The following is a 56846-nucleotide window of genomic DNA, read 5'->3' as shown; positions in this document are numbered from 1 at the left end:
AGTGAAATATCGCTGATCTGCTGACGTGGTCAGTTGCCGAGGTGTATGCGACGGCAACCGGTCACACGCTGATGCGATAGCCTCCCATGCGCGCGCCCGCCGCGCCATCACCGCCCACCCCTCCCGCGCCACGACACGCGGTCCAGGAGTGTTTGCGCCGTAACCCTAGATCTAGTGGTTTGATGATGCGCGACATCCCACAAGTTGTGGTCCCCGGTCATCATCGGTGACGGGGATCGCCTATGCTGGGGAGTGCTCAGGGGGTATGCCAGTGGCCCCCGTGAGAGCTGATGCGTGGTGTCGGAGAGCAGCTGGCGAGCACGCTGCGTCATCGCGGCCAGGAGAAGGGAGAGGTGGCATGCACTGCCCCTTCTGCAGGCACCCGGACAGCCGGGTCGTCGACAGCCGCACCGCGGACGACGGCACCATGATCCGCCGGCGCCGCCAGTGCCCGAGCTGCTCGCGGCGCTTCACCACGGTGGAGAACGCCTCACTGATGGTCATCAAGCGCAGCGGCGTCACCGAACCCTTCAGTCGTACCAAGGTCATCGCCGGGGTGCGCAAGGCGTGCCAGGGCCGCCCCGTCACCGAGGACGCGCTGGCCCTGCTCGGCCAGCGGGTGGAGGAAGCCGTCCGGGCCACCGGCAGCGCCGAACTCTCCACCCACGACGTCGGCCTGGCCATACTCGGCCCGCTCCGTGAGCTCGACCTGGTCGCCTATCTGCGGTTCGCGTCCGTCTACCGGGCGTTCGATTCGCTGGAGGACTTCGAGGCGGCCATCGCGGAGCTGCGCGGGCGGGAACCCGCCGCGCCCGGCGCGGAACACGCCGACGACGCCCAGGGCGCCGACAGCAAGGTCACGGTGCCGCCCGCCGCCGGATGAGCGGCAGCGGAGCCCGCACCGTAACCCCCCAGAACCGACCGGGGCGCACAGCCGCGCCCCGGCCATGAGAACAGACATCGTGACCGAGGAACAATCCGGTCACACCAGGGCGTTGTGCCCGACAGGGAGGCGGAATGACTGAGACGACGAGCGGCCCGGCACGCGGTGGTTCCCGTGCCAAGGGCGGCAAGGGCGTCGGAGGCAAGGCCGGAAAGGGGCTGCGGATCGATCGGGTCCACACCACCCCCGGCGTGCATCCGTACGACGAGGTGGTCTGGGAGCGCCGTGACGTCGTCATGACCAACTGGCGCGACGGCTCCGTCAACTTCGAGCAGCGTGGCGTCGAGTTCCCCGACAGCTGGTCGGTGAACGCGGTCAACATCGTCACCAGCAAGTACTTCCGGGGCGCGGTGGGCACGCCGCAGCGCGAGAGCAGCCTCAAGCAGCTCATCGACCGCGTGGTGCGCACCTACCGCGAGGCCGGGGAGAAGCACGACTACTTCGCCTCGCCGGCCGACGCCGAGATCTTCGAGCACGAGCTGGCGTACGCGCTGCTGCACCAGATCTTCAGCTTCAACTCGCCGGTGTGGTTCAACGTGGGCACCGCGCAGCCCCAGCAGGTCAGCGCCTGTTTCATCCTGTCCGTCGACGACTCGATGGAGTCGATCCTGGACTGGTACAAGGAAGAGGGGATGATCTTCAAGGGCGGCTCTGGGGCCGGCCTGAACCTCTCCCGGATCCGTTCCTCGAAGGAACTGCTGTCCTCCGGCGGCAACGCCTCGGGCCCGGTCTCCTTCATGCGCGGCGCCGACGCCTCCGCCGGCACCATCAAGTCGGGCGGCGCCACCCGCCGGGCCGCCAAGATGGTGGTGCTCGACGTGGACCACCCGGACGTCGAGGCCTTCATCGAGACCAAGGTGAAGGAGGAGGAGAAGATCCGGGCGCTGCGCGACGCCGGGTTCGACATGGATCTGGGCGGCGACGACATCACGTCGGTGCAGTACCAGAACGCCAACAACTCGGTGCGGGTGAACGACGAGTTCATGCGGGCCGTGGAGAGCGGCGGGAAGTACGCGCTCAAGGCCCGGATGACCGGCGAGACGGTCGAGGAGGTCGACGCCCGGTCGCTGTTCCGGAAGATGGCCGAGGCCGCGCACGCCTGCGCCGACCCCGGGATTCAGTACGACGACATGATCAACCACTGGCACACTTCGCCGGAGTCCGGCCGGATCAGCGCGTCCAACCCGTGCAGTGAGTACATGCACCTGGACAACTCCTCGTGCAACCTCGCCTCGCTGAACTTGATGAAGTTCCTGCGCGACGACGACCAGGGCCACCAGTCCTTCGACGCCGAGCGCTTCGTGAAGGTCGTCGAGCTGGTCATCACCGCGATGGACATCTCCATCTGCTTCGCGGACTTCCCCACCCACAAGATCGGTGAGACCACCCGCGCCTTCCGGCAGCTGGGCATCGGCTACGCCAACCTCGGCGCGCTGCTGATGGCCACCGGCCACGCGTACGACTCGGACGGCGGCCGGGCGCTGGCCGGCGCGATCACCTCGCTGATGACCGGCACCTCCTACCGGCGCTCCGCCGAACTGGCCGCGATCGTGGGCCCGTACGACGGGTACGCGCGCAACGCCGAGGCACACAACCGGGTCATGGAGCAGCACGCCCAGGCCAACACGGCTGCCCGGCGGACGGACGACCTGGACACCCCGGTGTGGGCGGCGGCCACCGAGGCATGGCAGGACGTGCTGCGTCTCGGCCGCAAGAACGGCTTCCGCAACGCCCAGGCATCGGTGCTGGCCCCCACCGGGACCATCGGCCTGATGATGGACTGCGACACCACGGGCATCGAGCCCGACCTGGCGCTGGTGAAGTTCAAGAAGCTGGTCGGCGGCGGGTCGATGCAGATCGTGAACAACACCGTGCCCAAGGCACTCAAGCGGCTCGGCTACCAGCCGGAGCAGATCGAGGCGATCGTCGCGCACATCGCCCAGCACGGCAATGTGGTGGACGCGCCCGGGCTGAAGGCCGAGCACTACGAGGTCTTCGACTGCGCCATGGGCGAGCGCACCATCTCGCCGATGGGACATGTGCGGATGATGGCCGCCGCCCAGCCGTTCCTGAGCGGGGCCATCTCCAAGACGGTCAACATGCCCAGCACCTCCACCGTCGACGATGTCGCGGAGATCTACCTCCAGGGCTGGAAGCTGGGCACCAAGGCGCTGGCCGTCTACGTGGAGAACAGCAAGGTCGGCCAGCCGCTGTCGGCGAAGAAGTCCGCCGCGAAGGAGAAGGAGGAGTCCGCCGCGGCGGCGGAGCCGGAGAAGGTGGTGGAGTACCGCCCGGTCCGCAAGCGGCTGCCGAAGGGCCGCCCCGGCATCACCACCTCCTTCACGGTGGGCGGCGCCGAGGGCTACATGACGGCCAATTCCTACCCGGACGACGGCCTGGGCGAGGTCTTCCTGAAGATGTCCAAGCAGGGCTCCACGCTGGCCGGGATGATGGACGCCTTCTCCATCGCTGTCTCGGTGGGCCTCCAGTACGGGGTGCCGCTGGAGACGTACGTCTCGAAGTTCACCAATATGCGCTTCGAGCCGGCCGGCATGACGGATGACCAGGACGTCCGGATGGCACAGTCCATCGTGGACTACATCTTCCGCCGCCTCGCGCTGGACTTCCTGCCGTTCGAGACCCGCTCGGCGCTGGGCATCCACACCGCCACCGAACGCCAGCGGCACCTGGACACCGGCTCGTACGAGCCGGTCGAGGAGGACCTGGACATCGAGGCGCTGGCCCAGTCCGCCCCGCGCGGCCAGGAGGCCGTCCCGTCGCGGCCGGAGCCGGAGGTGGCCGCCGAGGAAAGCCCGGCACCGCGTGAGGCGCACAGCTCCACGGAACTGCTGGAGATGCAGCTGGGCCTGAACGCGGACGCGCCGCTGTGCTTCTCCTGCGGCACGAAGATGCGCCGGGCCGGCAGCTGCTACCTGTGCGAGGGCTGCGGCTCCACCAGCGGCTGCAGCTGATCCACCCCGGGGGCCGGGGAAGGACCGTTCGGCGGTTCTTCCCCGGCCCTTGGGCGTTCGGGGCCACCATGGGGGGATGGCGGCGAAGAGCGGGGCGATCGTGGTGACCGGGGGGACGGGGACGCTGGGGCGGGAGGTGGTGCGGCGGCTGCTGGTGGACGAGCACGAGGTGCGGGTGCTCAGCCGGCATCCGCATCCGCGGGCCGACCGTACGCCCCGGGAGTGGGCGGTGGGCGATCTGGCCACCGGTGAGGGATTGGACGCGGCGCTGGAGGGGGCCCGTACGGTGGTGCACTGTGCCACCGCGCCGGCCAAGGACGACACGGTCGCCACCCGCAATCTGGTGGCGGCGGCGGTACGGGGGACGCGACCGCATCTGGTGTACGTCTCCATCGTGGGCGTCGACCGGGTGCCGCTGCGCTACTACCGGCACAAGCTGGCGTCCGAGCGGATCGTCGCAGAGTCGGGGCTGCCGTGGACCATGCTGCGGGCCACGCAGTTCCACGATCTGATCGCCCGGTTCAGCACGGCGCAGCGGCTGCTGCCGATGGTGTTCGCGCTGGGGGGCGGCGCCCGGGTGCAGCCGGTGGAGGTGCGGGAGGTGGGCGAGCGGCTGGCGGAGCTGGCGGTGGGGGAGCCGGCCGGGCGGGTCGCCGACTTCGGCGGTCCGCAGATCCGTACGCTGCGGGAGCTGGCGGAGCTGACGGTGCGCGCGGGGGGCGGGCGCCGGCCGGTGGTGCCGGTGCGGCTGCCGGGGAAGGTGATCCGCGCGGTGCGCCGGGGTGGGCTGCTGACGCCCGGGCACGCCGACGGGCACGGCACGTTCGAGGAGTTCCTGGCCGAACGCGGCGCGATGCGGTGAGCGTCCCCCGGATGGCCGTACGATGGCGCGGTGCTGGTCAAGTGGATGCGCTGCACCGTGATCGACCGAAGCGGCTTTCATCGGGGGCAGCAGGGATGGGCGGTTCTGCCCGGTGAGCCGGGGTTCCGGGGGCAGGGCGGCGGTTGGAGCCGACTGGAGCCGGGGGTGGTGCATCTGTTCGGCTTCTGGGAGAGCCGGTCGCTGTACGACTCCTTCATGGCGCACTCCCACGACCGCATCGCGGCCGGCCAGCGCGGCAGCTACCGGGATCTCACGGTGCGGCTGTTCGAGTACCGCTTCGATGTGAAGATGGGGTTCGAGCCGCGCTTCACGGACGCCGATCTGCTGCGGGTGGCGCACTGCCGGGTGCACGAGGACCGGGCCGAGCACTTCGCGCTGATGCAGGAGCGGGTGTGGAATCCGGCGATGGCCGGGTCGCCCGGCATGCTGCGCGGGGTCTTCGCCGAGGCGGCAGGCGATCACGAGTTCCTGACGCTGTCGATGTGGAACTCGGCGGCCGAACGCGCCAAGTACCGCGCCGAACGGGTGGAGCGGCTGGGGGTACGGGCCGGGACCGGGGACGATGTCGCCTCGCTCACCGGTGATGTCATCGATGTGGAGCCGTCCTGGACGGTGTGAGCCGTACGGGCGGCGCGGGCCGGTGCGAACTAGGCTGACGGCATGGCACAGCCCAGGCGCATCGTTCTGCTCCGGCACGGAGAGTCACAGGGGAACTTCGACGACTCGGTGTACGAGCGCATCCCCGACCATGCCCTGGAGCTCACGGACCAGGGGCGGCACCAGGCGGTGGAGGCCGGGGTGCGGCTGCGGGAGGTCTTCGACGGGGAGGGTGTCTCGGCGTATGTCTCCCCCTACCGGCGCACCTTGCAGACCTTCCAGTTGCTGGGGCTGGACCCCACACGGGTACGGGTACGGGAGGAGCCCCGGCTGCGCGAGCAGGACTGGGGCAACTGGCAGGACCGTGAGGACGTGCGGCGGCAGAAGCGGGCCCGGGACGCCTACGGGCACTTCTTCTACCGCTTCGCGCAGGGGGAGTCGGGCGCGGATGTGTACGACCGGGTGGGTGCCTTTCTGGAGAGTCTGTGGCGCAGCTTCGACTCGCCCGACCATCCGCCCAATGTGCTGCTGGTGACCCATGGGCTGACCATGCGGCTGTTCTGCATGCGCTGGCTGCACTGGTCGGTGGCGGAGTTCGAGTCGCTGTCCAATCCGGGCAACGGGGAGACCAGGGAGCTGCGGCTCGGCCGGGACGGCCGCTATCACATCGACCGCCCCTTCGAGCACTGGCACACTCCCGAGCGGCCTTTCGAGAGCGCGGGCACCCGGCCGCCGGGGCGCCGCTGAACTGCCCGTCCGAGTGCCCGGGTACGGGTGCGGGCGGGGTGGCGACTAGGCTTGGCGGCGTCATGGCCCACGAACCTCCTACCCATCGCGTCGAGCGGTCGCTTCGCGCCACCACCGGGGCGCGGCTCGTCGCCGGGGTGGACGAGGTCGGCCGTGGCGCCTGGGCCGGGCCGGTCACCGTGTGCGCCGCCGTCACCGGGCTGCGCCGCCCGCCCGAGGGACTGACGGACTCCAAGCTGCTCACCCCCGCCCGCCGGGTCGCGCTGGATGCGGTGCTCCGCGGCTGGGTGACCGCCCACGCGCTGGGTCATGCCTCGCCGCAAGAGATCGACGCACTGGGCATGACGGCCGCGCTGCGGCTGGCCGCCGTACGGGCCCTGGAGGGGCTGCCGGAGCGGCCCGACGCGGTGATCCTCGACGGCAAGCACGACTATCTGGGCGCGCCGTGGCAGGTGCGCATGGTGATCAAGGGCGACCTGTCCTGCGTGGCGGTGGCCGCCGCCTCGGTGATCGCCAAGGTCCACCGGGACGCGATGCTCGCCGAACTGGCCCGCGAGCACCCCGCCTTCGGGTTCGACAGCAACGCCGGCTATCCGTCGCCGGTGCACCGGGCCGCCCTTGAGGAGCACGGCCCCACCGAGCAGCACCGCCGTTCCTGGGCCTACCTCGACCAGTTGCCGCGCTGGCGCCATCTGAAGCTGCCCGCGCACCGGGAGGCCCCGGAGCGGGAGTCGCTGGAGGATGCCGGGCAACTGGGCTTCTTCTGATCCGGCCGGCCCCTCACGCCTGCACGGCCAGCACCAGCGGCAGTACCCCGGGTGCGCCGGCCGTACGCAGCAGCCGGGCCGCCAGGGCCAGTGTCCATCCCGATTCGGTGTAGTCGTCCACCAGCAGGACGGGCCCGCCGGCCGAGCGCAGCGCCTCGGTGAGCGCGTCGGACAGTTCGAGCGAGCCGTGCAGCGCGCGCAGCCGCTGGGCGCTGTTGCCGGGGGCGGCCGGTCCGCCCCGGCCGGTGTGGTGCACGGTGCCCAGCAGCGGGAGCCGGCCCACGGTGGCGATCCGTTCGCCCAGCGAGTGCACCAGCCGTGGCCTGGTCCTGGAGCCCAGCACCACGACCCCGGTCGGCCGGGCCGGGGCCTCGGGCTCGCCACAGGCCCAGCCGCCGGGCCCCTTGGCCCAGTCGGCGAGCATGGTGACCACGGCGTGGGCGACGTCGTCCGGGACCGGCCCGTCCCCGGCGCCCGGGGCCAGCAGGGGGCGCAGCCGGTTGCCCCAGCCGATGTCGGAGAGCCGGCCCAGGGCCCGGCCGGGCCCGGCCTGTTCCTGAGGCGGGATGCGTCCCTTGAGGTCCAGGCCGATGGAGGGCAGGCCGGTGGGCCACATCCGGCGGGGCTCCACGGCGGTGCCGGGCCGGGTCAGTTCGCCGTGGGCGGCGGACAGCGCGCCGGGGGCGACCACCGCGTCGAAGCGGGCGCCGGCGCAGTTGTCGCAGCGCCGGCAGGCGGTGGCCTCCGGGTCGTCCAGCTGCCGGCGCAGGAACTCCATCCGGCAGCCGGTCGCCGAGACGTAGTCGCGCATGGCCTGTTGCTCGGCCGTGCGCTGCCGGGCCACCCAGGCGTAGCGCTGGGTGTCGTACTCCCAGGGCTGCCCGGTGGCGGTCCAGCCGCCTTTGACCCGGCGTACCGCGCCGTCCACGTCGAGCACCTTGAGCATGGTCTCCAGCCGGGAGCGGCGCAGATCCACCAGCGGCTCCAGTGCGGGCAGCGACATGGGCGCGCCGGCTTCCGCCAGCGCCCGCAGGGTGAGCCGGACCTGTTCCTCGGCGGGGAAGGCCAGGGAGGCGAAGTAGCGCCAGATGGCCTCGTCCTCGGGGCCGGGCAGCAGCAGGACCTCGGCCTGCTCCAGGGCGCGCCCTGCGCGGCCGATCTGCTGGTAGTAGGCGATGGGGGAGGAGGGGGAGCCGAGGTGGACGACGAAGCCCAGGTCGGGTTTGTCGAATCCCATGCCGAGCGCGGAGGTGGCGACCAGCGCCTTGACCCGGTTGGCGAGCAGATCGGCCTCGGCGGCCTCGCGGTCGGCGCTCTCGGTGCGGCCGGTGTAGGAGGCGACCGTGTGGCCGCGGGAGCGCAGATAGGCGGTGACCTCCTCGGCGGCGGCGACGGTGAGGGTGTAGATGATGCCGGACCCCGGCAGTTGTTCCAGATGTCCGTCCAGCCAGGCCAGCCGGTGGGCGGCGTCCGGCAGCCGCAGCACGGACAGCCGCAGGCTCTCGCGTTCCAGCGGCCCGCGCAGCACCAGGGTCGCGCCCTCGGCGGTGCTGTCGGCGCCGGTCTCCAGTTGTTCGGCGACGTCGGCGGTCACCCGGGCGTTGGCGGTCGCGGTGGTGGCCAGTACGGGAACCCCGGTGGGCAGCTCGGACAGCAGGGTACGCAGTCTGCGGTAGTCGGGGCGGAAGTCGTGGCCCCAGTCGGAGATGCAGTGGGCCTCGTCGACCACCAGCAGGCCGGTGGCGGAGGCCAGTTCGGGCAGCACCTCGTCGCGGAAGTCGGGGGAGTTGAGGCGCTCGGGGGAGACCAGCAGGACATCCACCTGGCCCGCGGCCACCTCGTCGCGGATGGCGGCCCACTCCTGGGGGTTGGCGGAGTTGATGGTGCGGGCCTCGATGCCGGCCCGGCGGGCGGCGTCGATCTGGTTGCGCATCAGTGCGAGCAGCGGCGAGATGATCACGGTGGGGCCGCGGCCCCGCTCGCGCAGCAGGGCGGTGGCCACGAAGTAGACGGCCGATTTGCCCCAGCCGGTCCGCTGGACGACCAGGGCCCTGCGCCGGTGGGACACCAGTGCCTCCACGGCACGCCACTGGTCGGGGCGCAGCCGGGCGGTGCCGGTGGGATCGCCCACCAGCCGCGCGAGGACGGTGTCGGCCGCCGCGCGCAGGTCATCGGGATCGGAGGGGGAAAGCGGGTCGGGCCCCGCGGTGGTCTGCTGCTCCATGCGTCCCATGCAAACGGAAAGGGCGGCGGGAAGCGAATGAGGGCTGTGGAAAACCATCAGGACAATCCGCAAATAGAACTGTATGTGCAGGGTTGTGGATAACTTTCAGCACGGATCGGCCGATGTCAGGCACAGTCATCGCATGACTTCACACGGCAACATCACCCAGCCCATCACCGCCCTCGACTCGGACGTCACGCTGAGCAGCCCGGGCGACCTCGCCGACGCCCTTCCGTATCTGCTCGGCTACCACCCCGAGGACTGCGTCGTGATCGCGGGACTCTACGGACCCCGCAGCCGGGTCGTCGGCCGGATCCGCGCCGCACTGCCCGGCGACCCCGCGGAATGGCCCGCCCACGCCGAGGCACTGGCCGGCGCCCTGGCGACCGGCGGCGCGCCCGGCCTCGGCGAGCTGACCGGCGCGGTCGTCTACCTGTGCCCCAACGCCGACGACCCCGGCACCGGCCGGGAGGGGATGGAACGACTGCGGCCCCTGGCCCAGTTGCTGCGCACCGCCTGTGGGGCCCGGGACATCCCGGTGTGCGACGTCCTGTTCATCACCCGGGGCCGTTTCTGGTCGTACGTCTGTGTCCGCAGTGGCTGCTGCGACGCGGACGGCAGCCCGCTGCCCGAGGCCGGCACCACCGCGCTGGCCGCCGCCTCGGCCGTCTGCGGGATCCGTGTCCAGGGCACCCAGCGTGAGCTGGAGCGGCGGATCCGTCCGCTGCGCGGGCACCTGGTGGCCCGCCAGGTCAGGGAGCTGGACGCGGCGGCCCGGGCCATGATGCCCAGGCTGCTGGGCCCGGACGCGGCGGCGGTGCGCCAGGAGACGCTGGACCTCGCACGCCGGCTGGTGAGCCGGCTGCGCCGGGCCCCGTCATCGGCCGCCGTCCCGGCCCAGCGGCGGCCGGACGAGGCCGGGGAAGCCCGGGGCAAGCAGACGGCACCGGCGCACCACGACGATCGTGACGACGCGCTGATCTCCTCGGACGAGGCGGCCCGGATGATTCTCGGCCTCCAGGACCTGGCCCTGCGGGACACCTTCGCCGAATGGATGGAGGGACCCGACGCCGCCCCGGCCCTTCGGCTGTGGCGGGCCCTGGCCCGGCGCTGCGTCGCGGCCTACGAGGGACATGCCGCCCCGCCGCTCACGCTGGCCGGCTGGGTCTCGTGGTGCACCGGAGACGCGGTCGGCGCCCGGATCGCCCTGATGCGGGCGCTGGAGACCGACCCCGAGTATCTGTTCGCCGCGTTGGTGCACCAGGCGATGAACGAGGGCATGGAGCCCGAGCCGCTGCGCCGCTGCATGCGGCAGCAGCGGTCCTTCCGAAGGCTCTGATGTGGTGTCATGCGGAGCCCTATGATCACGGCATGCCCTACGACCCGTCCGACTTCCCACCCTTCGCCGTCACCGTCGATCTGGTCGTGCTCACGGTCCGCGGGCACGCGCTGTGCGCCCTCACCGTGCGGCGGGGTGAGGAGCCCTACCGGGGCAGATGGGCCCTGCCCGGCGGCTTCGTCAGAGCAGGTGAATGCCTGGATTCGGCGGCGGCCCGGGAGCTGGCGGAGGAAACCGGGCTGCGGGCGCACGGTGAGGGCAGCCGGCTGGCCGGGGCGCATCTGGAACAACTGGCCACCTACGGCGATCCCGACCGTGACCCGCGCATGCGGGTGGTCAGTGTGGCGCATCTGGTGCTGGCTCCTGATCTTCCGGCCCCGGTGGCCGGCGGTGACGCGGGCGGCGCGGAGTGGAAGCCGGTGCGCTCCCTGCTCGGCGACGCGACGGGACGGCCCGTCGAGGAACTGGCCTTCGACCACGCGCGGATCCTGGCCGACGGAGTGGAACGCGCTCGTTCGAAGATCGAATACTCCTCGCTCGCCGCCGCGTTCTGCCCCGCCGAGTTCACCGTGGGCGAGCTGCGCAGGATCTACGAGGCGGTGTGGGGAGTCTCCCTGGACCCCCGGAACTTCCACCGCAAGGTGACCGGCACCCCCGGCTTCCTGGTGCCGGTCGGTGGCACCACCACCCGCCAGGGAGGCCGCCCGGCCCAGTTGTTCAGGGCCGGCGGGGCCACGATCCTCAACCCGCCGATGCTGCGCCCGGAGGTGTGATCCACCGGCGCAAACATCGGAACGCGATGTTTGTGTCCGGTTCCGGAGGTGATCGCCCGATGTCGGCATCGGCGCATCCGGTTTGCCGCCCGGTGCCCGCAGCGCCGGAGTGGGCCGGCCCATGACCGGCTCCGGGCGAAAGACCTGCTCAGTGAGGCCATCAGGGCCAGCATCGCGGGGAGTTGCCCGGGCCGGGTACACCGGTGGGACCGTCCGTGTGCCCAACTGCCCGGAGCTTCCCGGCATTGCCAGCGAGAAGTCCATTTCCGTCCGATTAGGCGTCAATTATGTGGGAGGCGCCGATCACCCTTTCGTGTGCTTTTCACCAAAGACCTCAAGGTGGTTGCGAGGTCCGCCGACAAAGGAGGCGTGACTACCCTTGCGCACTCGATGATGACCGCCACCCGTTCCACCGACTCCGGCCCGGCCGGTGGCGGTGGCCTCGACCGCTACTCCTACGCCGAGTCGACCGGCTCCGCGCGTACCACCAACGCCCCCGTGTGGGAAGGGGCTGACGCCGATCTCGGCCGGGTCGGCCGCCGTGCCGCCGGCAGCCGGGGCCGCGGGCTGCACGGTCAACTCGTCCAGCAGCTCGGTCAGATGATCGTCTCCGGCGACCTGGGCGCCGACCGTCCGCTGGTTCCCGAGGAGATCGGGCAGCGGTTCGAGGTCTCGCGCACCGTGGTCCGCGAGTCGCTGCGGGTCCTGGAGGCCAAGGGGCTGGTCAGCGCCCGGCCCAACGTCGGCACCCGGGTCCGTCCGGTGGGCGACTGGAATCTGCTCGACCCCGACATCATCGAGTGGCGCGCCTTCGGCCCGCAGCGCGAGGACCAGCGCCGCGAGCTGTCCGAGCTGCGGCTCACCATCGAGCCGCTGGCCGCCCGGCTGGCCGCCGGGGACATCCGGGAGGAGGTGCGTCAGCGGCTGGCCGACATGGTGGAGATCATGAACCACGCGCTCGGCCAGGGCGACGCGCTCACCTTCTCCCGGGCGGACGCCGAGTTCCACTCGCTGCTGCTCCAGGGCGCCGGCAACCGGATGCTGGAGCACCTGTCCGGCATCGTGGCCGCCGCCCTCCAGGTCTCCGGCGGGGCGATCTCCGGCTGCGAGCACCCCTCGGAGGCGTCCCTGGCACTGCACCAGCGGATCCTGGACGCCATCAGCTCCGGGGAGCCGACCGCCGCCGAGTCGGCCATGCGGGGGCTCCTCGCCATCCACTCCGAGCCGGCCGCCCCGGCCGGTGCCGCGGACCACGTGGTGCCCGCCCCCCGCGAGCACTGAGCGGATCGCGCACGTCGCCGGAGCCACCCCGGGCAGGCTCTGGCGACGTCGCGGCCCCGGCCCGATACAGTCGGGCGTGCGATGTGACTCGGGACACGCGAGAGCGGCGTAACACTTCGGGAAGCAGCGCGATGATTCAAGAGGTGGCCGCGGTGGCCGGTCCAGCGGGCCGCTCCGCATCCGCCACCGGTGGCCCGTCCGGCCACCGGTTGTGGCTCCGCTTCCCGTGAGTGGCGCCCAAGCCGTTTCCCAGAGTTTCCGAGAGGTTGTTCGTGTCGGTCAGCACTTCCCGTACTCTCCCCGCGGAGATCGCCGAATCCAATTCTGTGATGGCGCTCATCGAGCAGGGAAAGGCCGAGGGGCAGATCGCCGGCGATGACGTGCGCCGGGCCTTCGAGGCCGACCAGATTCCGTCAACCCAGTGGAAGAACGTTCTGCGCAGCCTCAACCAGATCCTCGACGAGGAGGGCGTGACGCTGATGGTGAGTGCCGCCGAGGCCCCCAAGCGCACCCGGAAGAGTGCCGCCGCGAAGACGTCGGCCAAGCGCACGGCGGCCAAGACGGTCGCCGCCAAGACCGTCTCCGTCCATCAGGCCACCGCCACCGCCCGCCCGGGTGCCACGGTCACCGACACCGAGGGCGTCGAGCCCGCGGACGGTTCCCCGACCGGCGCCAAGAAGGCCGCGGCGAAGAAGTCCGCGGCCAAGAAGACCACCGCGAAGAAGGCCGCCGCCAAGAAGGCGCCCGCGAAGAAGGCCACCGCCAAGAAGACCGCGGTGAAGAAGACCTCCGCCAAGAAGGAGGTCGTCGACGAGCTCATCGACGGCGACGAGGACGGTCTGGAGGAGTCGGCGGCGGAGCGCGCGGCCAAGGGCGGCAAGCTCGCCGAGGGCCCCGACGGCAAGCCCGAGAACGAGGGCTTCGTCCTGTCCGACGAGGACGAGGACGACGCCCCCGCCCAGCAGGTCGCCGCCGCCGGAGCCACCGCCGACCCGGTCAAGGACTACCTCAAGCAGATCGGCAAGGTCCCCCTGCTCAACGCCGAGCAGGAGGTGGAGCTGGCCAAGCGCATCGAGGCCGGGCTCTTCGCCGAGGACAAGCTGGCGGGTTCGGACAAGATCGCCCCCAAGCTCAAGCACGAGCTGGAGATCATCTCCGAGGACGGCCGGCGCGCCAAGAACCACCTGCTGGAGGCCAACCTCCGGCTGGTCGTCTCGCTGGCCAAGCGCTACACCGGCCGCGGCATGCTCTTCCTGGACCTGATCCAGGAGGGTAACCTCGGTCTGATCCGCGCGGTGGAGAAGTTCGACTACACCAAGGGCTACAAGTTCTCCACGTACGCCACCTGGTGGATCCGGCAGGCCATCACCCGCGCCATGGCCGACCAGGCCCGCACCATCCGGATCCCGGTGCACATGGTCGAGGTCATCAACAAGCTCGCCCGCGTCCAGCGGCAGATGCTCCAGGACCTGGGCCGCGAGCCCACCCCGGAGGAGCTGGCCAAGGAGCTGGACATGACGCCCGAGAAGGTCGTCGAGGTCCAGAAGTACGGGCGCGAGCCGATTTCCCTGCACACCCCGCTGGGCGAGGACGGCGACAGCGAGTTCGGTGACCTCATCGAGGACTCCGAGGCCGTGGTCCCGGCCGACGCCGTCAGCTTCACCCTTCTGCAGGAGCAGCTGCACTCCGTCCTGGACACCCTCAGCGAGCGCGAGGCCGGCGTGGTCTCCATGCGCTTCGGTCTCACCGACGGCCAGCCCAAGACGCTGGACGAGATCGGCAAGGTCTACGGCGTGACCAGGGAGCGGATCCGCCAGATCGAGTCCAAGACCATGTCCAAGCTGCGGCACCCCTCCCGCTCCCAGGTGCTCCGCGACTACCTCGACTGACATACGGCCGGCGGCCCGTTCCGGATGCGCGAACGGGCCGCCGCGATGACGCTGGGTGACGAAACGACCTCGTAGGGTCAGGAGTCCCCATGTCGTACTTTCCCCGGCCGCTGCTCTTCTCCCTGCTCACGGCCCTGCCCGCCGCCCTGCTGCCCGGCTCCGCCACCGCCGACGAACAGATCGTGGGCGGCTCCCCGGTGTCCGTCTCCGAGCACCCCTGGGTGGTCGCCCTGGCCAGCCGGGAGCGGTACGGCGAGGCCCGCTCGGGGCAGTTCTGCGGTGGCGCGCTGGTCGGCGCGGACACCGTGGTCACCGCCGCGCACTGTGTGAGCCCCGAGGTGCTCGGCCGCCCCGCCGATGAGCCGGGCGATCTGCTGGTGATCGCCGGCCGGGACGATCTCTCCCGGGGCGCCGGGCGTGAGGTGCCGGTGCGCGAGATCGCTGTCCATCCCGGATACGACGCCCGTACCCACGCGGGCGATCTCGCGGTGCTCACGCTGACCGAATCGTTGCCCGCCGCCGACGCCATCCGGGTGGCCGGGCCGGGGCACCCCGGCTACGCCGCCGGGACCCCGGCCCTGGTGCACGGCTGGGGGGACACCACGGGCAGCGGCGGCTACGCCGAGCTGCTGCGGGCGACCGCCGTGCTGATGCTGCCGGACGACGACTGCGCGCGTGCCTACGAGGCGGTGGGCGGCGGCTTCGACGCGGAGTCCATGGTGTGCGCGGCGGCTCCGCAGGGCGGCCAGGACGCCTGCCAGGGCGACAGCGGTGGCCCGCTGGTGGCGGCCGGCGCGCTGGTGGGCCTGGTGTCCTGGGGCACCGGCTGCGGTGACCCGGCCTATCCCGGCGTCTACACCAGGGGCTCGCTGGTCGCGGATCTCCTCGGCCAGGACGGCCGCCGCGGCGACTGAACGGTTTCAGTGACGGGAACGGGCGGTCTCCCCGGTGACACCGGGGAGACCGCCCGTGGTCCGTCCATGTGCGGACCGGCCCGTCGTGAGGGGCGGGGAACGCGGTACGGCGTACGAGTCAGCGCTCGTCGTCGCCCGCGCTGGCCGGAGTCGCGGTGAGCTTCTCCGTCTCGTCCTGTATTTCCGCGGCGATCTTCTTGAGCTCGGGCTCGAACTTGCGCCCGTGATGGGCGCAGAACAGCAGATCGCCGCCGCTGGTGAGGACCACGCGCAGATACGCCTGGGCACCACAGCGGTCGCAGCGGTCCCCAGCCGTCAGCGGGGTCGCGGGAGTCAGAACAGTAGTCACGTCGCCTCTTCTCTAGCTCGACGAGCTGTCGTACCAGGGTCAACATCCAACCAGGCCGAAAACGTTCCCGCTCGCGGCATTCTTCCCCGAAAATCGCCGGTCGAGGTGGCCGAACGCTGCCGGTGGCGGCGAATGAGCCGTATCGCAGTGTGTGTGGACAGTCGTGGATGTGGTCGGGTACTTCGGTGTATCCGGTCCTGCTCTGTTCAGGAGGACGTGCCCGGAGCCTAAATGGTTCATGCCTCAAAGGGAACGTGATGTACACGTCACCCGAAAGAGTTATCGAACATGGGATCGATTTCGGATGGTTCCGGACACTCCCCCGGGGAGTGCACAACCGCTCTACAGGGCCTCGGTACCCTCTGAGCGGCGAACCCGCCACCCAAAGCAGAATTCAGCGAGGAGCGAACTGCGTGACCGCCGACACGTCCGTGCCGTCTACCGCATTGCTGACCGGAAGTGACACCGGTGGCAATTACACCGCGCGGCACCTGCTCGTTCTTGAGGGCCTTGAGGCGGTGCGCAAGCGCCCCGGCATGTACATCGGCTCCACCGACAGCCGCGGGCTCATGCACTGCCTGTGGGAGATCATCGACAACTCCGTCGACGAGGCCCTGGGCGGCCACGGCGACCGGATCGAGGTCATCCTCCACGAGGACGGCTCGGTCGAGGTCCGCGACAACGGCCGCGGCATCCCCGTCGACATCGAACCCAAGACCGGCCTGTCCGGGGTCGAGGTCGTGATGACCAAGCTGCACGCCGGCGGAAAGTTCGGAGGCGGCGCGTACGCGGCCTCCGGCGGTCTGCACGGCGTCGGCGCCTCCGTCGTCAACGCCCTGTCCGCCCGGCTCGACGTCGAGGTCGACCTGAACGGCGCCACCCACGGCATCAGCTTCCGGCGCGGCACCCCCGGCATCTTCACCGAGTCCGGGTCCGAGGCGCCCTTCGACCCGGGAAGCGGCCTGCTCAAGGGCAAGAAGATCCCGAAGAGCAGGACCGGCACCCGGGTGCGCTACTGGGCCGACCGGCAGATCTTCCTCAAGGACGCCAGGCTGTCCCTGGAGACCCTGTACGCCCGCGCCCGGCAGACCGCCTTCCTGGTCCCCGGCCTCACCCTGATCGTCCGTGACGAGCGCGGCACCGACGGCGCGGCCCCCACCGAGGAGACCTTCCACTACGACGGCGGCATCAGCGAATTCTGCGAGTACCTGGCGCAGGACAAGCCGATCTGCGACGTCCAGCGGCTGCGCGGCTCCGGAACCTTCAAGGAGACCGTCCCCGTCCTGGACGACCGCGGCCACATGATCCCGACCGAGGTCAAGCGGAACCTGGACGTGGACATCGCGCTGCGCTGGGGCACCGGATACGACACCACGGTCAAGTCCTTCGTCAACATCATCGCCACCCCCAAGGGCGGCACCCATGTCTCCGGCTTCGAGCGCGCGGTCACCCAGACCGTGAACGAGGTGCTGCGCGCCACCAAGCTGCTGCGGGTCGCCGAGGACAACGTCGTCAAGGACGACGCCCTGGAGGGCCTCACGGCGGTGGTCACCGTACGGCTGGCCGAGCCGCAGTTCGAGGGGCAGACCAAGGAGGTGCTGGGCACCTCGGCCGCCTCCCGGATCGTGCTCCAGGTGGTCTCCAAGGAGCTGAAGGCGTTCCTGACCTCCACCAAGCGGGACGACAAGCAGCAGTCCCGTACCGTCCTGGAGAAGGTGGTGGCGGCCTCCCGCACCCGGATCGCCGCCCGGCAGCACAAGGAGGCGCAGCGCCGCAAGACCGCCCTGGAGTCCTCCGCGCTGCCCGCCAAGCTGGCCGACTGCCGCAGCGACGACGTGGACCGCAGCGAACTGTTCATCGTCGAGGGGGACAGCGCGCTGGGCACCGCCAAGCTCGCCCGGAACTCGGAATTCCAGGCGCTGCTGCCCATCCGGGGGAAGATCCTCAACGTCCAGAAGTCCTCCGTCTCCGACATGCTGAAGAACGCCGAGTGCTCGGCCATCATCCAGGTGATAGGAGCCGGCTCCGGGCGCACCTTCGACATCGACCAGGCCCGCTACGGCAAGGTGATCTTCCTCGCGGACGCCGATGTCGACGGCGCGCACATCCGCTGTCTGCTGCTGACCCTCTTCCAGCGCTACATGCGGCCCATGGTCGAGCAGGGCCGGGTCTTCTCGGCGGTGCCGCCGCTGCACCGCATCGAGCTGAGCAATCCGAAGAAGGGCCAGGACAAGTACCTGTACACCTACTCGGACAACGAGCTGCGGCAGACCCTGCTGGACCTGGACCGGCGCGGGACGCGCTACAAGGACGCCATCCAGCGCTACAAGGGGCTGGGCGAGATGGACGCCGACCAGCTGGCGGAGACCACCATGGATCCCCGGTTCCGCACCCTGCGGCGGATCAACATCAGCGACCTGGAGGCGGCCGAGACCGCGTTCAGCCTGCTGATGGGCAACGAGGTCGCCCCGCGCCGCGAGTTCATCACCAATTCGGCGGCCACCTTGGACCGGTCGCGGATCGACACCTGATCCGGCCGGAGACGATTACGGCAGCGGGCGGACGGCGGTGACCGTCATCCGGGTCTGCGGCAGCGCGGCGGCGCCGCAGCTCGCGGGCAGCGCCGGACCGCCCGCCGCCGTGTCCACGATGACGGCCCAGCGGCGGCCGTCGGTGTGCCGTACGGTCAGCACCGCCGTCGCGCCCGGGCCGCCGTCACCACCGCTCCCGTCGACCGTGAGGGCGTCCGGGCCCTCCTCGCCGGTCAGCTCGCGCACCGCCAGCTCCGCCGCCTGACCGGGACGGTCCCACGCGGACCGTCCCCGGCAGTGGCCGGTGGCCACCCGGCCCTCGCGCAGCGCGGTGGCCACCTCCTTGACCAGCGGCGCCGAGGCCCGGCCGTAGGCGTACCCGTGCGGCAGCATCAGCAGCGTCGGGGCGAACCGGTGGCCGCCGATGTGGGTGATCTCCCAGGACTCGACGCCGCCGCCGACCGCCAGCTCGGCGGCCAGCGGCCGGCCCAGCTGGGCGCAGCAGCGATCGCGCCGGCCATTGGTGCACACCAGGGCGAGCGGATCGCCGTCGTACGGGTCCCCGACGCCGTCGTGCTCGCCGCCGCCCAGCCGGGTGAAGTCCAGGCCGAGCAGGTCGTGCGGGTCGGTGGTGCGCAGCAGCCGCAGCCAGGAGCGGCCGGGGCGGGTGTGGGCGAGATAGACGCGCCGCGGCAGGTCCGCGGCGTCGGCCGGCGGGCGGCCGGGGCGGCGGATGAGGGCCACCCGGACGCCGGTGCCATCCGTCGCGGACTCCAGCGCGGCGCCCAGCCCGGGGTCCAGCCGGCTGCCGGTCAGGGCCTGCGGGCCCCAGGGGCCCGGCTGCTCCAGCAGCAGCCAGGTGGTGGCGGTGGCGGCGGTGCCCGCCAGTGGTTCCTCGCGCGTCCAGGACGCGGTCGCGCACATGCTCACATAGGTGAGCCTAACCTCTGCTGCCCCTCCCGGCCCGTCGGTGACCCGGCCGGGGTCCCTGGAGGCGGGACCCCGGCCGGGGAGGCGCGTCCGGCGCGGCGTATCGATCGGCCGCGTCCGGTGGAGTGATTACACGGGGCCGGCCACGACGGACACCGGCTTCTCCAGCGGCACCCCGGATCCGTCGCGGCGCGGGTCGGGCTCCGGCAGTGACACCGGCGCGCCGGTCTTGGACGCGGCCCGGGCCGGGGTCGCCCCCGCCCAGGCGAAGATCAGATGATCCTCGCCCTTGAGGAAGCGCTGACAGCGCACCCCGCCGGTCGCCCGGCCCTTGCGCGGATACTGGTCGAACGGCGTCAGCTTGGCCGACCCGTGCTGTGTGCCGTCCAGCGTCTCCCCGCCGTCCGCCACCGTGAACACCACGGCCTCGGCGGCCGGATCGACCGCCGTGAAGGAGATCACCCGGGCCCCGTCGCCCAGTTTGATCCCCGCCATGCCGCCCGCCTGGCGGCCCTGCGGCCGTACCTGGGACGCCGGATAGCGCAGCAACTGCGCCTCGTTGGTGATGAAGACCAGATCCTCCTCACCGGTACGCAGCTCCACCGCGCCGACGATCACATCGTCCTCGCGCAGCGCGATGACCTCCAACTCGTCCTTGTTCGCCGGATAGTCGGGCACCACGCGCTTCACCACGCCCGATCCGGTGCCGATCGCCAGACCCGGCGAGGACTCGTCCAGGGTGGTCAGACACACCACCCGCTCGTCCGCCGCCAGCGACACGAACTCCGACACCTGTGCCCCGCCGGCCAGCGCGGGTGCCGAGGTGGAGGCGGGCAGCTGCGGCAGATCGATCACCGACACCCGCAGCAGCCGCCCGGCCGAGGTGACCACCCCGAACTCGGCCCGTGCCGTGGACGGCACCGAGGAGACGATCACATCGTGCTTGGCCCGCCCGGCCGGCTCGCTGAAGACGGTGTCCCCGTCGGCGGTACGGGCCAGCAGCCCGGTGGAGGACAGCAGCACCCGGCACGGATCGTCCGCCACCTGGAGCGGCACCGCCTCGGCGGGCGCGGCGTCCGCGTCCAGCAGCCGGGTGCGGCGCTCCGTGCCGTACTTCTTGGCGACCTGGGCCAGCTCCTGGGAGACCAGCTTGCGCAGTTCGGCGTCCGAATCGAGGATCTGCGTCAGCTGCTCGATCTCCTCGCGCAGCCGATCCCGCTCCGACTCCAGCTCGACCCGGTCGAACCGGGTCAGCCGGCGCAGCGGGGTGTCCAGGATGTACTGGGTCTGGATCTCGCTCAGCCCGAACCGCTCCATGAGCGCGTCCTTGGCCTGGGCGGCGTTGTCGCTGGAGCGGATGATCCGGATGACCTCGTCGATGTCGATGAGGGCCACCAGCAGCCCCTCCACCAGGTGCAGCCGGTCGCGCCGCTTGGTACGGCGGAACTCGCTGCGCCGGCGCACCACGTCGAAGCGGTGGTCGACATAGACCTCAAGCAGCTCCTTGAGGCCCATGGTCAGCGGCTGGCCGTCCACCAGCGCCACATTGTTGATGCCGAAGGTCTCCTCCATCGGCGTCAGCTTGTACAGCTGGGCGAGCACCGCCTCGGGGTTGAAGCCGTTCTTCACCTCGATGACCAGCCGCAGCCCGTGCTCACGGTCGGTCAGGTCCTTGACGTCCGCGATGCCCTGGAGCTTCTTCGCGTTGACCAGGTCCTTGATCTTGGCGATGACCTTCTCCGGACCCACCGTGAACGGCAGCTCGGTGACCACCAGCCCCTTGCGGCGCGGCGTCACCGTCTCCACCGCCACCGTGGCGCGGATCCGGAAGGTGCCCCGGCCCTTCTCGTACGCGTCCCGGATGCCGTCGAGACCGGCGATCTGCCCGCCGGTGGGCAGATCGGGCCCGGGCACGAAGCGCATCAGGGCGTCCAGATCGGCGTTCGGGTACCGGATCAGATGCCGGGCCGCCGCGATCACCTCGCCCAGGTTGTGCGGCGGCATGTTGGTGGCCATCCCCACCGCGATCCCGCTGGACCCGTTCACCAGCAGATTCGGGTACGCGGCCGGCAGCGCCACCGGTTCCTGCTCGCTGCCGTCGTAGTTGGGGGAGAAGTCGACGGTGTCCTCGTCGATGGACTCCACCATCAGCGCGGAGGCCGGCGCCGAACGGCACTCGGTGTACCGCATCGCGGCCGGCGGGTCGTCGTTGCCGAGCGACCCGAAGTTGCCGTGCCCGTCCACCAGGGGCAGCCGCATGGAGAAGGGCTGCGCCATCCGTACCAGCGCGTCGTAGATGGCCGAGTCGCCGTGCGGATGCAGCTTGCCCATCACCTCGCCCACCACCCGGGCGCACTTCACATAGGCGCGCTCGGGGCGCAGCCCCATGTCGTGCATCTGGTAGAGGATCCGGCGGTGCACCGGCTTGAGACCGTCCCGGGCGTCGGGCAGCGCCCGGGAGTAGATCACCGAGTACGCGTACTCAAGGAACGAGCCCTGCATCTCGTCGACGACATCGATGTCGAGGATGCGCTCCTCCACCTCGGCCCCCGACGATGTTCCGGCGGCACCCCTGCCGGGCGGGGTCTTCGAACTGCGGCGGGCCATCGCGCGCGGGCTCCTTAGCTGTGAACTGAACAGAACATACGAACCAACGACCAAACGGGCCGTGAACAGGCGTAGTGCTGCGGACCATTGTGGCCCGCCCCACCGACAGCCCGAATCCGACCCGGCCGCGGTCCCGTACCGTACGGGAACTTCACACGTCGCGGCCTACCTTGCATAAGGTGACACATGTCTCCACCCTCCTCAGCGAAGGGACCTCATGCCCATGGGCCACACGGCCACCCCGCAGGACACCACAGGCGGGCTGACAGCGACCGAGCACAAGCTGGCCAACGGGCTCAGGGTGGTGCTCTCCGAGGACCGGCTCACCCCGGTCGCCGCCGTCTGCCTGTGGTACGACGTCGGTTCCCGGCACGAGGTCCCCGGCCGTACCGGTCTCGCGCACCTCTTCGAGCACCTGATGTTCCAGGGCTCCGCGCAGGTCAAGGGCAACGGCCACTTCGAGCTGGTGCAGGGCGCCGGTGGCTCGCTGAACGGCACCACCAGCTTCGAACGCACCAACTACTTCGAGACCATGCCCGCCCACCAGGTCGAACTGGCCCTGTGGCTGGAGGCCGACCGGATGGGCACCCTGCTGACCGCGCTGGACGAGGAGTCCATGGAGAACCAGCGCGACGTGGTCAAGAACGAACGCCGCCAGCGGTACGACAATGTGCCCTACGGCACGGCGTTCGAGCGGCTGGTCGCCAAGATCTACCCCGAGGGCCATCCGTACCACCACACCCCCATCGGCTCCATGGCCGACCTGGACGCCGCCTCCCTCGACGACGCCCGGGAGTTCTTCCGTACCTACTACGCTCCCGGCAACGCGGTGCTCGCGGTGGTCGGCGACATCGACTCCGCGCAGACCCTGGCCTGGGTCGAGAAGTACTTCGGCTCCATCGCCCCGCACGACGGCAAGCAGCCGCCGCGCGACGGCACGCTGGACGGCATCATCGGCACCGAACTGCGCGAGACGCTGCACGAGGACGTGCCCTCCCGCGCCCTCATGGCCGCCTACCGGCTGCCGCAGGACGGCACCCGGGCCGGCGACGCCGCCGACCTGGCGCTCACCGCGCTCGGCGGCGGCGAGTCCTCCCGGCTGCACAACCGCCTGGTACGCCGCGACCGCACCGCTGTCGCCGCCAGCTTCGGCATGATGCGGCTGGCCGGCGCGCCGTCGCTGGGCTGGCTGGACGTGAAGACCTCCGGGGACGCGCGGATCGCCGAGATCGAGGCGGCGGTCGACGAGGAGCTGGCCCGGTTCGCGCAGGAGGGGCCCACCCCCGAGGAGATGGAGCGCGCCCAGGCCCAGCTGGAGCGCGAATGGCTGGACCGGCTGGCCACGGTCGGCGGGCGCGCCGACGAACTGTGCAAGTACGCCGTGCTGTTCGGCGACCCGCAGCTGGCGCTGAGCGCCGTGCAGCGGATCCTGGAGATCACCCCCGAGGAGGTACGGGAGGTGGCCGCCGCCTGGCTGCGCCGCGACAACCGTGGCGTGCTGGTCTACGAGCCCACCGCCGCCGGGGCGGCCGGCGACGAGAGCGACCACGGCGACGTCAGCGACGACAGCGAAGGGGCGGACCGGTGACGGACGCGATCACTCCCACCATGGACCAGCACCCGCAGCCGGCCGGCGGCGAGCCCAAGCCCTGGGCGTTCCCCGCCCCCGAGCGCTCCACCCTGCCCAACGGGCTGACCGTGCTGCGCAGCCACCGCCCCGGCCAGCAGGTCATCGCGGTCGAGATCAACCTCCTCGCCCCGCTGACCGCCGAGCCCGCCGGGCAGGAGGGGCTGGCCACCATCATGGCCCGTGCCCTGTCCGAGGGCACCGACAAGCTCACCGCCGAGGAGTTCGCCGCCGAGCTGGAGCGCTGCGGCGCCACCCTGGACGCGTACGCCGACCACCCCGGCGTGCGGGTCTCCCTGGAGGTGCCCGCCTCCCGGCTGGTCAAGGCCCTGGGGCTGCTCGCCGACGCGCTGCGCGCCCCCGCCTTCCCCGAGCACGAGATCGACCGGCTGGTGCACAACCGGCTGGACGAGATCCCGCACGAGCTGGCCAACCCCTCCCGGCGGGCGGCCATGGCGCTGTCCGCCGCGCTGTTCCCCGCCGAGCACCGCATGTCGCGGCCCCGGCAGGGCACGGCGGCCAGCGTGGCGCGGATCGACGCCAAGGCGGTACGGGCGTTCTACGAGACGCATGTGCGGCCCTCCTCCACCACCGCCGTGGTGGTCGGCGATCTCACCGGCATCGACCTGGACGAGGTGCTGGCCGCGACGCTGGGGGAGTGGCGGGCCGCGCCGGCCGTGCCGTTCGCCATTCCGCCGGTCACCGCCGACGACACCGGCCGGGTCATCATCGTGGACCGGCCGGGCTCGGTGCAGACCCAGCTGCTGCTGGGCCGGATCGGCACCGACCGGCACGACCGGGTGTGGCCCGCGCAGCAGCTCGGCACGTACTGCCTGGGCGGCACCCTCACCTCCCGGCTGGACCGGGTGCTGCGCGAGGAGAAGGGCTACACCTACGGAGTACGGGCCACCGCCCAGGTGCTGCGCTCGGCCGCCGACGGCACCGGTCTGTCGCTGCTGGCCATCCACGGCTCGGTGGCCAGCGATGTCACCGGGCCCGCGCTGGCCGATCTGTGGCAGGTGCTGCGCACCCTCGCCGCCGAGGGGCTCAGCGACGAGGAGCGCGACCTGGCCGTCCAGAACCTGGTCGGGGTCGCGCCACTGCGGTACGAGACGGCGGCGGCGGTGGCCAACACCCTGGCGGACCAGGTCGAGCAGGAGCTGCCGGACGACTTCCAGGCGCAGCTGTATCTGCGGCTGGCGGAGACCGGCACCGTGGAGGCGTCGGCCGCCGTGGTGAACGCCTTCCCCGCGGACCGGCTGGTGACGGTCCTGGTCGGCGACCGGGAGCAGATCGAGGGCCCGGTGCGGGAGCTGGGCATCGGCGAGGTCACCGTGATCGGCGACGGCGACGGGGAGGGCGACGGCGCCGCCTGAGCGGCCCGGCACCCCCGCACAGCCCCGGCGGCCGGAGACGGCCACCGGGGCTGTGCCCTGTCCGGAATTCCATCCGGCGGCCGAAATCCGCCGCCTTTACCGGGGGCCCTATCGGCATTCCGGCCCCCTTGCCATACAGTTCGGTGCAGTACCGGTGGCAATGCAGAAGGCTTCGCCGGAAATGGCAATGGGGGTTTTGATGCGTATCTCCGCGCACACGGTATGCACGGCGATTCGTGATGACATTGTCAACGGTGTGCTCCCGCAGGGCTCCCGGCTGGCCGAGGAACAGCTGGCCCAGCGCTACGGGGTCTCCCGGGTGCCGGTGCGCGAGGCACTGCGCACCCTGGAGTCCGAGGGGTTCGTGGTCTCCAAGCGGCACGCCGGGGCGTGCGTGGCCCAGCCGGGGGAGCGGGAGGCCGCCGATCTGCTGGACATCAGGGCACTGCTGGAGCCGCTGGGGGCGGCCCGGGCCGCCCAGCGGCGCACCGAGGCACATCTGAAGGTGCTGCGCGGACTGGTCAGGCTGGGGAGGCAGCGCGCAGGTCAGGGGCAGGAAGCGGATCTGAGGTCGCTGGGGGACTGGTTCCACGAGACGGTCGCCCAGGCCACCGGCAGCCCCGGGCTGACCTCGCTGCTGGTGCAGCTGCGCCGCAAGATCACCTGGCTGTACGCGGCGGAGCCGGTCGGCCGGGCGGTGGTCACCTGGCAGGAACGGGGCGCCCTGGTGGACGCGATCGCCCGGGGGGACGCGGAGCGCGCGCGGGCGCTGACGGCGGCCCGTCTGGAGCGCGCGGCGCCGGCCCGCAAGCCGCCGCGCGGCGCCGGGGTGAGGGGCCTGAAACCTGCCGTAAACACAGGGCGCGGCCAGATTTAACAGCAGCCGTATACACCTGATCCCTACCGTCGGGAATTCCACTGTCGCATTGCCGGCCGCTTTTTCTGCTGCCCGGATTTCATAAAGCGGCAACAAAAAGCGGCGGAGCGGACCGCACAGCACGTGCGAGAACCACTCCGCCGCAAAAAGAAGGCAAATTATTCAGACGGTTTCCGGAAGCTCCTCAAGCCCCTCGGCGACCAGCTTCGCCAGCCGGTCGAGCACCGCCTCGGCCTCGGCCGCCTCCGACGTCAGGACGACCTCCTCGCCGCCCTCGGCGCCCAGGCTCAGGACCGCCAGCATCGACGCGGCGTTCACCGGGGCGCCGTCCTTCTTGGCGATGGTGACCGGTACGCCGGCGGCCGTCGTGGCACGGACGAAGATCGAGGCGGGCCGGGCGTGCAGCCCTTCCGCCCAGCCGATGGTGACGCGGCGCTCAGCCATGGTGTTGCCCTTCGAACTCGGAAGGCCCTGATGGGCCTGTTCATGCGTGGATCCAGCCGCCGGAACGCGCTCGCGCCTCCCCGCCGGCTGACACCAACCGTACGCTGAAGCCATGCCGATACCCGAACACCCTGTCTATCCCGGGCACTGGGAGGCCGATGTGGTGCTGCGGGACGGCGGCACCGCCCGGATCAGGCCCATCACCCCCGCCGACGGCCGGCGGCTGGTCCGCTTCTACGGGCGGGTCTCGGACGAGGCGAAGTACTACCGCTTCTTCGCCCCCCACCCCCGGCTGTCCGACCAGGACGTGCACCGCTTCACCCACCACGACTACGACGACCGGGTCGGGCTCGCCGCCACCGTCGGCGACGACTTCCTGGCCACCGTCCGCTACGACCGCGTCGACCGGCACGGCGGCCCCGCCTCCGCCCCCGCCGACCACGCCGAGGTGGCCTTTCTCGTCGAGGACGCCCACCAGGGCCGCGGGCTGGCCTCCGCCCTGCTGGAGCACATCGCCGCCGTCGCCCGCGAGCGCGGCATCCGCCGCTTCGAGGCCGAGGTGCTGCCCGCCAACAGCAAAATGATCAAGGTGTTCACCGACGCCGGCTACTCCCAGCGGCGCAGCTTCGCCGACGGAACCGTCCATCTCACCCTCGACCTCGAACCCACCGCCGCCTCGCTGGCCGTGATGCGGGCCCGCGAGCAGCGCGCCGAGGCCCGCTCCGTCCAGCGGCTGCTCGCCCCCCGCTCCGTCGCCGTCATCGGCGCCGGCCGCACCCCGGGCGGCGCCGGCCGGATGGTCCTCGACCGGCTGCGGGCCGGCGGCTTCCCCGGCCCGCTGTACGCCGTCAACCACGCCCTGCCGGCCGGCACCACCGAACTGGACGGCATCCCCGCCCACCGCTCGCTGGGCGAGCTGCCCGGGCCCGTCGACCTCGCGGTGCTCGCGGTGCCCGCCGCGGCGGTCGACCAGGTGCTCACCGACTGCGGCGAGCACGGCGTCCAGGGCCTGCTGGTGCTCTCCGCCGGGCACACCGAGCAGGCCCAGCGCCGGCTGGTGCGCCGGGCCCGCTCGTACGGGATGCGGCTGATCGGCCCCAGCGCCTTCGGGGTGCTCAACACCGCCCCCGGCGTCCGGCTCAACGCCAGCCCCACCCCGTACCTCCCACCGCCCGGCCGGATCGGGGTCTTCACCCAGTCCACCGCCATCGGCATCGCCGTTCTCGACGAACTCCACGGCTCGGGCGCCGGCCTGTCCACCTTCGTCTCGGCCGGCAACCGCGCCGATCTCTCCGGCAACGACGCCCTCCAGTTCTGGGACGAGGACCCGGCCACCGAGGTGGTGCTGATGTACCTGGAGTCCCTCGGCAACCCGCGCAAATTCACCCGCCTCGCCCGCCGCACCGCCGCCGCCGGCAAGCCCGTGGTGGTGGTACGCGGCGGCCGGCACAGCGGCGGCGCGCTGCCGCCCGGCCATGTGGTCCCCGCCACCAGCACCCCCGAGGACACCGCCGCCGCCCTGATCCGGCAGGCCGGGGTGATCGAGGCCGGCACCGTCACCGAACTCGTCGACACCGGCGTCCTGCTCGCCCGCCAGCCGCTGCCCGCCGGACCGCGCGTCGCCGTGCTCGGCAACGCGGAGGCCCTGAGCCTGGTCGCCCACGACGCCTGCCGCGCCCAGGACCTCACCCCGCTGCCCACCACGGCCCTGCCGCCCGGCGCCGGACCCGAGGAGTACCGGCGCGCGCTCGGCGCCGCCCTCGCCGACCCGGACTCCGACGCCGTCGTCGTCACCGCCGTCCCCACCGGCGGCGAGGACCTCACCGCGGACGCCCTCGCCGACGCCCTGCGCACCGCGATCGACGCCGCACCGCCGCGCCGGCCTCCGGTGCTGGTGGCCCATCTCGCCATCGACGGGCTCGCCGCCGCCCTCAGCGCCCGCGACATCCCCGGCTACCCCGCCGCCGAGCGCGCGGTGCGCGCCCTCGCGCACGCCGTACGGCACGCCCGCTGGCGCGCCGACGCCGCCGCACCCGGGCAGATACCGGCCTTCGACGACATCGACGAGCCGGCCGCCGCCCGGATCATCGCCGCCGCCACCGCCGCCGAGAGCGCCGGCCGGCACCCGCTGGCCACCGACCGCGCCCACCGGCTGCTCGCGGCGTACGGCATCGCCGTCCTCCCCGCGCTGGCCGCCCCCGACCCCGACGCCGCCGTCCGCGCCGCCCGCCGGCTCGGCTACCCGGTCGCCCTCAAGACCACCGCCCCCGGGCTGCGGCACCGCGCCGACCTCGACGGCATCCGGCTCGGCCTGGCCACCGAGGGCGAACTGCGCCGCGCCCACGCCGAACTGGCCACCGCGCTCGGCTCGCACGGCGCCCCGCGCCCGGTCGTCCAGTCGATGGCACCGCGCGGCGTGGACACCGTCGTCCGCGCCGTCGCCGACCCGGCGATCGGCGCCGTTCTCTCCTTCGGCCTGGCCGGACCCGCCTCCGAACTGCTGGGCGACATCGCGCACCGGCTGCTGCCCGTCACCGACCGCGACGCCGCCGCCCTGGTGCGCTCCATCCGGGCCGCCCCCATGCTCTTCGGCTGGCGCGGCGCCCGCCCCGTGGACACCGGTGCCCTGGAGGAACTGCTGCTGCGGCTCGGCCGACTCGTGGAGGACCACCGGGAGATCGCCGCCGTGACCCTCGAACCGGTGGTCGTCGCCCCGCGCGGGCTGAGTGTGCTGGCCGCCACCGTCGCGCTGGCCCCACCTCCACCGAGCCCCGACCTCGGCCCCCGCCGCCTCCCCGCCTACTGACCCGGGGCCGGTGGGGCACGTACCCGGGCAAGGGGCCCATGACTGTCAGCGGCGCCCCGTAGGATGGACTCCATGGCGAAGACCGGTACGACATCCCAGGGGTTGCGGGAGGCGATCGAGCGCAGCGGCTACTACCCGGCGCTGGTCGCCGACGCGGTGGAGGCCGCCGTCGGCCGGGAGGCCGTGGCGTCCTATCTCGTGCACCAGGAAACGACGTTCGACAGCAATGAGGTGCGTCGGCATGCCACCGTCCTGGTGCTGACCGGCACCCGGTTCATCGTCAGTCACACCGACGAGCAGTCCGCCGACAGCAGCGCGCCCGCGCCGTACGCCACCACCTCCACGGAGTCCGTGAAGCTCGACCGGATCTCCTCCGTGGTGCTCAGCCGAGTGGTCTCCGACCCGCAGTCCTACAAGCCCGGCACCCTGCCCCGCGAGGTCGTGCTCACCATCGGCTGGGGCGCCGTCTCCCGGATCGACATGGAGCCGGCCAACTGCGGCGACCCCAACTGCGAGGCCGACCACGGCTATACGGGCTCCACCACCGCCGACGATCTCTCGCTGCGGATCAGCGAGGCCGGGGACGGCCCCGAAACCGTGCGGCAGACCCTGGAGTTCGCCCAGGCGCTGTCGGAGGCCACCGCGGCGGCCGGCAAGTGACGCACGCCCCCGCCCACCATGACCACGCACCGGACCCCGTCCCGCTGGACCCGCGGCAGGCGCCCGCACCCGCGTACGGCGCGGGATCGCTCGCCGATCTGCTGCCCGCCGCCGTACCGGAGCTGACCGCACCGCGCCCGGGTGCGCAGTTCACACTGGCCCCCGCCGACCGGGTCGCCGTCTTCCTCATCGACGGGCTCGGCTGGCAGGCGCTGTGCGACCATCCGCATCTGGCGCCGTTCCTCACCTCCCTGCTCCCCAGCTCGCGTGGCGGCACCGGGGCGCCGATCACCGCCGGCTTCCCGTCCACCACCGCCACCTCACTGGCCTCGGTGGGCACCGGACTGACCCCGGCCGCGCACGGCCTGGCCGGCTACAAGGTGCGCGACCCGGACCGCGGCCTCCTGATGAACCAGCTGCGCTGGAACCCATGGACCGAGCCCACCCACTGGCAGCCGCACCCGACGGCCTTTCACCGGGCCCAGGCCGCCGGGGTGGAGACCTCCCAGGTGTCCGCCCCGCACTTCGAGCACACCCCGCTCACCCAGGTGGCGCTCAGCGGCGGCACCTTCCACGGCCGCCTCGACGCCGGGGAGCGGATGGACCTGGCGGCCCAGCGCCTCGCCGCCGCCGACCGCACCCTGGTGTACACGTACTACGCCGAACTCGACGGCGCCGGCCACCCGTTCGGCATGGACTCCGACGCCTGGCGCGGCCAGCTGCGCCACGCCGACGCGCTCGCCCAGCGGCTCGCCGAGCAACTGCCGCCGCGCAGCGTGCTGTACATCACCGCCGACCACGGCATGGTCGATGTGCCGCCCGGTGAGGAGTGGCGGCACGACTACGACGAGGACTGGGAGCTGTCCGCCGGAGTGGCGCTGCTCGGCGGGGAGGGCCGCGCCCGTCATGTGTACGCGGTGCCCGGCGCCGCCGCCGATGTGTACGCCGTGTGGCGCGAGGTGCTGGCCGATCACGCCTGGGTGGTGACCCGCGAAGAGGCCATCGCGCTCGGCTGGTTCGGGCCGCCGGGCGCTCCCCTCGCGCCGCGGATCGCGGACCGGATAGGCGATGTGGTGGTGGCGATGACCGGCAACCACGCCGTCACCGCGTCCGTCACCGAGCCCAAGGAGTCCGCGCTGATCGGCATGCACGGTTCACTCACGCCCGCCGAGCAGCTTGTTCCGCTCCTTGAAGTCCGCACCTGACGGGAAACAACTGATCCGTGGCTGAACTCGCCTTCTTCTCCGGCACGATGGACTGCGGGAAGAGCACCCTCGCACTCCAGATCCAGCACAACCGGTCCGCGCGCGGCCTCTCGGGCATGATCTTCACCCGCAACGACCGGGCGGGGGAGGGGCAGCTCTCCTCGCGGCTCGGGCTGGTGACGGACGCGGTCGAGGCGGATGAGAAGTTCGACTTCCACGTCCATCTGGTCAAGCACCTCACGGCGGGCGGCCGGGTGGACTATGTGATCGCGGACGAGGCGCAGTTCCTGTCCCCCGAACAGGTCGACCAACTGGGCCGGGTGGTCGACGATCTGGGCATCGACGTCTTCGCGTTCGGCATCACCACCGACTTCCGCACCCGGCTCTTCCCCGGCTCCCAGCGACTGATCGAGCTCGCCGACCGGGTGGAGGTCCTCCAGGTGGAGGCGCTGTGCTGGTGCGGGGCGCGGGCCACCCACAACGCCCGTACGGTGGGCGGCCGGATGGTCGTCGAGGGCGCCCAGGTGGTGGTCGGCGATGTCGGCGCCCCGGCGGGAGCCCGCGGCGAGGTCGGCTACGAAGTGCTGTGCCGGCGCCATCACCGGCGCCGGCTGACCGCCGCCACCGCCGGTGCGGGGGTGCTGTCTCCCGAGGTGCTTCCGGTCGACGGCGCCCCCAGGACCTGAACCCTGGGGCCTGTCTGTCGGGTCCCGCCTGGTCCGTACCGCCTGGCACCGGGGGCACCTCCCAGGACCTCAAGGGCCTGGGGGAACCTCGCCGCACTCCGCTTCGCTCCGTCCCTGATCTCTTGAGAGACCTGGGAAGCAGAGCTGTCGAGACGTCCGGGTAGCCCTCCCCAAGCTCTTCGGGCAGGGGATACCCCATGGCCGGGAGGTGCCCCCCGCACCCGACGCCGCGGGCCCAACCGGCGCTATCCCGCAGACAGGCCCTGGCCGCGCTGCCGGCGGCTCGGGTCCACCAGGGCGAACGGCGCGCCCTCCGGGTCCTCGACCGCCGCCACGATCCCGAACGGGGTGTCGTGCGGCTCCTTCAGCAGCCGCCCGCCCAGCTCACCGACCCGCACGGCGTCCCGGTCGATGTCCCGCACCGAGAAGTACGTCATCCAGTGCGGGCCCCGGTCGTGCGGCAGATCGGAGCCGACCCCGGCGATCCCGGCCACCGAGCGGCCACCGAGCCGCAGCGTGAGATGGTCCGAGCCGGCCGGCAGCGCCGGGGTGGGCACCGCCTCGTAGCCGAAGACCATCGAGTAGAACTTGCTGACCAGCGCCGTCTCCGGGGTGATCAGCTCCGTCCAGGCGGGGGCGCCCGGGGTGTCCCGGAACGGCGCGCCGTGGTACGTACGCCCCTCCCAGATGCCGAACGCGCCGCCGCACACATCGGCGGCGATCGCCAGCCGCCCGACCTGCTTGGCGTCCATCGGGCCCACCGCCACCGTGCCGCCGCAGTCCCTGATCATGGCGGAGGCGGCGTCGGCGTCGCCGGTGGCGATGTACGGCAGCCAGGCCGAGGGATGCCGTACATCGGCGGCGATCTCCCCGACCCCGGCGACCGGCCGCCCCTCGTGCAGCGCCCGCACATACAGCCCCAGCTGCCGGGGCCCTTCCTCGAACTCCCATCCGAACAGGCTCCGGTAGAACTCCTGGCTGCCCGCCAGGTCGTGCACCATCAGACTCGCCCAGCAAGGTGTGCCCGGTCTGGGGGGAGCCGTTCCTACGGTCATGCTCGTCTCCTTGTGGCCCTCATCGATGCGGTCCGGCGCACGCCGGTGCCGCTCACCTTCCAGTGTCCCCCGATCAAGGTCCCCACCGCTATGGCGCCTCGCCATGCCGCCTCGGAGCCGTCCGACGGATCCCGCCCGCCGGGCGACGCCCGGCAGGCACGTTCGCCGCACTCCGCTTCGCCCGGTCGCTGTCCTGCTGCCGGCGCTTGCCCCCAGGCAGCCCCTGGGCGCGAGAATGGCCGTATGAGCGTGCTGATCACGGCGGCCGATCTCGCGGCCGACCTTCACACCCCCGTCCTGCTCGATGTGCGCTGGCAGCTGGGCGGCCCGCCCGGCCGGCCGGCCTACGACACCGGTCATCTGCCGGGGGCCGTCTATGTGGACCTGGATACGGAGCTGGCCGGTACGGCGGGGGCCGGGGGCCGGCACCCGCTGCCGGACCCGGCGGACTTCGGCGCGGCGATGCGGCGCGCGGGGGTCCGCGCGGACCGGCCGGTGGTGGTGTACGACGGTGGGCAGGGCTGGGCGGCGGCGCGGGCCTGGTGGCTGCTGCGCTGGGCGGGCCACGAGCGGGTGCGGGTGCTGGACGGCGGGCTGGCCGCCTGGCCGGGCGAGCTGACCCGTCGGACGCCGGAGCCGGTGCCCGGCGACTTCGTGCCGCGCCCCGGCGCGCTGCCGCTGCTGGACGCGGCGGGCGCGGCCCGGCTGGCCAGGGAGGGGTTGCTGCTGGACGCCCGGGCGGGGGAGCGGTACCGGGGCGAGGTGGAGCCGATCGACCCGGTCGGCGGCCACATCCCGGGGGCGGTGTCGGCGCCCACCACCCAGAACGTGACGGAGGCCGGCCTGCTGCGTGCCCCGGCCGAGCTGCGGGACCGCTTCACCGCGCTGGGCGCGTCCGAGGCCACGGCGGTGGGCGTGTACTGCGGCTCGGGGGTCTCGGGCGCCCACACCGTGCTGGCCCTGGCGGCGGCCGGCATCGACGCCGCGCTGTACGCGGGCTCCTGGAGCGAGTGGACCACGGACCCCACCCGCCCGGTGGCCACCGGACCGCTGCCGGGCTGAACGGTCGCCCGCCCCTCGCCGACGGCCGTCGGCGAGGGGCGTGGCGGTGCTGATCCTCCGTCACCGGGGGGCCGGGAAGCGCCGGATCGCGGCTGGATAGTGTGGCGCCGAGACCGGCTCTGCGGGGAGCCGCACCGTGCCACCGCCGTGTTCCGAACCCAGCTGAGGAGAACCTTGTGAAGACCCTGCCGGAGACCGGTGAGGCTCTGCTGATCCGCACCGATTTCTCCGATCCGGCCGCTTGGCAGGCCCTGTGCACCGCGGTCAACACCCCCTCGGAGGACGGCTTCCTCGCGAACTTCGGCACCGTGGACGACCCCGCCTTCCGCGATCTGACGACCGAGCAGCTCCTGGCCCGGGCCACCGGCGACCACTATCTGCTGTTCATCGCCGACAGCACCGCCCTCACCGCTCCCGGGATGCCCCTGCTGGCCGTCCTGCTGAGGGATGAGGAGGACGAGGACGACGAGGAGTCGCAGAGCGGCGAACTGCGGGTCATAGCCGAGGAGCTGTGGGGGATCGAGAACAACATCTCCATCGCCAACATGGGCTGGGACGAGTTCGTCGACGGAGCGGACGAGGACGGGGTGTTCCGGGGCTTCTGACGCCTGCCCGCCCGCACCGGTCCGCTCAGCCGGCCCGCCACAGCGCTCTGAGCGCGACCGCCTGCCGGGAGATCAGGTCCGCCATCGCCCCGAAGTCGGTGGTGTCCGGGTAGTCCGGGCGGGCGGTCGTCTGGGCCGGGTGCTTGCGGTAGATCCCGCCCGGCTCGGCGATCATCAGACCGGGGGCGACGGCCGCACAGCTGAGCACCACGGCGATGGTCTCCCAGGCCGGCAGCGCACTCCAGCCGCCCACCGCGTGCAGCAGCGGGGCGCGGACGGTCAGATGGGTGCCGACCACGGGAAAGGCACCGGCCCGGTACTCCGCCAGCAGAAAATCGAACCCGAGCGGGCCGGGCGGCGGATCGTACGGCCCCGGGCGCAGCGAGCCGTCCGGCAGCAGGTCCAGGCACGCCGAGACGCACCAGCCGGCGTCCGGGTGGGCCGCCATGGTCGCGATGTCCCGCCCGATGGCTCCGGGCGTGAACAGATCATCGGCGTCCAGCGCCCGGACCAGCTCACCGCGCGCCCGGGACAGGGCGACCGTACGGGTCACGGCGGCGCCGCCGCGCCGGTTGCGGCCCGGGGAGATCCAGGAACTGGGGGGCAGTTTCGCGAGCGGTCTCCCGGTGAGCCCGTCCTCCTGGACGAGCCACTCCAGCCGCCACCCCGGCGGCAGGCACTCCGCCTGCTCGGCCAGCGAAGCGTGGGCCTCGTCCAGATAGTCGTCGCCGCCCTCGTGGACGGCGGTGACGACGGAGAAGACCGGCATGAGCACCCCCTGACACGCCCCGGTTGGCCCGCCCCGCCCCGGCCGGGTCAGTCCTTCTTCTTGCGGCGGGTGCCGAAGACGATCTCGTCCCAGCTGGGGACCGCCGCCCGGCGGCCCGGGCGGACGCCGTCGGCCTCCGCCTGGCGGTCCGTGCTGCCGGTGAGCCGGTCGCGGTGGCCGGCCACCGTGCGGGGCATGAGCACGTCCGCGTAGGCGGACCCCGCGCTCGCCGCCGGGGCGGCCGGCTCCACCGCCGTCTCCTCGGCCACCGCCTCCTCGGGCCCGTCCTCGCCCGCGCTCAGATCCGGCACCACCAGGTCGCCACGGAAGCTGGGCACCGCCTCCAGCAGGCTGGTCAGCGAGTCCGAATCGCTCTCCTGCTGCCGCGCCGGCGCGCTGCCCTCCCGGGGCAGCCGGGCGATCCGCGGCACGAACGGGGTGGCCGGCTCCGGCGGCTCCTCGCTCTCGCCCAGCAGCGCCCGTGCCTCGTCGTCCACGGCCTGGACGAGCCGGCGCGGCGGGTCGTACATCCAGCTCGCGGAGTGCGTCTCCCCGGCCACCCGGTAGACCAGCAGCACCTCCCAGGTGCCGTCGTCCCGGCGCCAGGAGTCCCAGCGGACCGCGTCCTTGTCGGCGCCGCGCAACATCAGCCGCTCGGCGACCGCGTCACCGAGCTGGGGCCCGGCGCTCTCGCCGGGCCGGCGTACCGGGGTCTTACGGGCCCGCTCCGCCATGAACGCGCGCTCGGCGAGCACCGGACCCTCGAAGCGCCGCACCCGGTCCACCGGGATGCCCGCGAGCTGGGCCACTTCCTCCGCCGTGGCACCGGCTCGTATCCGGGCCTGGATGTCCCTGGGCCTGAGGTGGTTCTCCACCTCGATCTCGATCTGCCCCAGACGCGCGCGGTCATTGCGCACGGCGGCCCGCAGCCGCTCGTCGATGGGCAGGGTGTATTCCGTGTTGTCGGCAGCCTTGAGCACCAGACGTGTGCCGTCATTGCTCACGGCCACGACACGCAGTTCGGGCACGAGGACCTCCCGGTGGTGCCTGCCGACGTCACGTACGTCGCTGCTCCCGCTGGACGAGTGTGACCTGCCCGGGTGCAGCCTGCCACAACCTTGCCGACTTGCCCGGCGTGTCGGGCCATGGCCCGACACCTCCGTTATGGCACAGTCACCACTTTGCCACGTGTGGTGACCGGCGCGGATGTGGCGATCCGAGCGGTCCGGACAGGGGTTGAGGCCAGGAATGTTCACACTACTCCATTAGGGCCACGCGGGTGGGGCGCCGCGCCGTGGAAGTTCTCCCGGGGCAAGGGAGTTGGCCATGGAGCAACAGATCACATTCAGGTGACTACCCATCCCAATGAGGTGAAAACGGATGGAGTTGCCGGACATTCCCGCCATCGGGCCCGGCGTTCCCGGGTGGAGTACACCGCTGTGCGGCGATCGGGGGAACCTCGCCCCCCGATCGCCGGGGGCGGGTGGCAGGATCGGTGCCATGGATCGCGCGACCGACCCCCGCCCCTACGACGCCCTGCTGCTGCTCTCCTTCGGCGGTCCGGAGGGCCCGGACGACGTGCTGCCGTTTCTGGAGAACGTCACCCGGGGCCGCGGCATCCCCCGCGAACGGCTGGCCGAAGTCGGCGCCCACTACCACCTCTTCGACGGGGTCAGCCCGATCAACGGTCACAACCGCGAGCTGCTGGCCGCGCTGCGCGCCGACTTCGCCGCCCACGGCCTGGACCTCCCCGTCTACTGGGGCAACCGCAACTGGGCGCCCTATGTGACCGACACCCTGCGCGAGATCGTCCGCGACGGCCACCGCCGGGTGCTCACACTGGCCACCAGCGCCTACTCCTCGTACTCCAGCTGCCGCCAGTACCGCGAGGACCTCGCCGCCGCGCTGGCCGCCCTCGCCGAGGAGGGTCTTGAGCTGCCCCGGGTGGACAAGCTGCGGGTCTACTACAACCACCCCGGCTTTCTCGACACCATGGCCGACGGAGTGCTCGACGCCCTTCGGTCGCTGCCCGCCGAGGTACGGGAGGGGGCCGTGCTCGCCTTCAGCACCCACTCCATCCCCACCGCAGCCGCCGACACCTCGGGCCCGCCGGCCGGCCACGGCCGGGGGGGCGCGTACGTCGCCGAACACCTGGACGCCGCCCGCTGGATCGCCGACACCGTCGCCGAGCGCACCGGCGTCCCCCGGAACTGGGAGCTGGTGTACCAGTCGCGCAGCGGCGCCCCGCACATCCCGTGGCTGGAGCCGGACATCTGCGACCATCTGCGGACCCTGCACAAGGCGGGCGCCCCAGCGGTGGTGATGGTGCCGATCGGCTTCGTCTCCGACCACATGGAGGTCCTCTACGACCTCGACACCGAGGCGCTGGCGGTGGCCGCCGAGCTGGGCCTGCCCGCCGTACGTTCCGCCACGGTGGGCACCGACCCGCGGTTCGTCGCCGGGATCCGCGACCTGGTGCTGGAACGGGCCGCCACCGAACGCGCCGAGCACCCGCGGCGCTGCGCGCTCGGCACGCTGGGCGCCGGACACGATCTGTGCCCGGTCGGCTGCTGCGCCGCCCGTACCCCGCGCCCGGCCGCCGCCGGCGCCGATTCCCCCTATGCCTGACCCCGAGCCCGCGACCACCGAGGAGCCCCGGCCCATGTCCGAGTCCGTGTCCCCGACCGAACTGCTCGCCCTCGCCCGGGAGGCCGGGCGGCGCGCGGGTCTGCTGCTGCGGGACGGGCGGCCCGCCGTTCTGGGGGTGGCCGCCACCAAGTCCAGCCCGATCGACGTGGTCACCGAGATGGACATCGCCGCCGAGAAGCTGATCACCGGCCATCTCGCCGAACACCGTCCCGACGACGGCGTGCTGGGGGAGGAGGGCGGATCGAGCGACGGCACCAGCCCCGTGCGCTGGATCATCGACCCGCTGGACGGCACCGTCAACTACCTCTACGGCCTGCCGCAGTGGGCGGTGTCCATCGCCGCCGAGCTGGACGGGGAGGTGGTGGCCGCCGCCGTGGAGGCCCCGATGCGCGGCGAGTCGTACTACGCGGTACGCGGCGGGGGCGCCTTCCGGGTGCGGGCCGGCGGCGCGCCGGAGCCGATGCGCTGCCGCCCCGCCGCACCGCTGGAACAGGCCCTGATCGGCACCGGCTTCAACTATGTGACCGCCGTGCGCACCGCCCAGGCCGCGCTCGCCCAGCGGCTGATCCCGCGGGTCCGCGACATCCGGCGGTCCGGCTCGGCGGCCATCGATCTGTGCGACGTCGGCGGCGGCCGGCTGGACGGCTTCTACGAGCGCGGACTGCACCCCTGGGACCTGGCGGCCGGCGATCTGATCGCCCGCGAGAGCGGCGCCCGTACCGGTGGCCGCCCCGGGCAGCGCCCGGACGGCGACCTCACGGTGGCGGCCAGCCCGGCCGTCTTCGACCGTCTCCAGCCGCTGCTGGAGGAGCTCGGCGCCTGGCACGACTGATCGGCCGGGCGTGCCGTCCCCGCAGACAGGAGGGCCCCGGAAGCAGCCGCTCCCGGGGCCCTCGCGTTCTTCCAATGTCAGACGGCGGAGCCGACCTGCACACCATGTTCAGCGGCGAGCCGGCGGAGATCGTCCAGCTCGGCCTGCTCGACATCCACGGTGAACACATCTCCAGCTTCATGAGCGCGGTGCAGATCGGACTCGGTGCTCTCGATGCGCTGCAGGATTCCAGCGGTGAACGCGTCCAAGGTGCGCCCCCTCGTCTTCGATCGGCGGCACTGGGGAGGTGCCGGGTGGGGTGCGGTCACGGCGGCCCGACCGGTCAGCAGCACGCGTGGGCTTGCTGCCTGAAGGGGGGTGATCGCGGGGTTGGAGGGCTCTTCCCCGGCCCCCGCGACCCGGAAACCTGCCCGATCGGTAAAAGTCCGCGCGCCGCCCGTACGTCACCTCGGCCGCCCCTGTCCCTTACCACCGGTTTACCCGGGAGCGAGGCAGGATGGAGCGGGGAGCCCCATCGGGGTCCCGTCGGGCAGGGCCGAGGGAAGGATCAGGGACGTGCGCGTACTCGTCGTGGAGGACGAGCAGCTGCTCGCGGACGCGGTGGCCACCGGGCTGCGCCGGGAGGCCATGGCGGTGGACGTGGTGTACGACGGCGCCGCCGCCGGTGAGCGCATCGATCTCAACGACTACGACGTGGTGGTGCTGGACCGCGACCTGCCACTGGTGCACGGCGACGACGTGTGCCGGCGGATAGTGGAGCTGGGGCTGCCCACCCGGGTGCTGATGCTGACCGCATCCGGGGACGTCAGCGACCGGGTGGCGGGCCTGGAGCTGGGGGCGGACGACTATCTGCCCAAGCCCTTCGCCTTCACCGAGCTGGTGGCCCGGGTACGGGCGCTGGGGCGCCGCTCGACCGCCGCGCTGCCGCCGGTGCTGGAGCAGTCCGGCATCCGGCTGGACCCCAACCGCCGGGAGGTCTTCCGGGACGGCCGGGAGATCCATCTGGCGCCCAAGGAGTTCGCCGTGCTGGAGGTCCTGATGCGCGGCGAGGGCACCGTCATCTCGGCCGAGCAGCTGCTGGAGAAGGCGTGGGACGAGAACGCCGATCCGTTCACCAATGTGGTGCGGGTCACCGTGATGACGCTGCGCCGCAAGCTCGGTGAGCCTCCGGTGATCACCACCGTGCCGGGCGCCGGATACCGGATCTGACCGCCATGGCCGCTCCGTCCTCCCCCTCGTCCCCCTCCTCCCCGCCGCCACCGCCGCCGCCCTCCCAGCCGCCGTACGCCGGGCGTCCGGCCCCGCGCCGGCCGGCCGCGCCGCCGCGCCCGGACTTCGACCCGCCCGAGGCCGATCCGCCGCGCAGCTGGCTGCGGCCCACCATCCGGATCCGGCTGACGCTGCTGTACGGCGGGATGTTCCTGTTCGCCGGGATGCTGCTGCTGACGATCATCTATCTGCTGGCGGCCGAGGCGCTGCACAAGGGGAACGCGCTGCCGTTCCTGATCACCAGCGACACCCGGGTGCAGATCACCTCGGACTCCTGTCAGGGGATCTCCGGGAATGTCACCAGCGACCAGTTCAAGGACTGGCTGTCGGGGTGTGTGGACATCCAGCGGGACGTGGCGCTCAAGGCGCTGCTGCGGCGCTCCCTGATGGCGCTGCTGGGTCTCGCGGTGGCGGCGTTCGCGTTCGGCTATGTGATGGCCGGGCGGGTGCTGTCCCCGCTGGGCCGGATCACCCGTACCGCCCGTCAGGTGGCCGGCTCGGATCTGCACCGGCGGATCGAGCTGGATGGCCCGGACGACGAGCTGAAGGAGCTGGCGGACACCTTCGACGAGATGCTGGACCGGCTGGACCGGGCCTTCACGGCGCAGCAGCGCTTCGTGGCCAATGCCTCGCACGAGCTGCGGACGCCCCTCGCCATCAACCGCACGCTGCTTGAGGTGCAGCTGTCCGATCCGCAGGCGTCCCCCGAGGTGATGCAGCTGGGCAATACGCTGCTGGCCACCAACCGGCGCAGTGAGCAGCTGGTGGAGGGACTCCTGCTGCTGGCCCGCAGCGACAACCAGATCGTGGAGCGCAAGCCGGTGGATCTGGCGGAGGTGGCGGGGCAGGCGCTGGAGCAGACCCGGGGCGAGGCGCAGGCCAAGGGGGTGGAGCTGTCGGGGGTACGGCCGCCGGTGTACGTCCAGGGCAACGGGGTGCTGCTGGAGCGGGTCGCGCTGAATCTGGTGCAGAACGCGGTGCGGCACAACCTCGCGGAGGGCGGCTGGGTCCGGGTGGACACCGAGGTGCGTCCGGGGCAGGCGGTGCTGATCGTGGAGAACAGCGGGCCGCTGGTGCCCGCCTACGAGGTCGATAATATGTTCGAGCCTTTCCGTCGGCTCGGCAAGGACCGCACCGGAAGTGACAAGGGTGTCGGCCTCGGCCTGTCGATCGTCCGCTCGGTGGCCCGGGCCCACGGCGGCCACGTGGTGGCCGTGCCGAGGGAGAGTGGGGGGCTCGTGATGCGGGTGACCCTGCCGGTCTGAGATCATGCACTGGCGGGATCTCAGTCGGCATTGAGCGGAATTGGGCCACGTGTGATATATCGCATACGCAAGCCCCATTTTTTGGGGATTGCGGCGGTCCAGCACTGGCCTGTCCGCTGTCCTGAGCCCGATCGGCGGGCGGAGATGATCACCTCTTCAGGCGTTCGATCGGGTGTCGATTGAGTAACAGGACTTGATGTGAGGCAAAATCTCCGCTTCGGGTCGGGCACAAAGTTCGACCCTCCCGCGTTACCAGCGCTGGAGAGAGACCACAGAACCCAGAGGGGGAGAGAAACATGGCTACGGATTACGACAGTCCACGCAAGACTGATGACGACGTCAACGAAGACAGCATCGAGGAACTCAAGGCCCGGCGGAACGACAAGTCCGCCTCCACGGTCGATGTCGACGAGTTCGAGCAGGCCGAGGGCCTGGAGCTGCCCGGAGCGGACCTTTCCAACGAGGAACTGTCCGTCCGGGTGCTGCCGCGCCAGGCCGATGAGTTCACCTGCATGAGCTGCTTCCTGGTGCACCACCGCTCGCAGCTCGCCTTCGAGAAGGCCGGCACCGGCCCGATCTGCAAGGACTGCGAGTGACCGTCCGCCCGGACTGAGGTGTCAGACCGCGTCCGGGCGGGCCGAAAGCGCGGCGGCGAGCCGATCGGGCCGCCGGGTCGACAGATAGAGATAGGGCGTCGGGTCCTGCGGATCCGTCACCTCGACCCGGACCGCCGTGGGGATGTAAGCACGCAGCAACATATGAGCCCGGGCATCCGCTCGATGGGTGCGCCACGCGCGCGCCTCATCGGCGTCGAGCGCCCGGGCCTCCCCGAGGGCCGACAGCGGAATCCGGGCGTCGCCCGCCACCAGCGCACCGGCCACCACCCGGATCCGCGCGGCTCCGTAGGTGCTCAGCGCCACCGCCGCCAGGGCCACCCCCACCACCAGCCCGGCGATCAGCGCCGCCGTGCCCAGCGGAAGCAGCGAGATGGCCAGCAGGGCCACCACCCCGGCGGCCATCAGCCACCAGGAACGGGGCACGGTCAGTCGTTCGTCGTACGGCTTCATACGGCCAAGCATGGCAGGCAGCTCCCGGCGGTCGCGGGCGGCGGTAGGGTCTGCACCGTGAGTGCCCACCGGACCATCCCCGAGGTGACCTTGTGAACCCAGCCGCCCTGGACATCCTCCTGAGGCGAATCGACCCGGAGGTCCCGATCCCCTCCCGGGCGCGGCCCGGGGACGCGGGGGTCGATCTGGTCACCACCGAGGCGGCGGAGCTCGCCCCCGGCGAGCGCGCCGTGCTGCCCACCGGGGTTTCCCTCGCCCTGCCCGAGGGGTACGCGGCCTTCGTGCACCCCCGTTCTGGCCTCGCGGCCCGCTGCGGGGTGTCCATGGTGAACTCCCCCGGCACCATCGATGCCGGGTACCGTGGGGAGATCAAGGTCATCGCGATCAATCTCGATCCGCGGGAGAGCGTGCGGTTCGAACGATTCGACCGGATCGCACAGCTGGTTGTCCAGCGGGTCGAGACCGTACGGTTCCACGAGGTCGATCAGCTGCCGGAATCCGTACGTGCCACGGGGGGTTTCGGCTCCACGGGCGGTCATGCCGGCCTGGACAACCCCTATGCTGCGGTCGGCTCCGGCGGGATCGCCGGCCGGAAAGGACAGTGACGTGTTCGGACGTCGTCGCAAGAACGAGGAGCCCGAGGAAGCCGTCGAGGCCACCGAGCAGGAGGCACCCGACGAGGCCGAGGTGCGCCGGGTCAAGCTGGAGCCGGCGCCCCGCCCCGAGGGCCCCTGGGATCTGAGCGAGGTCGGCAGCCCCGCCGAGGGCCGGGTCGACCTGGGCGGTCTGTACGTCCCGGGCGTCCAGGGCATGGAGCTGCGGGTCGAGGTCGCCGGGGACGCGATCGTGGCCGCCACCGTCGTCCTCAAGGACAGCGCCGTACAGCTCCAGGCGTTCGCCGCGCCCAAGCGGGAGGGCATCTGGTCCGAGGTGCGTGAGGAGATCGCCTCCGGCATCACCCAGCAGGGCGGCATCATCGACGAGACCGAGGGCCCGCTGGGCTGGGAACTGCGGGCCCAGGTGCCCGTCCAGCTGCCCGACGGCAAGCGCGGCATGCAGACCGTGCGGTTCGTCGGCGTGGACGGCCCGCGCTGGTTCCTGCGCGGCGTGATCTCCGGCCAGGGCGCCGTGCACCCGCAGGCCGCCGGCGTGCTGGAGCAGATCTTCCGCGACACGGTCGTGGCCCGCGGTGACGGGCCGATGGCCCCCCGCGACCCGATCGTGCTCAAGCTGCCGGAGAACGCCCAGATGGTGCCGGACGGCGTCAAGCAGGAGAAGGCGGGCGAGCCCACCGAGACCTCCCGCTTCGCGGGCGGCCTGGACCACCTGCGCCGCGGCCCGGAGATCTCCGAGGTCCGCTAGCGCCGCTCCGTACCGTGTCACCGGCCTCCTCGCGGGTACCCGCCCGCACACCGGACCAGCGAGGAGGCCGCACCATGGACAACCGCGATCCCCGGCGGCGTACCGGCACCGAGCCGGTCACCGCCAAGAGCGATCTGCCGCTGCGCCGGCTGCTGTCGCTGATCTTCATCCCGGTGTTCGCCGCCGGCACGGTGCTGCTGGCCATCTGGGCCGCCCACAGCGGCTCCGGATCCAGCCCCGGGCGCCCCGCGCTGATCACCCTGGCCGGCATCTGCGGCGTCCTGACCCTGGTCGCGATCCTGGACCTGCTGATCATCGGCCGCCGCAGACGTGAGGAACGCGAAGCCCGCCGCTGACCCCCGGCCCGGCTTTCCGGCCGGGCACCGACAATGGATCCATGGCACGCCGCGGCACACTGCGCATCTACCTGGGGGCGGCCCCCGGAGTCGGCAAGACGTACGCCATGCTCAGCGAGGCCCACCGGCGCGCCGAGCGTGGCACCGACATTGTCGTCGGGCTCGTCGAGACCCACGACCGGCCCCGCACCGAGGCCCTGCTGAGCGGCCTGGAGACCGTCCCGCGCCGCACCGGCCGCGGCGAAATGGACACCGAGGCCGTACTGCGCCGCGCCCCGGCCGTGGTCTGCGTCGACGAGATCGCCCACAGCAACGCCCCCGGATCGCGGCACGACAAGCGCTGGCGCGACATCGACACCCTGCTGGACGCCGGCATCGACGTCATCTCCACCGTGAACATCCAGCACCTGGAGTCGCTGGCCGACGTGGTGGCCGCCATCACCGGGGTACGGCAGCGCGAGACCGTACCGGACGCCGTGGTGCGCCGCGCCGACCAGATCGAACTCGTGGACATGACCCCCGAGGCGCTGCGCCGCCGGATGGCACACGGCAACATCTACGCCCCGGACAAGGTGGACGCCGCGCTCTCGCACTACTTCCGGCCCGGCAACCTCACCGCGCTGCGCGAACTCGCCCTGCTGTGGACCGCCGACCGCGTCGACGCCTACCTCCAGCGCTACCGCACCGAGCAGGGCATCCGCTCCACCTGGTACGCCCGCGAGCGCATCGTGGTGGCGCTGACCGGCGGCCCCGAGGGCTCCACCCTCATCCGGCGGGCCGCCCGGATGGCCGCCAAGAGCTCCGGCGGGGAGATTCTGGCCGTCCACGTCTCGCGCGCCGACCGGCTCACCGCCGTCTCGCCGCGCGAACTGGTCAGCCAGCGCACCCTGGTGGAACAGCTGGGCGGAACCTTTCACCACGTCATCGGCGACGACATCCCCAGCGCCCTGCTGGACTTCGCGCGCGGCGTCAACGCCAACCAGATCGTGCTCGGCTCCTCGCGCCGCAAGACCTGGCAGTACGCCTTCGGGCCGGGCGTGGGCTCCAGCGTGGCCCGGGACAGCGGACCCGACCTCGATGTGCACATCGTCACCCACGCCGAGGTGGCGCGCGGGCGCGGACTGCCCAGCGCCCGCGGCGCCCGGCTCGGCCGCTCCCGTACGGTGGCCGGCTGGCTGATCGGCCTGGCCGGACCCCCGCTGCTGACCGTGCTGCTGGCCGCGCCCCCGCAGCCGCTGGCCGAGTTCGCCAGCGATGTGCTGCTGTTCCTGTCGGTGACGGTGCTGGCCGCCCTGGTCGGCGGCTTCTACCCGGGGCTGGTCTCCGCCGCGCTGGCCACCGTGCTGCTCGACTACTTCTTCACCGAGCCGCTGCGCGAGTGGGGGGTGGGCAGCGGCCACGACCTGATCACCGTGGTGATCTTCTTCGCCATCGCGCTGGCCGTCGCCTCGGTGGTCGACATGTCCGCACAGCGCACCCAGCAGGCCGCCCGGCTGCGCGCCGAGTCCGAGACCCTCACCGTGCTGGCCGGCAGCGTGCTGCGCGGCGAGGACACGCTGCGCGCCCTGCTGGGGAGGGCCAGGGAAACCTTCGGCATGGAATGCGCCGCGCTGCTGGAACGCGATCACGACGGCGGTCGTTGGCGCTGTGTGGGAAGTGTCTCCGCCATCGCCGACAACCCCCGCCCGCTGCTGCGGCCCCAGGACGCGGACGTGGACGTGCCGGTGGGGGAGCACACCATGCTGGTGCTCTCCGGCCGGGTGCTGCCCGCCGAGGACCGGCGGGTGCTCAGCGCCTTCGCCGCGCACGCCGCCACCATCCTGGACCGGCAGCGGCTGCTCACCGAGGCCGCCCGCGCGCACAAGCTCGCCGAGGGCAACCGGATCCGTACCGCGCTGCTGGCCGCCGTCTCGCACGATCTGCGCACCCCGCTGGCCGCCATCAAGGCGTCGGTGTCCTCCCTGCGCTCCAACGACGTGGAGTGGTCGCCGCAGGACCGCGCCGGGCTGCTGGAGAGCATCGAGGACGGCGCCGACCGGCTGGACCAGCTGGTGGGCAATCTGCTGGACATCTCCCGGCTGCACACCGGGACCGTACGGCCGCTGATCCGCCGCACCGGCCTGGACGAGGTGGTGCTGCGGGCGCTGGGCGGAGTGCCGGACGAGGTGGTGGAGGTGGACATCCCCGAGTCGCTGCCGTGGGTGGCCGCCGACCCCGGCCTGCTGGAGCGCTCGGTGGCCAACATCGTGGAGAACGCGGTGAAGTACCGCCCGCCGCACACCCGGGTGCTGGTGCGCGGCAGCGCGCTGGGCAACCAGGTCGAGCTGCGGGTGGTCGACCGGGGCCCGGGGGTGCCGGACGCCGACAAGGGGCGGATCTTTGAGCCCTTCCAGCGGCACGGCGACATCCCGCGCGGCAATGGGGTGGGACTCGGCCTGGCGGTCGCCCGCGGCTTCACCGAGGCGATGGGCGGCACGCTGGACGCCGAGGACACCCCGGGCGGCGGGATGACCATGGTGCTCACGCTGCCCGCCGATCGGCCGGCCCCCGCCCCCGCCGCACCCGTCGAACGAGAATCCGAACAAGGGAAACAAGGGGGAGCCCATGCACCGGGTGCTCGTGGTCGATGACGAGCCGCAGATACTCCGGGCCCTGGTGATCAGCCTCAAGGCGCGCCAGTACGAGGTGGACACCGCCCCGGACGGTACCGCCGCGCTGCGGCTGGCCCGCGAGCAGCACCCGGACGCCGTCATCCTGGACCTGGGGCTGCCCGACATGGACGGCACGGAGGTCATCGCCAGGCTGCGCGGCTGGACCCGGGTGCCGATCATCGTGCTCTCCGCCCGGCACACCTCCGACGAGAAGGTGCAGGCCCTGGACGCGGGTGCGGACGACTACGTCACCAAACCGTTCGGCATGGACGAACTGCTGGCCCGGCTGCGGGCCGCCGTACGCCGCGCGGAGCCGGCCGCCGCAGAGGAGGACTCGGTGATCCACACGGCCGGCTTCACCGTCGATCTGGGCGCCCGCAAGATCCAGCGCGCGGGCCGCGACATCCGGCTCACCCCCACCGAATGGCATCTGCTGGAGGTGCTGGTGCGGCACAGCGGCCGGCTGGTCAGCCAGAAGCAGCTGCTCCAGGAGGTGTGGGGCCCCGCCTACCACACCGAGACCAACTATCTGCGGGTCTACATGGCCCAGCTGCGCCGCAAGCTGGAGACTGACCCCGCGCACCCCAGGCACTTCCTCACCGAGCCCGGCATGGGCTACCGCTTCGAACGGTGAACGCCGCACACCGGATGCCGGGAGCGGGACGTTACGCTGAAAGCATGAGCGAGGGCGATCGGGCCGGGGACCACCCCGGCAGACGGCGGGGCCGGCCGCGATGGTGGCCGGGCCGTGCGGCTGCCGCCGCACACGCCGCCGAGGGCGCGGAGCGGGCCGCCGAGGAGGCCGAGCGGGCGCGCTGCACCCCGATCAGGGACTGCGCCGAGGGCCCGGCCGGACGCCCCGTGGTCAGCGTGACCGGTACGCTGCGCTCGGTGAGTGCGCGTACGGTTGCGGGGCTGCCCGCACTGGCCGCCGAGCTGGACGACGGCTCCGCCCGGCTCGACGTCATCTGGCTGGGCCGGGCCGCCATCGCCGGGATCGTGCCCGGCCGGGAGCTGGTCGCCTCCGGACGGATCGCGGTGACGCACGGCCGTCCGGTGCTGTTCAACCCCCGATACCAGCTGCGACCCCTCGACAAGGAGTAGCCAGGTGACCCCACCTGACCAGCAGTCCCCGGCCGACCGGCCCGCCATGGCGCCGCAGGCGCCCGACCAGGAGGCCACCAAGGCGGCGTTCTTCGAGGCGTTCGGCGGCGTCCGCGGCATGGTGGAGACCACGGTGCCGGGTCTGGTGTTCGTGCTCAGCTACACCATCAACCGCGACATCAAGATCTCGGCGATCTCGGCCCTGGCGATCTCCGCGGTGCTGGCGGTGAGCCGGCTGATCCAGCGCGACACGGTCAAGCACGCCTTCAGCGGCGTCTTCGGGGTGGCCTTCGGCGCGGTCTTCGCGATGATGTCGGGCGACGCCAAGAACTTCTACCTGCCCGGGATGCTCTACACCCTGGGCCTGGGCATCGCCTACGTGGCCACGGCGGCGGCCGGCGTACCGCTGCTGGGACTGATCCTGGGCCCCGTCTTCCGCGAGATGCTGTCCTGGCGCACCCGCAACCCCGGGCGCAAGGCCGCCTACATCAAGGCGAGTTATGTGTGGGGCGCGATCCTGCTGGCCAAGTCGGCGATCACCTTCCCCATCTATCTGTGGGGGGACGCCACCCAGCTGGGCTGGCTGCGGGTGGCGCTGGGCATTCCGCCGTTCCTGCTGGCCGTCTATCTGACCTGGATCATCCTGGTGAAGGCCCCGGCACCGATCGATGTGGTCGCCGAGATGGAGGCCGAGGAGCGGGCGGAGAAGGAGCGCGAACACGAACGGAAGCGGGCCGCCGCCGAGCAGCAGCCCTAGCCCTGGCCCTGGCCCTGGCTCTGGTTCTCGTTCCCCGGCTCTCCGGCCGCTCCGGCGGCCTTCGCGGGGCGCGGTGACAGCAGGGCCTGCAACTGGGCCTCGCGGGCGGGGGCGGCGACGAACAGCAGCTCGTCGCCCGCCGCCAGCGCGTCGTCCGGATCCGGGATCAGCACCTTCACGCCACGGATGATGGTCACCAGCGCGGTGTCCTGCGGCCACGCCACCTCGCCGACCCGGGTGCCCACCAGCGCCGCGCCCTGCGGCAGGGTCAGCTCCACCAGGCTGGCCTCGCCCTGACTGAACCGCAGCAGCCGCACCAGATCGCCGACGCTCACCGCCTCCTCCACCAGCGCCGACATCAGCCGGGGGGTGGAGACGGCCACATCGACGCCCCAGGCGTCGTTGAACAGCCATTCGTTCTTGGGGTTGTTGACCCGGGCCACCACCCGCGGCACCCCGTACTCCGTCTTGGCCAGCAGCGATACCACCAGATTGACCTTGTCGTCGCCGCTGGCGGCGATCACCACCTGGCAGCGCTCCAGGGCGGCCTCGTCCAGGGTGGCGATCTCACAGGCGTCGGCCAGCAGCCACTCCGCCTCCGGCACCCGCTCCACTGCCACCGCCTCGGGGGCGTTGTCGATCAGCAGTACCTGATGGCCGTTCTCCAGCAGCTCCCCGGCGATGGAACGGCCCACCGCGCCGGCTCCGGCGATCACCACCCTCATGGCTGCCGCTCCTCGTCGGGTCCCAGCAGACAGGCCGCCTCGACCTCGGCCACCTGATCGCTGTACATCATCACGTGCACCAGATCGCCCTCCTGGAGAACGGTGCGGGAAGTCGGCAGCATCGCCTCACCCATCCGGGTGAGAAACGCGACCCGGACCCCGGTGCGCTCCTGGAACCGGCTCACCTTGTGCCCGACCCAGGCCGGGGTGATGTGCACCTCGGACAACTGCACCCCGCCGCTGGGGTCGCGCCACAGCGGCTCGGCACCGGCCGGCAGCAGCCGGCGCAGCATCTGATGCGCCGTCCAGCGCACCGTGGCCACCGTCGGGATGCCGAACCGTTCGAACACCTCGGCGCGGCGCGGGTCGTAGATCCGGGCGGTCACGTTCTCCACACCGAACACCTCACGGGCCACCCGGGCGGCGATGATGTTGGAGTTGTCGCCGCTGCTGACCGCCGCGAACGCCCCCGCGTCCGCCATCCCGGCCTCGGCGAGGGTGTCCCGGTCGAAGCCGAGCCCCGTCACCCGCTGCCCGCCGAAACCGGAGCCGAGCCGGCGGAACGCCTTGGGGTCCTGGTCGATGACCGCGACCGAATGCCCCCGCTCCTCAAGGGTCCGCGCGAGGGTCGCACCGACGCGTCCGCAGCCCATGATCACGATGTGCATAGCCGTTGTGCCCCGCACCTTCTCTCCAGCAGCCGGCCGGCACCCGGCCCGTGCGCACCACGCTACCCGGCCCCCCGGACACCGGCCGGACGGGCACCCGGACGGCGCCGCAGCACGGGTGGCGACCGGGGACCCGGCCTACGGTGAGCGGTATGCGCGTCCGTGGCCGGCCACGGCGGCCGGGGGGCGGGACGTGGCGCCTGCGGGTGCCCACCTGGCTGGCCGCCCTGTTCACCGGGGTGGCGCTGGTGTGCGCCCTCAGCGCGCTGGCCGCCGGCCCGCGCCGCTGGCTGGGCCCGGTGCGGGCCGGCATCGACGTCGCGCTGCTGCCCAGCCCGCCCAGCCTGCCGTACGCCGTCTTCCTCCTGCTGCTGGCGGCGGCGGTGGCGGCCCGTAAACGGGTCGCCTGGTGGATCCTCACCGGGTACGCGGCGGTGCTGGTGGTCCTCGACGTGCTGCCGGTGGACCGCCATCCGTTGCCGCAGACCCTGCTGGGCACCGGCTGCGCGCTGCTGTTCCTGGCGCTGCTGCTGGCCACCCGACGGGTCTTCCTGGCCCGGGTACGGCGCGGCGCGGTCTGGCGGGCGCTGGGCGCGCTGGCCGCCGGGCTGATCGTGGCCACCGCGGCCGGCTGGCTGCTGGTGGCGGTGCTGCCCGGCAGCCTGGCGCCCGGCGACCGGCTGCCGTACGCCGCCAACCGCGTCTTCTTCGGCCTGGTCGCCGAGCGCTACTTCACCGGGGCGCCACCCGGCTTCGTACGATCGCTCCTCGATCTCATCGCCGCGCTGGCGCTGCTGAACGCCGCCGCCGTCCTCTTCCGCTCGCAGCGGGCCAGGTCCGGGCTGCACCCCGGCGACGAACTGCGGCTGCGCGCGCTGCTCGCCCGGTACGGCGGGGCGGACTCGCTGGGCTACTTCGCCACCCGCCGCGACAAGAACGTGGTCTTCGCCCCGGACGGCCAGGCCGCCGTCACCTACCGGGTCGAGGCCGGGGTGTGCCTGGCCTCCGGCGACCCGGTCGGCCGCCCGGCGTCGTGGGCGGCGGCGATCGGCGCCTGGCGGGAGCTGGCCCGCAGCTACGCCTGGAGCCCCGCCGTGATGGGCGCGGGCGAGGAGGGCGCGCGGGCATACGCGCACGCCGGGCTCGGCGCGCTGCACCTGGGGGACGAGGCGATCGTCGAGCTGGCCGGCTTCGGCCTGGAGGGCCGGGACCGCAGGGCGATGCGGCAGGCCGTGGCCCGGGTACGGCGCGGCGGCGCGGTGGTACGGATCCGCCGGCACCGCGAGCTGACCGACACCGAGCTGGCCGGGGTGCACGCCGACCTGGACGCCTGGCGCGGTCCCGGCGCCGAACGCGGCTTCTCGATGGCGCTGGGGCGCATCGGCGACCCGGCGGACGGCCAGTGCCTGCTGGTGGAGGTGTACGACGGCGACGGCACCGACGCCCGCCGGCTGGGGCTGCTGTCGTTCGTGCCGTGGGGCCCGGACGGCATCTCGCTCGATGTGATGCGCCGCGCACCGCACGCCCCCAACGGGGTGATCGAGTTCATGATCGCCGAACTCGCCGTCCAGGGCCGCACCATGGGCCTGCGGCGCATGTCGCTGAACTTCGCCGTCTTCCGCTCCGTGTTCGAGGAGGGCGCCCGGATCGGGGCAGGACCGGTGCTGCGGCTGTGGCGCCGGCTGCTGCTCTTCGGCTCCCGCTGGTGGCAGCTGGAGGGCCTCTACCGCTCCAACGCCCGCTACCGGCCCGAGTGGTACCCGCGCTTCCTGTGCTACGCGGAGCCCCGGATGCTGGCCCGGATCGGCCTGGCCTCCGGCATCATCGAGGGCTACGTCTGGGCGCCGCCGGGCCACCGCCGCCCCGGCAGCCACCCGCCGGTCGCCGCCCCGGGACTGCCCCCGCTCACCGGCCAGGAACTGGCCCTGGCCCGCGGCACCGCCGCGCTGCCGGCCGCCGCCACCCACCGGGCCGGGATGCGCGAGCCCGAGCAGGTACGGCTGCGGCGCGCCGCCCTGGACCGGTTGCGGGCGGCCGGCACCGACCCGTACCCGCCGCAGGCATCGCGCACCCACACCCTGGCGCAGGCCAGGGACGCACCGCGCGGGCGGCGCGCCCGGGTCTTCGGCCGGGTGCTCGCGGTGCGGGACTTCGGCGGGCTGGTCTTCGCCCCGCTGCGGGACAGCACCGGGGACCTTCAGCTGATGCTCACCCGGGAGGCGGGGTTCGCCGCCGTGGTGCGGCGCGGCGACCTGGTGGAGGCCGAGGGCGAACTCACCAGCAGCCACAGCGGGGAGCCGACCCTGCGGGCGGCGACCTGGCGGCTGATCGGCGCCGCGCTGCGCCCGCTGCCCGACCGGCCCGCGCTGCGTACCGTCGTCCTCACCCGCGCCGCCGTGCTGCGCTCGCTGCGCGCGACGCTGGACGGGGCGGGCTACGCCGAGGTGGAGACCCCGGTACTCCAGCGCGAGCCGGGCGGCGCACAAGCCCGCCCGTTCACCACCTACAGCAACGCCGATCACCGCCGGCTCGCCCTGCGCATCGCCCCCGAGCTGTATCTCAAACGGCTGTGCGTGGCCGGCCTGGACCGCATCTACGAACTGGGCCGGGCGTTCCGCAACGAGGGCCACTCGCCCCGGCACCACCCCGAGTTCACCCTGCTGGAGGCGTACCGCACCGGCGCCGACCAGGGCGGCATGCGGGAGCTGGCACGGCGGCTGATCCAGGGCGCGGCGGACGCCGCCGGGGGAGCGGCGCGCGAACTGTCCGGGCCCTGGCCGGTGCGTACGGTCTGCGGCGCGCTCTCCGAGACGCTCGGCGAGGAAGTGACCATCGACGCCCCGGTGGACCGGCTGCGCCGCTGGTGCGCGCGGCACGACATCCCGCACGCCCCGCACATGGACCGCCCCGACCTGATCGCCCAGCTGTACGAGCACCTGGTGGAGGCGCGCACCCGGGAGCCCGTTTTCTACACCGGCTTCCCCGTGGAACTCTCGCCGCTGGCCCGCGCCGACCGCACCGACCCCCGGCTGGCCGAGCGCTGGGACCTGGTGGCGTACGGCATCGAGCTGGGCACCGGCTGCTCGGAGCTGACCGACCCGGTGGAGCAACGCCGCCGGCTGGCCGCCCAGGGAGACGGGGACGAGGAGTTCCTGGCCGCGCTGGAGCGCGGCATGGCCCCCACCGGCGGGCTCGGCATCGGGGTGGACCGGCTGATCATGCTGTTCACCGGGCTGCCGGTGCGCGGGACACTGCCGTTCGGCGGGCGGCGGGGGAGCCCGTAGACTGGGCGGCCGTTGTCTCCCTCACCCCCCTCTTCCCGCTCTGGAGCCGTCGCCACCATGCCTGAATCAACCCCCACGGCGGCGTCGCTGGTCGGCGAGGAGTACGAGGTCGAGATCGGCGCCGTCGCACACGGCGGGCACTGCGTGGCCCGTACCCCCGGCGGCCAGGTGCTCTTCGTACGGCACACCTTCCCCGGCGAGCGGGTCATCGCCCGCGTCACCGACGGCCGCGCCGACTCCCGCTTCCTGCGCGCCGACGCCGTCACCGTGCTCGACCCGGCGAAGGAGCGCATCGAGGCGCCCTGCCCCTTCTCCGGGCCCGGCCGCTGCGGCGGCTGCGACTGGCAGCACGTGAAGCCGGGCGCGCAGCGCAAGCTCAAGGCGGCCGTGCTCACCGAACTGCTCGGGCAGCTGGCCGGTGTCACCCCCGAGGAGGTCAGCTGGGACGGCACGGTCGAGCCCGCGCCCGGCGACAAGGTGGCCCCCGGCGAGGTGCCGGCCTGGCGCACCCGGGTGCAGTACGCCATCGACGCCGAGGGCCGGGCCGGGCTGCGGCGCAGCCGCTCCCACGAGGTGGAGCCCATCGACCGCTGCCTGATCGCGGCGGAGGGCGTCACCGAACTCGGTATCGAGGCGCGCCGGTGGCCGCAGATCGCCTCGGTGGACGCGATCGCGGCGACCGGCTCGAACGACCGGATGGTGGTGCTCACCCCGCGCCCCGGCGGGCGGCTGCCGCTGGTGGAACTGGACAAGCCGGTGTCCGTGATGCGCGCCCAGGAACGCCGCGGCAAGGGCGGCGGGCCTGCCCAGCGCACGCTGCACCCGGTGCACGGGCGGACCTTCGTACGGGAGCGGGCCGACGGCCGCACCTGGCGGGTCGGCGAGGGCGGCTTCTGGCAGGTACACCCGCAGGCCGCCGAGGTCCTGGTGGACGCCCTGATGCGCGGGCTGACCCCGCGCAAGGGCGAGACGGCGCTGGATCTGTACTGCGGGGTGGGCCTGTTCGCCGGGGCGCTGGCCGAACGGGTCGGCGAGAGCGGCGCGGTGGTCGGCATCGAGTCCTCCAAGCGCGCGGTGGAGGACGCCCGGCACAACCTCGCGGACGCCCCCCGGGTGCGGATCGAACACGGCCGGGTCGACCAGGTGCTGCCGCGCACCGGGATCACCCGTGCCGACCTGATCGTGCTGGACCCGCCCCGGGCCGGCGCCGGCAAGCGCACCGTGGACCTCCTGGCCACCCTGGGCGCCCGCCGCATCGGCTACGTGGCCTGCGACCCGGCGGCCCTGGCCCGCGACCTGGCCCACTTCCGCACCGTCGGCTACGTCCCGCGCTTCCTGCGCGCCTTCGACCTCTTCCCGATGACCCACCACATGGAGTGCGTGGCCATCCTGGAACCGGTGACCAAGGCCCGCTGAGGGTGACGCGTACGACGCGGGGGCGCGTCAGTGATACACCTCAATACGTGAACGACTCCGCGCACCCCGAACAACTCGCCCACCTCCAGCGCCGGCTGGCGGACTTCGCCGCCGCCCGGGACTGGGGGCAGTACCACACGCCCAAGAATCTGGCGGCGGCGCTCAGTGTGGAGGCGGGGGAGTTGCTGGAGATCTTCCAGTGGCTCACCCCGGAGCTGTCCATGACCGTGATGGAGGAGGCCGAGTCCGCCGCGCGGGTCGAGGACGAGATCGCCGATGTGCTCGCTTATCTGCTCCAGCTGTGCGCCGTGCTCGGGGTGGATCCGCTGGCCGCGCTCGCCGCCAAGATCGACCGCAACGAGGAGCGCTTTCCCGTTCGGTGATCTCCAGGGGACACAATGGGGCCCATGGATCTGCGTATCTTCACCGAACCGCAGCAGGGCGCCAGCTACGACACCCTGCTGTCCGTCGCCAAGGCCACCGAGGAATACGGCTTTGACGCCTTCTTCCGGTCCGATCACTATCTGAAGATGGGCAGTGTGGACGGGCTGCCGGGCCCGACCGACGCGTGGATCACGCTGGCCGGTCTGGCCCGGGAGACCAGCCGCATCCGGCTCGGCACCCTGATGACCGCCGGGACCTTCCGGCTGCCGGGCGTGCTGGCCATCCAGGTCGCCCAGGTGGACGCGATGTCCGGGGGCCGGGTGGAGCTGGGTCTTGGCGCGGGCTGGTTCGAGGAGGAGCACACCGCGTACGGCATCCCGTTCCCGAAGGAGAAGTTCCCCCGGCTGGAGGAGCAGCTGGCCATCGTGACCGGCCTGTGGGAGACCCAGCCCGGCGACACCTTCTCCTACGACGGTGTCCACTACCAGCTGTCCGACTCGCCCGCGCTGCCCAAGCCGGCCCAGGCCAAGGTGCCGGTGCTGCTCGGTGGCCTGGGGCCCAAGCGGACCCCGGCGCTGGCGGCCCGCTACGCCGATGAGTTCAACATCCCCTTCGCCTCGGTCGCCGACAGCGCGGCCCAGTTCGACCGGGTACGGGCCGCCGCCACCGCGATCGGCCGGGATCCGGGGGAGCTGGTGTACTCCAACGCCCTGGTCGCCTGCGTCGGCCGGGACGACGCCGAGGTCGCGCGCCGGGCGGCGGCGATCGGCCGCCAGGTGCCCGAACTGCGCGAGAACGGGCTGGCCGGCTCGCCCGCCGAGGTGGTCGACAAGATCGGCCGGTACGCGGAACTCGGCGCCACCCGGATCTACTTCCAGATCCTGGACCTGTCCGATCTGGACCACCTGGAGCTGATCGCCTCCCAGGTGCAGAGCCAGCTGTAGATCCGGCCACCGCCCGCGCCTCCGTTACGGGTGTGAATTCCGGCCGTGTTGTGGGGGCGGGTGGCGGGTGGGTATTGCGGGCCGGGCGGACAAAAGCCCAGGTGAGCGCCGTACCACCGATATTGAATCTTTAACAGTGAGTAGTCGAAGCGTGACGGCACGTGACTGGATCATGGCCCCGCGGTACGGAGCCCGGCCGGCGCTCCGGCAGACTTTCACCGGTGCCGGGCACCTCCGCCGTGCAGGGTGGAGGTACGCCGTCACCCTCCGGAGCGCGCGCCGGCCCTTGCTTCCCCGCCCGGCCGCCGTGCGCTCCGGCCCTTGTCACAGGGGGTCGCGCAGAAATCCGGCCAGCAGGGCCGCCGCCTCCGCCGGCCGTTCCAGGGACGGCAGATGGCCGGCCCAGGGCAGCTCACGATGGCGGGCGTTCGGCAGCTGGTGCGGCAGGGAGGCGGCGATCTCCCGGAAGTCCGGGAAGTCGTGCGCGCCGGAGACCGCCAGGACGGGAGTCGCGCCGATCCGGGACAGCCGAGGCGGCTCCGGCGGCGGATCTTCCGCCTCGTACTCCTCGGCGGCCAGTTGCACATCGAACGCCCGGCGCTGCATCAGCCGTACCATCGCCCTGGTGTTGCCGTCGGCGTCCGGGCCCAGCCAGGTGCTCACATTGAGTTCGACGGCTCCGGCGATGTCGCCGGCCTCGATCAGCTGATCCTCCTTGTCCGAGAAGGCGGCGAGCGCCGCCGAGGGGTGGTGGCCGGGTGCGCCCGCGCACAACAGGGCCAGCGATCCCACCCGTTCGGGCCAGCGGGCGGCGAACTCCAGCGCCACCCGCCCCCCGAAGGAGGAGCCGATCACGGCGGCCCGGTCCACATTCAACTCATCCAGCAGATCCCGGACATCCTCCGCGTCACTGTGCGGGCCGAGCGGGGCCGGACTGTCGCCGTGCCCCCGGAAGTCGGGCCGAACCAGCTGAAAACCCGCGTCGATCAGAACCCGCCACTGCGGATCCCACATCCGGCGGTCGCAGACCGAGGAGTGCAGCAGCAGCACCGCCGGGCCATCTCCTGCCACATCATGGGAGAGATAAGGGAGGCTCATCCGATTCCTTCGTTGCGGAACCCTGCGGATCCCCTCGTTCACGAGGAGTACGTCATGGGACATCATCACCCCATGACGGAGCGCGGGACAAACGCCT

The 56846-nt window shown here is 72.3% G+C and carries 51 protein-coding genes (1 of these 51 running past the window's edge); 38 read left to right on the top strand and 13 right to left on the bottom strand.

All coding sequences use genetic code 11. The features are described from left to right. Positions 1 to 358: 358 nt before the first annotated feature. The 6 genes from nrdR (at position 359) to rnhB (ending at position 6909) form a co-directional block, all read left to right on the top strand. On the top strand, positions 359 to 883 hold the full coding sequence (gene nrdR / locus AC5WRL_RS22205) for a transcriptional regulator NrdR (RefSeq protein WP_496090395.1): 525 nt from the start codon (positions 359 to 361) through the stop codon (positions 881 to 883). Between the two features lie 134 nt (positions 884 to 1017). Next, entirely contained in the window at positions 1018 to 3915 is a 2898-nt protein-coding gene (locus tag AC5WRL_RS22200; RefSeq protein ID WP_496090394.1) for a vitamin B12-dependent ribonucleotide reductase, read from the top strand. Positions 3916 to 3991: 76 nt separating this feature from the next. Next, a complete protein-coding gene (locus AC5WRL_RS22195) occupies positions 3992 to 4777 on the top strand; it encodes an SDR family oxidoreductase (protein ID WP_496090393.1) in 786 nt (261 codons plus the stop codon). Positions 4778 to 4807: 30 nt separating this feature from the next. After that, complete coding sequence (locus tag AC5WRL_RS22190) at positions 4808 to 5416, top strand: YdbC family protein (RefSeq protein WP_496090392.1); 609 nt, start codon at positions 4808 to 4810, stop codon at positions 5414 to 5416. Between the two features lie 42 nt (positions 5417 to 5458). Further along, on the top strand, positions 5459 to 6142 hold the full coding sequence (locus AC5WRL_RS22185; protein ID WP_496090391.1) for a histidine phosphatase family protein: 684 nt from the start codon (positions 5459 to 5461) through the stop codon (positions 6140 to 6142). A gap of 62 nt (positions 6143 to 6204) precedes the next feature. Beyond that, positions 6205 to 6909 carry a ribonuclease HII gene (gene rnhB / locus AC5WRL_RS22180; protein WP_496090390.1) on the top strand — a complete coding sequence of 235 codons (705 nt, stop codon included), beginning with the start codon at positions 6205 to 6207 and terminating at the stop codon, positions 6907 to 6909. Between the two features lie 13 nt (positions 6910 to 6922). Here the strand turns inward: rnhB and AC5WRL_RS22175 are convergent, their stop codons facing one another. Then, positions 6923 to 9133 carry a RecQ family ATP-dependent DNA helicase gene (locus tag AC5WRL_RS22175; protein WP_496090389.1) on the bottom strand — a complete coding sequence of 737 codons (2211 nt, stop codon included), beginning with the start codon at positions 9131 to 9133 and terminating at the stop codon, positions 6923 to 6925. A gap of 142 nt (positions 9134 to 9275) precedes the next feature. Between AC5WRL_RS22175 and AC5WRL_RS22170 the strand changes: the two genes are divergently transcribed. The 5 genes from AC5WRL_RS22170 to AC5WRL_RS22150 all read left to right on the top strand — a co-directional run bounded on the left by AC5WRL_RS22170 (position 9276) and on the right by AC5WRL_RS22150 (position 15329). After that, the gene (locus AC5WRL_RS22170; protein WP_496090388.1) at positions 9276 to 10472 is read left to right on the top strand and encodes a DUF4192 domain-containing protein; all 1197 of its coding nucleotides are present in this window, start codon (positions 9276 to 9278) and stop codon (positions 10470 to 10472) included. Positions 10473 to 10504: 32 nt separating this feature from the next. Continuing rightward, entirely contained in the window at positions 10505 to 11245 is a 741-nt protein-coding gene (locus tag AC5WRL_RS22165; protein ID WP_496090387.1) for an NUDIX hydrolase, read from the top strand. 315 nt (positions 11246 to 11560) lie between these two features. Then, positions 11561 to 12526: a FadR/GntR family transcriptional regulator gene (locus AC5WRL_RS22160; RefSeq protein WP_496090386.1), complete on the top strand. Its 966-nt coding sequence runs from the start codon at positions 11561 to 11563 to the stop codon at positions 12524 to 12526. 272 nt (positions 12527 to 12798) lie between these two features. Beyond that, entirely contained in the window at positions 12799 to 14415 is a 1617-nt protein-coding gene (locus tag AC5WRL_RS22155; protein ID WP_496090385.1) for an RNA polymerase sigma factor, read from the top strand. 89 nt (positions 14416 to 14504) lie between these two features. Beyond that, on the top strand, positions 14505 to 15329 hold the full coding sequence (locus tag AC5WRL_RS22150; RefSeq protein ID WP_496090384.1) for a serine protease: 825 nt from the start codon (positions 14505 to 14507) through the stop codon (positions 15327 to 15329). A gap of 118 nt (positions 15330 to 15447) precedes the next feature. Here AC5WRL_RS22150 and AC5WRL_RS22145 read toward each other — a convergent pair whose 3' ends face one another. Beyond that, complete coding sequence (locus AC5WRL_RS22145; RefSeq protein WP_496090383.1) at positions 15448 to 15678, bottom strand: DUF7455 domain-containing protein; 231 nt, start codon at positions 15676 to 15678, stop codon at positions 15448 to 15450. A gap of 413 nt (positions 15679 to 16091) precedes the next feature. On the opposite strand from AC5WRL_RS22145, the gene AC5WRL_RS22140 reads away from it, so the two are divergent. Next, positions 16092 to 18209 carry a DNA gyrase/topoisomerase IV subunit B gene (locus tag AC5WRL_RS22140; protein WP_496090382.1) on the top strand — a complete coding sequence of 706 codons (2118 nt, stop codon included), beginning with the start codon at positions 16092 to 16094 and terminating at the stop codon, positions 18207 to 18209. 15 nt (positions 18210 to 18224) lie between these two features. On the opposite strand, the gene AC5WRL_RS22135 is transcribed toward AC5WRL_RS22140, so the two are convergent. Both AC5WRL_RS22135 and AC5WRL_RS22130 read right to left on the bottom strand, forming a co-directional pair. Then, positions 18225 to 19139, bottom strand: a complete 915-nt coding sequence (locus AC5WRL_RS22135) for a ferredoxin family protein (protein ID WP_496090381.1) — start codon at positions 19137 to 19139, stop codon at positions 18225 to 18227. A gap of 129 nt (positions 19140 to 19268) precedes the next feature. Then, positions 19269 to 21746 carry a DNA gyrase/topoisomerase IV subunit A gene (locus AC5WRL_RS22130; protein ID WP_496090380.1) on the bottom strand — a complete coding sequence of 826 codons (2478 nt, stop codon included), beginning with the start codon at positions 21744 to 21746 and terminating at the stop codon, positions 19269 to 19271. A 217-nt stretch (positions 21747 to 21963) separates the two neighbouring features. Here AC5WRL_RS22130 and AC5WRL_RS22125 point away from each other — a divergent pair, with 217 nt between their 5' ends. The 3 genes from AC5WRL_RS22125 to AC5WRL_RS22115 all read left to right on the top strand — a co-directional run bounded on the left by AC5WRL_RS22125 (position 21964) and on the right by AC5WRL_RS22115 (position 25626). Further along, on the top strand, positions 21964 to 23334 hold the full coding sequence (locus tag AC5WRL_RS22125) for a M16 family metallopeptidase (protein WP_496090379.1): 1371 nt from the start codon (positions 21964 to 21966) through the stop codon (positions 23332 to 23334). Further along, complete coding sequence (locus AC5WRL_RS22120) at positions 23331 to 24749, top strand: M16 family metallopeptidase (RefSeq protein WP_496090378.1); 1419 nt, start codon at positions 23331 to 23333, stop codon at positions 24747 to 24749. The genes AC5WRL_RS22125 and AC5WRL_RS22120 overlap by 4 nt, the downstream gene beginning before the upstream one ends. Positions 24750 to 24948: 199 nt before the next feature. Next, entirely contained in the window at positions 24949 to 25626 is a 678-nt protein-coding gene (locus tag AC5WRL_RS22115; protein WP_496090377.1) for a GntR family transcriptional regulator, read from the top strand. Between the two features lie 162 nt (positions 25627 to 25788). On the opposite strand, the gene AC5WRL_RS22110 is transcribed toward AC5WRL_RS22115, so the two are convergent. Next, positions 25789 to 26070, bottom strand: coding sequence for an HPr family phosphocarrier protein (locus tag AC5WRL_RS22110; RefSeq protein WP_496090376.1), 282 nt, complete (start codon positions 26068 to 26070; stop codon positions 25789 to 25791). 112 nt (positions 26071 to 26182) lie between these two features. Here AC5WRL_RS22110 and AC5WRL_RS22105 point away from each other — a divergent pair, with 112 nt between their 5' ends. The 4 genes from AC5WRL_RS22105 to AC5WRL_RS22090 all read left to right on the top strand — a co-directional run bounded on the left by AC5WRL_RS22105 (position 26183) and on the right by AC5WRL_RS22090 (position 31427). Then, complete coding sequence (locus AC5WRL_RS22105; protein ID WP_496090375.1) at positions 26183 to 28876, top strand: bifunctional acetate--CoA ligase family protein/GNAT family N-acetyltransferase; 2694 nt, start codon at positions 26183 to 26185, stop codon at positions 28874 to 28876. A gap of 72 nt (positions 28877 to 28948) precedes the next feature. Beyond that, on the top strand, positions 28949 to 29536 hold the full coding sequence (locus tag AC5WRL_RS22100; protein WP_496090374.1) for a DUF5998 family protein: 588 nt from the start codon (positions 28949 to 28951) through the stop codon (positions 29534 to 29536). Beyond that, complete coding sequence (locus AC5WRL_RS22095) at positions 29533 to 30741, top strand: alkaline phosphatase family protein (protein WP_496090373.1); 1209 nt, start codon at positions 29533 to 29535, stop codon at positions 30739 to 30741. Before AC5WRL_RS22100 ends, AC5WRL_RS22095 begins: the two co-directional genes overlap by 4 nt. A 17-nt stretch (positions 30742 to 30758) precedes the next feature. Then, positions 30759 to 31427: a thymidine kinase gene (locus AC5WRL_RS22090; protein ID WP_496090372.1), complete on the top strand. Its 669-nt coding sequence runs from the start codon at positions 30759 to 30761 to the stop codon at positions 31425 to 31427. Positions 31428 to 31672: 245 nt separating this feature from the next. Here the strand turns inward: AC5WRL_RS22090 and AC5WRL_RS22085 are convergent, their stop codons facing one another. Beyond that, entirely contained in the window at positions 31673 to 32428 is a 756-nt protein-coding gene (locus AC5WRL_RS22085) for a VOC family protein (protein WP_496090371.1), read from the bottom strand. A gap of 297 nt (positions 32429 to 32725) precedes the next feature. Here AC5WRL_RS22085 and AC5WRL_RS22080 point away from each other — a divergent pair, with 297 nt between their 5' ends. Both AC5WRL_RS22080 and AC5WRL_RS22075 read left to right on the top strand, forming a co-directional pair. Next, positions 32726 to 33544: a sulfurtransferase gene (locus AC5WRL_RS22080; protein WP_496090370.1), complete on the top strand. Its 819-nt coding sequence runs from the start codon at positions 32726 to 32728 to the stop codon at positions 33542 to 33544. A gap of 176 nt (positions 33545 to 33720) precedes the next feature. After that, a complete protein-coding gene (locus AC5WRL_RS22075; RefSeq protein WP_496090369.1) occupies positions 33721 to 34149 on the top strand; it encodes a DUF6924 domain-containing protein in 429 nt (142 codons plus the stop codon). A 25-nt stretch (positions 34150 to 34174) separates the two neighbouring features. Here the strand turns inward: AC5WRL_RS22075 and AC5WRL_RS22070 are convergent, their stop codons facing one another. Further along, positions 34175 to 34918: a glycosyltransferase gene (locus tag AC5WRL_RS22070; protein WP_496090368.1), complete on the bottom strand. Its 744-nt coding sequence runs from the start codon at positions 34916 to 34918 to the stop codon at positions 34175 to 34177. Positions 34919 to 34965: 47 nt separating this feature from the next. Beyond that, on the bottom strand, positions 34966 to 35946 hold the full coding sequence (gene sepH / locus AC5WRL_RS22065) for a septation protein SepH (protein ID WP_496090367.1): 981 nt from the start codon (positions 35944 to 35946) through the stop codon (positions 34966 to 34968). 472 nt (positions 35947 to 36418) lie between these two features. Here sepH and AC5WRL_RS22060 point away from each other — a divergent pair, with 472 nt between their 5' ends. Both AC5WRL_RS22060 and AC5WRL_RS22055 read left to right on the top strand, forming a co-directional pair. Beyond that, entirely contained in the window at positions 36419 to 37546 is a 1128-nt protein-coding gene (locus AC5WRL_RS22060; RefSeq protein WP_496090366.1) for a ferrochelatase, read from the top strand. Between the two features lie 34 nt (positions 37547 to 37580). After that, complete coding sequence (locus AC5WRL_RS22055; RefSeq protein WP_496090365.1) at positions 37581 to 38399, top strand: inositol monophosphatase family protein; 819 nt, start codon at positions 37581 to 37583, stop codon at positions 38397 to 38399. Between the two features lie 77 nt (positions 38400 to 38476). On the opposite strand, the gene AC5WRL_RS22050 is transcribed toward AC5WRL_RS22055, so the two are convergent. Further along, on the bottom strand, positions 38477 to 38647 hold the full coding sequence (locus AC5WRL_RS22050) for a hypothetical protein (RefSeq protein WP_496090364.1): 171 nt from the start codon (positions 38645 to 38647) through the stop codon (positions 38477 to 38479). Positions 38648 to 38954: 307 nt separating this feature from the next. Between AC5WRL_RS22050 and AC5WRL_RS22045 the strand changes: the two genes are divergently transcribed. From AC5WRL_RS22045 to AC5WRL_RS22035, 3 genes are all read left to right on the top strand, one after another. Next, positions 38955 to 39608 (top strand): response regulator transcription factor, encoded by a 654-nt coding sequence (locus AC5WRL_RS22045; protein WP_496090363.1) that lies wholly within the window; start codon positions 38955 to 38957, stop codon positions 39606 to 39608. Between the two features lie 5 nt (positions 39609 to 39613). Next, positions 39614 to 40933: a sensor histidine kinase gene (locus AC5WRL_RS22040; RefSeq protein ID WP_496090362.1), complete on the top strand. Its 1320-nt coding sequence runs from the start codon at positions 39614 to 39616 to the stop codon at positions 40931 to 40933. Positions 40934 to 41229: 296 nt separating this feature from the next. Beyond that, entirely contained in the window at positions 41230 to 41529 is a 300-nt protein-coding gene (locus tag AC5WRL_RS22035; RefSeq protein ID WP_496090361.1) for a DUF4193 domain-containing protein, read from the top strand. 21 nt (positions 41530 to 41550) lie between these two features. On the opposite strand, the gene AC5WRL_RS22030 is transcribed toward AC5WRL_RS22035, so the two are convergent. Continuing rightward, complete coding sequence (locus AC5WRL_RS22030; RefSeq protein ID WP_496090360.1) at positions 41551 to 42000, bottom strand: DUF3093 domain-containing protein; 450 nt, start codon at positions 41998 to 42000, stop codon at positions 41551 to 41553. Between the two features lie 92 nt (positions 42001 to 42092). On the opposite strand from AC5WRL_RS22030, the gene dut reads away from it, so the two are divergent. The 7 genes from dut to AC5WRL_RS21995 all read left to right on the top strand — a co-directional run bounded on the left by dut (position 42093) and on the right by AC5WRL_RS21995 (position 48230). Next, positions 42093 to 42605, top strand: a complete 513-nt coding sequence (gene dut / locus AC5WRL_RS22025) for a dUTP diphosphatase (RefSeq protein WP_496090359.1) — start codon at positions 42093 to 42095, stop codon at positions 42603 to 42605. A 1-nt stretch (position 42606) separates the two neighbouring features. After that, complete coding sequence (locus AC5WRL_RS22020; RefSeq protein WP_496090358.1) at positions 42607 to 43362, top strand: DUF3710 domain-containing protein; 756 nt, start codon at positions 42607 to 42609, stop codon at positions 43360 to 43362. A 74-nt stretch (positions 43363 to 43436) separates the two neighbouring features. Further along, on the top strand, positions 43437 to 43718 hold the full coding sequence (locus AC5WRL_RS22015) for a DUF6343 family protein (protein ID WP_496090357.1): 282 nt from the start codon (positions 43437 to 43439) through the stop codon (positions 43716 to 43718). Between the two features lie 41 nt (positions 43719 to 43759). Continuing rightward, entirely contained in the window at positions 43760 to 46348 is a 2589-nt protein-coding gene (locus AC5WRL_RS22010; protein ID WP_496090356.1) for an ATP-binding protein, read from the top strand. Continuing rightward, entirely contained in the window at positions 46323 to 47003 is a 681-nt protein-coding gene (locus AC5WRL_RS22005) for a response regulator (RefSeq protein ID WP_496090355.1), read from the top strand. The genes AC5WRL_RS22010 and AC5WRL_RS22005 overlap by 26 nt, the downstream gene beginning before the upstream one ends. A gap of 44 nt (positions 47004 to 47047) precedes the next feature. Then, positions 47048 to 47473, top strand: a complete 426-nt coding sequence (locus AC5WRL_RS22000; protein ID WP_496090354.1) for an OB-fold nucleic acid binding domain-containing protein — start codon at positions 47048 to 47050, stop codon at positions 47471 to 47473. A 46-nt stretch (positions 47474 to 47519) separates the two neighbouring features. Further along, positions 47520 to 48230 (top strand): DUF3159 domain-containing protein, encoded by a 711-nt coding sequence (locus AC5WRL_RS21995; RefSeq protein ID WP_496090439.1) that lies wholly within the window; start codon positions 47520 to 47522, stop codon positions 48228 to 48230. On the opposite strand, the gene AC5WRL_RS21990 is transcribed toward AC5WRL_RS21995, so the two are convergent. Together AC5WRL_RS21990 and AC5WRL_RS21985 are read right to left on the bottom strand one after the other, a co-directional pair. Beyond that, the gene (locus tag AC5WRL_RS21990) at positions 48227 to 48955 is read right to left on the bottom strand and encodes a potassium channel family protein (protein ID WP_496090353.1); all 729 of its coding nucleotides are present in this window, start codon (positions 48953 to 48955) and stop codon (positions 48227 to 48229) included. The two genes, AC5WRL_RS21995 and AC5WRL_RS21990, sit on opposite strands and share 4 nt — an antisense overlap. After that, a complete protein-coding gene (locus AC5WRL_RS21985; RefSeq protein ID WP_496090352.1) occupies positions 48952 to 49623 on the bottom strand; it encodes a potassium channel family protein in 672 nt (223 codons plus the stop codon). Before AC5WRL_RS21985 ends, AC5WRL_RS21990 begins: the two co-directional genes overlap by 4 nt. 152 nt (positions 49624 to 49775) lie before the next feature. Between AC5WRL_RS21985 and lysX the strand changes: the two genes are divergently transcribed. From lysX to AC5WRL_RS21965, 4 genes are read left to right on the top strand one after another with little or no spacing between them, the layout of a single operon-like run. Beyond that, positions 49776 to 52907 carry a bifunctional lysylphosphatidylglycerol synthetase/lysine--tRNA ligase LysX gene (gene lysX / locus AC5WRL_RS21980; protein ID WP_496090351.1) on the top strand — a complete coding sequence of 1044 codons (3132 nt, stop codon included), beginning with the start codon at positions 49776 to 49778 and terminating at the stop codon, positions 52905 to 52907. 57 nt (positions 52908 to 52964) lie between these two features. Further along, complete coding sequence (locus AC5WRL_RS21975; RefSeq protein ID WP_496090350.1) at positions 52965 to 54323, top strand: class I SAM-dependent RNA methyltransferase; 1359 nt, start codon at positions 52965 to 52967, stop codon at positions 54321 to 54323. Positions 54324 to 54370: 47 nt separating this feature from the next. Then, positions 54371 to 54706: a nucleotide pyrophosphohydrolase gene (locus AC5WRL_RS21970; RefSeq protein ID WP_496090349.1), complete on the top strand. Its 336-nt coding sequence runs from the start codon at positions 54371 to 54373 to the stop codon at positions 54704 to 54706. Between the two features lie 24 nt (positions 54707 to 54730). Then, complete coding sequence (locus tag AC5WRL_RS21965; protein ID WP_496090348.1) at positions 54731 to 55651, top strand: LLM class F420-dependent oxidoreductase; 921 nt, start codon at positions 54731 to 54733, stop codon at positions 55649 to 55651. 324 nt (positions 55652 to 55975) lie between these two features. Here AC5WRL_RS21965 and AC5WRL_RS21960 read toward each other — a convergent pair whose 3' ends face one another. Further along, the gene (locus AC5WRL_RS21960) at positions 55976 to 56749 is read right to left on the bottom strand and encodes an alpha/beta fold hydrolase (RefSeq protein ID WP_496090347.1); all 774 of its coding nucleotides are present in this window, start codon (positions 56747 to 56749) and stop codon (positions 55976 to 55978) included. Positions 56750 to 56821: 72 nt separating this feature from the next. On the opposite strand from AC5WRL_RS21960, the gene AC5WRL_RS21955 reads away from it, so the two are divergent. Continuing rightward, a protein-coding gene (locus tag AC5WRL_RS21955) for an O-methyltransferase (protein ID WP_496090438.1) crosses the window boundary here: on the top strand, positions 56822 to 56846 show its start. Its footprint extends 587 nt past the window's final position; 25 of the gene's 612 nt are visible here — the first part of the coding sequence; it begins with the start codon at positions 56822 to 56824; its stop codon lies beyond the right edge, outside the window.

Source organism: Streptomyces sp. NTD107, assembly GCF_059510435.1.
This window is presented reverse-complemented; position numbering and strand designations above follow the sequence as displayed.

Coding starts and splice junctions, on each gene's coding strand:
- AC5WRL_RS22200 (WP_496090394.1), top strand. CDS start 1,018: ATGACTGAGACGACGAGCGGCCCGGCACGCGGTGGTTCCCGTGCCAAG.
- lysX (WP_496090351.1), top strand. CDS start 49,776: ATGCGCGTCCGTGGCCGGCCACGGCGGCCGGGGGGCGGGACGTGGCGC.
- AC5WRL_RS22185 (WP_496090391.1), top strand. CDS start 5,459: ATGGCACAGCCCAGGCGCATCGTTCTGCTCCGGCACGGAGAGTCACAG.
- AC5WRL_RS22000 (WP_496090354.1), top strand. CDS start 47,048: ATGAGCGAGGGCGATCGGGCCGGGGACCACCCCGGCAGACGGCGGGGC.
- AC5WRL_RS22015 (WP_496090357.1), top strand. CDS start 43,437: ATGGACAACCGCGATCCCCGGCGGCGTACCGGCACCGAGCCGGTCACC.
- AC5WRL_RS21965 (WP_496090348.1), top strand. CDS start 54,731: ATGGATCTGCGTATCTTCACCGAACCGCAGCAGGGCGCCAGCTACGAC.
- nrdR (WP_496090395.1), top strand. CDS start 359: ATGCACTGCCCCTTCTGCAGGCACCCGGACAGCCGGGTCGTCGACAGC.
- AC5WRL_RS22070 (WP_496090368.1), bottom strand. CDS start 34,918: ATGCCGGTCTTCTCCGTCGTCACCGCCGTCCACGAGGGCGGCGACGAC.
- AC5WRL_RS22010 (WP_496090356.1), top strand. CDS start 43,760: ATGGCACGCCGCGGCACACTGCGCATCTACCTGGGGGCGGCCCCCGGA.
- AC5WRL_RS22170 (WP_496090388.1), top strand. CDS start 9,276: ATGACTTCACACGGCAACATCACCCAGCCCATCACCGCCCTCGACTCG.
- AC5WRL_RS22060 (WP_496090366.1), top strand. CDS start 36,419: ATGGATCGCGCGACCGACCCCCGCCCCTACGACGCCCTGCTGCTGCTC.
- AC5WRL_RS22195 (WP_496090393.1), top strand. CDS start 3,992: ATGGCGGCGAAGAGCGGGGCGATCGTGGTGACCGGGGGGACGGGGACG.
- AC5WRL_RS22055 (WP_496090365.1), top strand. CDS start 37,581: ATGTCCGAGTCCGTGTCCCCGACCGAACTGCTCGCCCTCGCCCGGGAG.
- AC5WRL_RS22150 (WP_496090384.1), top strand. CDS start 14,505: ATGTCGTACTTTCCCCGGCCGCTGCTCTTCTCCCTGCTCACGGCCCTG.
- AC5WRL_RS21995 (WP_496090439.1), top strand. CDS start 47,520: ATGGCGCCGCAGGCGCCCGACCAGGAGGCCACCAAGGCGGCGTTCTTC.
- AC5WRL_RS22110 (WP_496090376.1), bottom strand. CDS start 26,070: ATGGCTGAGCGCCGCGTCACCATCGGCTGGGCGGAAGGGCTGCACGCC.
- AC5WRL_RS22105 (WP_496090375.1), top strand. CDS start 26,183: ATGCCGATACCCGAACACCCTGTCTATCCCGGGCACTGGGAGGCCGAT.
- rnhB (WP_496090390.1), top strand. CDS start 6,205: ATGGCCCACGAACCTCCTACCCATCGCGTCGAGCGGTCGCTTCGCGCC.
- AC5WRL_RS22115 (WP_496090377.1), top strand. CDS start 24,949: ATGCGTATCTCCGCGCACACGGTATGCACGGCGATTCGTGATGACATT.
- AC5WRL_RS22125 (WP_496090379.1), top strand. CDS start 21,964: ATGCCCATGGGCCACACGGCCACCCCGCAGGACACCACAGGCGGGCTG.
- AC5WRL_RS22100 (WP_496090374.1), top strand. CDS start 28,949: ATGGCGAAGACCGGTACGACATCCCAGGGGTTGCGGGAGGCGATCGAG.
- AC5WRL_RS22080 (WP_496090370.1), top strand. CDS start 32,726: ATGAGCGTGCTGATCACGGCGGCCGATCTCGCGGCCGACCTTCACACC.
- AC5WRL_RS22035 (WP_496090361.1), top strand. CDS start 41,230: ATGGCTACGGATTACGACAGTCCACGCAAGACTGATGACGACGTCAAC.
- AC5WRL_RS22040 (WP_496090362.1), top strand. CDS start 39,614: ATGGCCGCTCCGTCCTCCCCCTCGTCCCCCTCCTCCCCGCCGCCACCG.
- AC5WRL_RS21990 (WP_496090353.1), bottom strand. CDS start 48,955: ATGAGGGTGGTGATCGCCGGAGCCGGCGCGGTGGGCCGTTCCATCGCC.
- AC5WRL_RS22030 (WP_496090360.1), bottom strand. CDS start 42,000: ATGAAGCCGTACGACGAACGACTGACCGTGCCCCGTTCCTGGTGGCTG.
- AC5WRL_RS22005 (WP_496090355.1), top strand. CDS start 46,323: ATGCACCGGGTGCTCGTGGTCGATGACGAGCCGCAGATACTCCGGGCC.
- AC5WRL_RS22130 (WP_496090380.1), bottom strand. CDS start 21,746: ATGGCCCGCCGCAGTTCGAAGACCCCGCCCGGCAGGGGTGCCGCCGGA.
- AC5WRL_RS21975 (WP_496090350.1), top strand. CDS start 52,965: ATGCCTGAATCAACCCCCACGGCGGCGTCGCTGGTCGGCGAGGAGTAC.
- AC5WRL_RS21960 (WP_496090347.1), bottom strand. CDS start 56,749: ATGAGCCTCCCTTATCTCTCCCATGATGTGGCAGGAGATGGCCCGGCG.
- AC5WRL_RS22175 (WP_496090389.1), bottom strand. CDS start 9,133: ATGGAGCAGCAGACCACCGCGGGGCCCGACCCGCTTTCCCCCTCCGAT.
- AC5WRL_RS22165 (WP_496090387.1), top strand. CDS start 10,505: ATGCCCTACGACCCGTCCGACTTCCCACCCTTCGCCGTCACCGTCGAT.
- AC5WRL_RS22085 (WP_496090371.1), bottom strand. CDS start 32,428: ATGGTGCACGACCTGGCGGGCAGCCAGGAGTTCTACCGGAGCCTGTTC.
- AC5WRL_RS21985 (WP_496090352.1), bottom strand. CDS start 49,623: ATGCACATCGTGATCATGGGCTGCGGACGCGTCGGTGCGACCCTCGCG.